This window comes from Curtobacterium sp. NPDC087082, assembly GCF_044745045.1.
Taxonomy (GTDB): Bacteria; Actinomycetota; Actinomycetes; order Actinomycetales; family Microbacteriaceae; genus Curtobacterium.
This window is the reverse complement of the sequence record NZ_JBIUZN010000004.1, coordinates 317,720-374,280: the sequence shown is the minus strand read 5'-3', so window position 1 is coordinate 374,280 and position 56,561 is coordinate 317,720. Positions and strand designations below refer to the sequence as shown.

The following is a 56,561-nucleotide window of genomic DNA, read 5'->3' as shown; positions in this document are numbered from 1 at the left end:
GTCAGGTCGGGCACCTGCGCGACGTCGCCGAGGCCCCAGACGCCGGGGACGACCTCGTGGGTGTCCTCGCTCTCGACCTGCAGCTTCGCGTTCGCGGCGAGGTGACCCTTCGGGCCGCGCGGCAGGTCGGACGCGTCGAGGAGCGGGTTCGGCTTCACGCCGGCCGTCCAGACGAGGAGGCCGGTGGCGAACTCGTCGCCGTCGGAGAGCTTCACGACGCCGCCCTCGCAGCTCGGCATGGTCGTCTTCAGGCGGACGTCGATGCCGCGGGCTCGCAGCGACTCGAGGGTCCACTTGGACAGCTCCGGACCGACCTCGGGCGCGACGCGGTCGAGCGCGTCGATGAGGACCCAGCGGGGGTGCTCGCCGGCGAGCGACGGGTAGGTCTTGATGGCGGCCTGCGAGACGTCGAACAGTTCGCCGATCGCCTCGACGCCGGTGTACCCGCCGCCGACGAAGATGCTCGTGAGCAGCTTGCGGCGCTCGTCCTCGTCGCGGGTGGCAGCGGCCTTGGCGATGTTGTCGAGGAGCTTCGCGCGCACGTAGGCGGCCTCTTCGACGCTCTTGAAGCCGACGCCGTACTCCTCGAGCCCGGGCGTCGGGAACGTGCGCGTGACGGAGCCGAGCGCGACGACGAGCTGGTCGTAACCGAGCGTGCGGTCGTCGCCGCCGGCCGTGGCGATCGAGACGGTCTTGTCGGCCGAGGAGATCCCGGTGACCTTGCCCTGGATGACCCGGGTCTTGCGGAGCGCACGGCGCAGCTCGAAGGTCACGTCCTTCGGGGCGATGTGGCCACCGGCGACCTCGGGCAGGAACGGCAGGTACGTGTAGTACGTGTTCTGGTCCACCAGCGTGATGCGCATCGGCACGGTCGCTGCGTGCTTCTGGAGCTGCTTGACGGTGGTGTAGCCAGCGGAGCCGCCGCCGAGGACGAGGACGTGAGGGATGGAGTCTGCCATTCCCCCGGTCTACCCGACTTCGGCTTGCGATGTCATGAGGTCCGCGGCCTGTCGCGGAGCCGCCACCACGCGGTCTCGGCGAGTTCGACGCCCGTGTACACCCCGTGGGGCGTCCGGCGGGACTCGGTGAGCGAGAACCGACGGAGCCGGTAGCCCCCGCCGAATCGGTCGATGATCGCCTCGGGCGAGGACTCCGCGTCGCGCTTGACGTACCAGGTGCGGTCGTCGACGGTCTCGATCACGCGGTGCTCACCGGCGGCCGCCGATGCGGGAGCGCAGCACGTCGATGCGCTTCTGGATCTGCTCGATGCTCGCCTGCGCCACGGCCGGGCCACCGCTGATGCGGCGGAGTTCGGCGTGGATGGCCCCGTGCGGTTCGTTCGCGTGTCGGGACCAGATCGAGACGAGCCGGTGCAGCTCGGACCGCTGCTCCTTGATCGTCTGGTACATCGGGCGGTCCTCGGGTGCGGGGGCGGCCGCCTTGGGCATGCCGTCCTTCGGGGTGCGCCCCTTCGCTCGCTTCGCCTGCGTCGCCTGGCGTGCACGGAGCAGGTCGCGCACCTGGTCGGGTTCGAGCAGCCCCGGGATGCCGATGAAGTCGAGTTCCTCGAGCGAGCCCACCTCGCCGCCGCTGCCGAACTCGCCGCCGTCGTAGAGGACACGGTCGAAGGACGCCTGCGAGTCGAGCGCCTCGAACGGCTGGACCTCGAGCAGGCTCTCCGACGCGCGGTCCTCCTTGTTGGCCTCGGCGACCATCGCGTCCTCGGGGTTGTACATCCCGTCGTCGGCGTCCTTCGGGCGGTCGAGGGCGTGGTCGCGCTCGAGCTCGAGGGAGGCCGCCAGCGCCATCAGCCCGGGCACGCTCGGCAGGAACACGCTCGCCGTCTCACCGCGGCGACGGGCCCGGACGAAGCGGCCGATGACCTGGGCGAAGAAGAGCGGGGTGCTCGCGCTCGTGGCGTACACGCCGACGCACAGCCGCGGCACGTCCACGCCCTCGGACACCATGCGGACGGCGACCATCCATCGGGAGGTGTCCTCGGCGAAGGCGCTGATCCGGCTCGACCCCGCCGCTTCGTCGGAGAGGACGACCGTCGGCCGCTCCCCCGTGATCTGCTGCAGGATGCGGGCGTACGCGCGGGCCGTGGTGGTGTCCGTGGCGATGACGAGGCCGCCGGCGTCCGGCACACCACGGCGGACCTCGGTCAGGCGCTTGTCGGCGGCGGAGAGGACGGCCGGCATCCACTCGCCCTCGGGTGAGAGCGCCGTGCGCCAGGCCTGGGCGGTGATGTCCTTCGTGACCTGCTCGCCGAGCGACGCCGACATCTCGTCGCCCATGCGGGTCTTCCAGCGCATCTGCCCGGCGTACGCCATGAAGAGCACCGGGCGGACGACGCCGTCCTTGAGGGCGCGCCCGTAGCCGTAGTTGTAGTCGGAGATCGAGGTGCGGATGCCCTGCTCGTCGGGGGCGTACTGCACGAACGGGATCGGCGCGGTGTCCGAGCGGAACGGGGTGCCGGAGAGGGACAGGCGACGGGTGGCCTTCGAGAACGCCTCTCTGATGCCGTCGCCCCAGGTCAGGGCGTCGCCGCCGTGGTGGACCTCGTCGAGGATCACGAGCGTCTTGCCGCCGGCGGTGATCTTCTGGTGGACCTCGGGGTTCATGCCGACCTGGGCGTAGGTGATCGCCACGCCCTGGTAGTGCCGGCCGAACATGCCGTCGCCGTTCTTGAACATCGGGTCGATCCGGATGCCGACGCGGTCCGCCGAGTCCGCCCACTGCCGCTTGAGGTGCTCCGTCGGGGCCACGACGACGATGCGGTCGACGGTGCCGCGGGCGAGGAGCTCGGTGGCGAGCCGGAGCGCGAACGTGGTCTTGCCGGCGCCGGGCGTCGCGGCCGTGAGGAAGTCCCGCGGCTCGGTCTCGAAGTACTTGGTGAGCGCTTCGACCTGCCAGGCGCGGAGCTTCGACGCGGTGCCCCACGCGGCACGGTCCGGGAAGGCCGGCGACAGGTTCTGCACGGCCGAGTTGCCCGCCGCCTCGGCAGCGGCGACGGCCTCGTCGTGGGCGACGACCGCGTGCTCAGGCGCTGCGGTGCCGTCGTCCCACAGGGCCGCGGGCTGGTCCCCCGCCCCTGGCTGATCGGTGTACTCGGCTGCGCTCACTGCACGAGATTCTACCGTCACCCTTCGTCCTGCCGAGCGTGCGGGACGTGCCCCTCGGGCGTGCCGCGCACCAGGGATGCCGGTCGGAGCACGCCGGCGCCGAAGCGTGCGGCGACCGCGTCGATCGTCGTCTCGGTCTCGCGCCACGGCGCGTCGTCGTCCCAGAGCGCGTTGCTCGCCGCCGCCGGCACGAGGTTCTCGCCACGGACCCCGATGAGCCGGATCCGGTTGCCCGGCCGGTGCAGCACGTCGTACAGCTCGACGGCTTCGCGGTGCAGGCGCTTGGCGACGTCGGTCGGCTCCGCGAGGGTGCGGGACCGGGTCAGCGTGGTGAAGTCGGTGTAGCGGACCTTGAGCGCCACCGTCCGCGCCTGGACGTCGGCGCGTCGGAGTCGCACGGCCACCTTGTCGGCGAGGCGCAGGAGTTCCCGGGCGACGTCGTCGCGCTCGGTGAGGTCGTGGCCGAAGGTGACCTCGTGCCCGATCGACTTCTCGCCGACGCCGCTCTCGACCACACGCGGATCGCGGCCCCACGCGAGGTCGTGCAGGCGCTGACCGCCGGCCGGACCGAGCGCGGAGACGAGCGAGCCCAGTGGCGTCGTCGCGAGGTCCCCCACGGTGCGGATGCCGCGTCGTTCGAGGGTCTCCTGCGTCTTGCCACCGACCCCCCACAGCGCCGACACGGGCTGCGGGTGCAGGAACGCCACGGTGTCGGCAGCCGGCACGACGAGCAGGCCGTCCGGCTTCGACCGACTCGACGCGAGCTTCGCCACGAACTTCGTCGACGCGGCGCCGACGGAGCAGTGCAGGCCCGTCTCGGCGTACACCGCCGCACGGATCGCCCGACCGATCTCCCAGGGGGTGCCGTACAGCCGGATCGCCCCGGCGACGTCGAGGAAGGCCTCGTCGATGCCGAGCTTCTCGACGCGGGGCGTGAAGCGGTCGAAGACGGCCATCACGGCGTCGGACTTCGCGCGGTACTTCTCGAAGTGCGGCTCGACGATGATCGCCGCGGGGCACCGGCGCTTGGCGACGGCCATCGGCATCGCGGAGTTCACGCCGTACTTGCGGGCCTCGTACGTGGCGGCCGTGACGACCGAACGGTCGGAGTCGTGCCCGACGATCACCGGCAGGCCGCGGAGGTCCGGCCGGTCGAGCAGCTCCACCGAGGCGAAGAAGGCGTCCATGTCGACGTGCAGCACGCTCGCCGTCACGTCGTCGACGGGCGCGTCGGACACCAGTCGGTTGCGTCCGTCCTGCTTGCTCACACGGCGATGATGCCAGGACCCACCGACATCGCCCCGACGACCGTCGCGTGGTGGCGGTCGGCGAGCAGCGCGAGCGCCTCGTCGATCCGGCCGAGCGCGTGCGCGGCCGTCGCGATCGCCCGCTCGTCCCGCCGTCCGGAGGCGGCGGCCACCGCCTCGTCGAGCTGGTCGCCGACCCGGACCCAGACCGCCGTCGACGTGACGGACCGCGGCCCGGCCACGATGCCGTCGGCGAGCTGCGCGATCGAGGCGGCGAGGCGGTCGGCCGCACCGCGCAGGGCCGCTGGCGGGTCCTGCGGGGCCGAGCCGAGCCTCCCGGCCGCCTCGCGCGCGAAGGTCGCGGCCGCCTGCAGGGAGGTGCGCGTCCTGGCGTCGGCGCGCGCCGGCCCGCCGGTCGGGAAGCGGACCATCGGACGCAGGACGGCGTCCAGTTGGTAGGTGGCGGCGTCGACCGCGCGCGACCGGGCGCGCAGGTCACGCCGGGCGCGGTCCGCCTCCGTCGTGTCGGCCGCGTCCGCCTCGTCGTCCTCGTCGTCCTCGACCCCCACCAGCGCGAGCACGAATGCGCGGACCGCGACGAGCTGCCGCCGCACCGCGCGCCGGATGACGGCACGGGTGGCGATCGGGAGGACGACCGCGCTGACGAGCACCGCGACCGCGGCACCGAGCAGGTTCTCGGCGAGCCGCATCGGGATGAGGGAGTCCATGAAGGTGCCGGAGAACGCGTACACCTGGCAGAGGACGACGACGAGGCACGCGGCCCAGACCGAGTACACGCCGCCGAAGCCGTACGTGCCGACGGCGAGCAGGACGCACACGAGCACGATCGTCACCCACGGGTGCGTCGTGCCGAGCAGGTGCACGAGGACGATCCCGACCGCTCCCCCGACGACCGTCCCGACGCCGCGGTGGAGGCCCTTCCGGATCCGCTCGTGCGTGGTGTTCGTGCCGGCGAGGACGATCATCACGCCGATGACGCCCCAGTAGAACCGGCTCCCGTCGAGCAGGAGGGCGAGGGGTTCGACGATCGCGACGGCGATGGCGGCGTGGACGGCGGTCCGGAGCGACGCGGTGAGGTGCCAGCGGCGCCACGGCCCCTCGGCGACGGCGTCCGCGACGACCGGCACGGCTCCGGCCGGGCGCCCGCCGGCGAGGATCACCGGCGTGGCGAAGGGCACGCCGGCGCCGTGGCGGGGCAGCTCGTCGCGGAGCTCGCGCCACCGGAGTCCGGCGGACCGCAGGTCGGCGAACTCGGCGGCCATGCGGCGGACGATCGCGGTCGTCCGGGATCCGTCGTCGGCCGCCGAAGCCGTGATCCCGTAGCGGGCGAGGAGGGTGTGCGCTGCCTCCTGGCCGTGGCTGCCGCCGTGCCGGAGGACGAGCGTGACGGCCCGGAGCGCGGCGTGCCGGACGTCCGACGGCGCGCCCTGCTCGACCAGCGCCCCGGCCGCGCGGCCGAGCTCGTCGATCGCGAAGTGCGTGTCGAACACCAGGCGGTGCAGTTCCTCGGCGGTGGTGTCGGCGTCGACCCCGCTCGCGGCGAGCATGCCGTCGACCGTCAGGGCGATCTCGTGGTACCGGTCACGAGCGCGTCCGAGCCGGCGGAGGGCTCGGCGGCGGGCGCGCTGGTCGTCCGCGGCAGCGCCGACGGCTCCGGCGGCCAGGACCGCGGCGGCGGCCTCGAGCACGTCGGACCCCCGGGCGACGAACCCGCGACGGGTCCGGAGCAGCGCCCGGTGCGGATCCGGCCGGAACAGCAGGCGGACGACGATCGTCACGGCGAGGGAGCCCGCGACGACGAGCCCGAGCGGGACGACGCTCGTCTCGGGCAGGGGCAGCAGGAGTCCGCAGAGGTACCCGGCGAACCCGACGATCGCCGCGTCCGCCGCCCACACGCCCCACGAGGCCGCCGCGAACTGCACGAACAGCAGCACCACGATGAGGACGAGTTCGAGGAGCCGGAGCGGCTGCAGGGCGATGCTCCCGGCGAGTGCGACGACGAACGGCACGAGGACCGCCCCGGTGCGCGCGGCGGTCCGGCCCGTGCTCGGGTCGACGATGACCAGGCAGGTGATGAAGGCCGGCATCGCGCCGATCATCACGCCGAGGATCGCCGGCAGGCCGAAGGCCGTCGCGATCGCGTACCCGACGGCCATGCCGGCCGGGACGGCGACGAGCGTGCGGAGGGCACCGTCGGTCTTCACGAGCCCGGGGTCGAGTGCGAGGGCACGGTCCGTCAGTCGCTGGGTGCGGGTCCGTCGCCGCGGGGCGGTCCGGTTCGTGGTCTCGGTCCTCGGCACGCTCCGGCCGCCTCCTGTTCGCTGGGGAGGCCAATGGTACCGCAAGCGAACTAGTTTGGGGGCGCGCGGCGGCGACGCTACGGTGCGAGCGGCCCCAGCACCGACGCCGCGATCGTCCGCGCCGCCGAGTCCCGCGACGACGGGTGGTACTGGCCCGCCCGGACGTCCCGGGCCAGGCGCGCGAGCTCGCCACCGGCCCGGTAGGCGCCACCGCCCACGACCCGCATCGCCTCGTCCACGACGTGCTGCGCCGCGTCGACCGCCCGGGCCTTCGTCCCGACGAGCAACGGGAACCACCGCGGCCCGAGGTCGTCGAGCTCGTCGACCGACCGGGCGAGCGAGGTCACCTGCAGCTCGATCGCGTCGACCGTCCCGCGCATGTCCGCGATCGCCCGGCGCACGTCCGGGTCCGCGGACCGCGGTGTCCCGTCGGGTGCCGTGCGCGACCGCACCGCCGACACCGCGAGGGCCGTCGCACGGGCGGCGATCCCGACGTACACCGACGCCACGAGCAGCTCGAACGCCGCGAAGACGCCGAACACGAGCGGGTCCTGGTTCGGCCCGACCGGCAGGGTCCGCACGATCCGGTCCGCCGGCACGTGCACGCCGTGCAGCTTCGTCGTGCGACTCTGCGTCGCCCGCATCCCGAGGGTGTCCCAGTCGTCGAGGTGCTCGACGTCGCCGTCGGACCGCAGCACGAAACCGTGCACGAGCCGCGGCTCCGGCCCGGACCGGTCCTTGCCGAACACGCTCAGCACGTCCCACGCCGGGGCCAGCGAGGTGAAGACCTTCGTCCCCGTGAAGCGGTAGCCGCCGTCGCCGTCCGGCTCCGCCGTCGTCAGCGAGTCGAAGAGGACGGCGTCGTTGCCCGGCTCGCTCACACCGAACGCGAGCAGGTGGTCGTCCGCCGCGTGGTCGGTGACGGCCTGGAGGAACGACCCACCCCGCGCAGTGACGGCGCGCGCCGCCTGCACCCAGACCTGGTGCATCCCGAGCCCCAGCGCCGTCGCCGGTGCGGCTTCCGCGAGCCGCCGCTGCACCGCGGTCGTCGCGGCGAGCCCGAGCCCGGCACCGCCGCGTTCGACGGGCACCCCGAGCCGCAGGTAGCCGGCCGTCCGGAGTTCGTCGAGGTCCTCGGTGCAGAACGCGTTCGCGGCGTCGTAGCCGGGGGCGCGGGCGGCGATGCGCTCCAGCAGCTCGTCGCCCAGCACCGCCGCGGGGTTGGCCTTCGTCATGCCACGAGACTATGGTCCGAGGGGTGTCAGATCGTCATCCGTGGTCCAGGTACGTCGCGATCGGTGACTCGTTCACCGAGGGGATCGGCGACCCCGACCCCACCGTCCCCGGCGGGAACCGTGGCTGGGCGGACCGGGTGGCCGAGGTCCTGGCCAACCAGTCCGACGACTTCGCCTACGCCAACCTGGCGATCCGCGGGCGACTCCTGCAGCAGATCATCGACGAGCAGGTCGAACCGGCACTCGCCCTCCGTCCCGATCTCGTCACGGTGTCGGCCGGTGGCAACGACATCATCCGGCCGGGCTCCGACCCCGACGAGCTCGCCGAGCGAGTGGACGCGATGGTGTCCCGGCTGCGGAGCGACGGCGCCACCGTGGTGCTCTTCACCGGTCCGGACGTCGGCATGACCCCGGTGCTCGGGATGGTCCGCGGCAAGACGGCGATCTACAACGAGAACCTGCACGCCATCGCGCTGAAGCACGGCGCCCTCGTCGCGAACATGTGGGCGCTCCGGGTCCTCCGCGACCCGAGGATGTGGGCTCCCGACCGGCTGCACCACTCCCCGATGGGCCACGCGACCGTCGCCGCCGCGGTGCTGGACGCGCTCGGCGTCGAGCACGGGCTCGAACCGTTCAACCCCGAGCCGCTCGAGGCCCGTCCGTGGCGGGAGGCCCGCGCCGAGGACCTCGGCTGGGCGCGCGAGTACCTCGTGCCGTGGGTGGTCCGGCGGATCAAGCACACGTCCTCGGGCGACGGCGTGACCCCGAAGCGACCCGAGCTGCAGGACGTCGTCGAGCACAAGTCCGACACCCCGTAGCGCTCGATCAGTCGGCGGGGCGGCGCAGGGTCAGCGGACCGTCGTGCAGCGGCTCGGTCGCCCACGACGCGGTGGCGGTGCCGGCCGCGAGGTCGATGCGCACGTGCGCGAGGTGCGGCGTCTCCACGAACCGGACGTCGACGAGCACGGTGCCGTCCGGTACGACCGCACCGCTCGCGGCGAGGGGACCGTCGACCGCCCACTCCCCCTCGCCGACCGGTACCGAGAGCGTCCCGCCGTCGACCTCGAGGGCCGCGCGCCACCGGTCGCCGTCGCGCGTGAAGCCGATCCGGTCGATGCCGTCACCGCGGAACGGACCGGCGCCGAGGTCGGGGAGGCGACCGCCCTGCACCGGGGGCAGTCCCAGGGAGGCGAGCCGCGCCTCCAGGTCCGCATCCGCGGCCGCGTCGAGGTCCGCAGCGTCGACGGCGGGCAGGAGGTGCTGCCAGGCCGCGTCGAGGACGGCCTGCATGTCGAGGCTCTGGCCGGTGAGCGCGAGGACGACGTCCTGCTCCGGCAGCACGACGCAGAACTGGCCGTAGGCGCCGTCGCCGCGGAAGCCGTGGCGGGCCATCCAGAACTGGAAGCCGTAGCCCTGCGACCAGTCCGGGTTCTCCTCGTCGAGGTTGTCGATCTGCTTGCTCGTGGCGGCGGCGACCCAGTCCTCGTCGAGGATCCGCTCGCCCGCCCACACGCCGCGCTGCAGGTACAGCTGGCCGAGCGCGGCGATCGCCGAGGTCGGGGCGTAGCACCCGCTGAAGCCCAGCTCTGCGTCGGACTCGTCCCGGCGCCACGCCAGGTCGTCGATGCCGAGCGGGTCGAGCAGCCGCGGACGCAGGTAGTCGACCAACGACCCACCGCTGACGCGGCGGACGATGGCGGCGAGCGTGTAGGTGCACGGCTGGTTGTAGGTGAAGAGCGCGCCGGGTTCCTCTTCCGGCGGCAGGAGCAGGAAGCCGCGCACGACGTTCATGCGGTCGAGTTCCCGGGCGCGGTCGATGGTGTCCTCGCGGTGGCCGCTCGCCATCGCGAGCAGGTGCCGGACGCGGATGCGGCGGCTGCGTTCGTCGGTGATCTCGGCGTCGAGCTCCGGGAAGTACGAGAGAGCGGTGGCGTCGAGGTCGATGAGTCCCTCGCGGACGGCGATCCCGACGGCGGCGGCGGTGAAGCTCTTGCTGAGGGAGTAGAGCAGGTGGACGCGGTCCTCGGCGTAGGGCTGCCACCAGCCCTGGGCCGCCACCTGACCGTGGCGGAGCAGCACGATGCTGTGCGGTTCGACGTCGGGCGTCGACTCGAGGGCGTCGAGGAACCGGGCGAGGCCACGGGCGTCGATGCCGAGGGCGGACGGGGTGGACCGGGGGAACGTCGTCGTCACCCGTCCGACACTACGTCGCCGGGGGTCGGCGCGCACAGCCGTTCGGTCCGTGTCCTCGTCGGTCTGTCTGAGAGTCACGGCATCTGCGTCACGGGTGCCGTCCACCGGCGCACGCCAGGATCGATCGGCAGCTGCACAGCACGGACGGCACGACGGCACGAGGGGGTCCGATGACGACGGCGGACCACCCGCGGAGACGCCCGACCACGGCGGTCTGGGCGCTCCTCGTCGCCGTCGCCACCGGCCTGCTCGCGTGGGTCCGCATCGGGAGCCCGGCCCGCGGCGTCGCCTGGGCGGAGGACTCCGGGCGCTTCCTCACCGATCGGCTCACCCTCGGTCCGGTGCGTTCGGTGTGGCACCCTTACGACGGCTACCTGCACGTCCTGCCCCGGCTGGTGGTCGACGCCGCCGTCGCGCTCGGGCGGATCGACCTGTACGCGCTGTCCGTCTCGGCGATGTCGTGCGCGGTCCTCGGCGCGGTGTGCGGCACCGTCTTCGTCCTGGCGCGCGGTGTGGTGCGGGCCTGGCCCCTCCGGGTGCTCGTCGCAGCCGTCCCCGCCCTCGTCCCGCTGGCGCCCGCCGAGATCGCCGGGACCGCGGCGAACCTGCACTGGTACCTGCTGTTCGCGGCGCCGTGGCTGCTCGCCCACCGTCCGCGGAGCTGGTGGTCGTCTGCGTGGGCCGCCGTCGCGGTGGCGGTCGTGACCACGAGCGAGATCCAGGCCGCCGTGTTCCTGCCGCTCCTGCTGCTGGGCCGTCGGCAGCGTCGGGTCATCCCCGTCGCAGCGGTCGCGGTGCTCGGTGTCGCGGCACAGGTCACGGCAGCGCTGACGCACCCCCGTTCCGCCACGCACCAGGGTGGCATCACCTCGTTCCGGGACATGACCGCCGGGTTCGTCGCCCAGGTCGTCGGCGGCAGCGGGAACGCCGACGTGCGTGCGGTCGGGGCGTCCGTCTCCGCCCACGGCTGGTGGGTCGTCACCGTCCCGGCCGTGCTCCTCGTGGTCGCGGTGGTGGCCGCCCTCGTCCTGGCGGACTGGCGGACCCGGTGGATGCTGCTCGCCGTGAGCGTCGGCGCCGGCGTCGTCTGGTACGCGGCGCTCATCGTGAACCGGACGCCCGGCACGACGTGGTCCTCGTTCACCGCCGCGGCGTGGGCAGGCACGGCGCCCCTGCGGTACGCGGCCGCGTCGTCGATGTTCCTGACCGCGGCGGTGGTCCTCGCCGCCGACGTGTTCCTCGCCCGCGCACGGTGGTCGTGGCGGGCAGCGGGCGGGGTGCTCGTCGCCGCCTCGCTCGTCGCGTTCGTGGCCGGGGCCGGGGCGGTGCCGCTCCGGGAGCACGGGCCGCAGTGGTCCGCCGAGATCGAGCACCGAGCGTCGTACTGCGCGGCGCACCCGGGCGACACCGTCCGGGTCGGCGCGATGCCCCGGATCGCGGGGTGGGACGCGACCGTCCCGTGTGCAATGGTCGAGCGCGCCGTCGGCCGGTGAGGGCTCAGGCGCCGCGGCGCGCGTCGGCCGGGTCGCGGGGCGGCGGGCTGGCCGGGTCGCGGGGCAGTGGGCTGGCCGGGTCGCGGGGCGGCGGGCTGGCCGGGTCGCGGGGCAGTGGCACGGCGTCGGGTGTCGGGTCGGTCGTCAGGCGGGCGTGGGTCTCGACGTCGAAGCGGTCGTCGCCGTAGCGGAGCTTCTCGCGTTCCACTCCCTCGGCGCGGAACCCCGCCCGGGTCGCGACCGCGCACGACGCCGGGTTGTTCGTGCGGTGCCCGAGTTCGAGGCGGTGCAGGCCGAGGGCGAAGGCGTCCTCGGCGGCGGCGGCGAGTGCGCGGGTCGCCAGGCCCCGGCCGCGGGCCCCCGGTGTGAGCCAGTACGAGACCCAGGCGTTGCCGTGGGTGTGCTCGATGGCCGTCACCCCGACGCAGCCGACGACGCGCACCCCGGCGCCGCCCGACCCGGCGCCGTCCGACCCGGCGCCGCCCGCCCCGGCGCGCCCGTCCGCCACGTCCACGACGTCCGCGACGATCGCCCAGTACCGGGCGTACCCGTCGAACCGGTACGTCGCCCCGATGAACGCCTCCGCCGCCGCGACGTCGTCGAACCGCACACCGCCGAACTGGCGCGCGAGCTCCGGGTCCGCCGACGCCGCCAGCAGCACCGGCGCGTCGGACGGCCGCCACGGCCGCACGGAGGCCGGCACCGTCACGCGCCCTGGAACGGGTTCGTCCACCGCCACCAGACGCCCGGGTCGTCGATCGGCCGCTCGAGCACGAGCGGCACCGTCACCGGGTCGTGGTCCGTGATGGTGAACCGCACCGTGCCGACGCGCTCCCCCTTCGTGCCGAGGGTGATCTGCTCGAGCTTCGTCCTCGCGGACACCTTCGTCCGGCCCCACACGAGCACCTCGGCCGCGGACCGCGACACCGCGTCCGCCTCGTCCTGCCACGGCGTCGAGAACGTGCCGAAGGTCTGCCCGGCGTGGGCGAGCGTGACGACCTGGAAGTTGTCGGCGACCGACCGGAGCAGCCGCTGGACGTCGACGTCGAGCGAGTCGTGGTCGACGCCGCCGAGCATCGCGCCGACGACCGTGACGTCCTTGCCACCGCGCTCGTACGTCGCCGCGAAGAGCAGGCAGGCGCCGGCCTCGTCGAGCGTGCCGGTCTTGATGCCCTCGACACCGTCGAGTCCGAGGAGCTTGTTCGAGTTCTCGATCGCGCCGGCGCCGGGCACCGTGACCTGCTTCGTGCCGACGACCTCCTTCACCACCGGGTTCGCGAGGGCGAGCTGCCCGAGTTCGACGAGGTCGGTGGCCGTCGAGGTGTTGTGCGCGTCGAGGCCGGTCGGCTCCTCGATCGTGGTGTGGTCGAGTCCGTGCTCGTCGAGCCACTCGTCCGCTGCCTGGCGGTAGGCGTCCATCGACCCGAAGGCCCAGAGCGCCAGCGACCCGGCGTAGTTGTTCGCCGACTTCATGAGCATGACCTGGAGCGTCTGGTACTCCGAGAGCTGGAGGCCGGCGGGCATCGGCGCGACCTCGCCGTTCACCGCGAGGTACTTCGCGTAGAGCGCCTGCATCCCGGGGCTGAAGGTGATCGTCGGGCCGGACTCCCCCGGCTGCAGCGGCTTCTCGTCGAGCACGACGAGCGCCGTGACGACCTTCGAGATGCTCGCGATCGACCGGGGCTTCGTGTCGCCGCTCGTGCGCAGGCTCTCCGGGAAGTCGGTGGCCTCGACCGCGGTGGCGCCGTAGCCGGGGAACGTCAGGTCCGGCACCGACGACGTGGGCGCGGAGTACGTCGTGGTCGAGGCGCTCGCCGGGGCGAACGGCACGACCGCTGCGGCCACGAGGTAGCCGACCGCCAACACGAGCACGGCGACGACCGAGATGGTCACCGGCCTCCGGACGGCGGAACGGGGGCGGCGGACGACTCGTGACACGGGAACCGAGCGTACCGGGGGCGGGTACCCCGTGGCTGCGAGGACGCGCTAGGCGCGCGTCGGTGCGGGGTCGGACTGGAGGCGCGGCTCGCCCCCGACGGCAGCCGTCGCGTCCGACGGGACGCCGGCCCCACCGTCGTCGGGTCCCGTCGGGCGCGCGAAGGTCCACCTCCGCGACAGGTACGCGAAGACGGGGCCGGCGGCGTTCATCACCACGACGGACACCCACGCTGCCCACACGTTGCCCGGTGCGAAGCCGAAGCCGCCGAAGTACGTCGCGAAGAAGGACGCGAACCCGAGGAACATCCCGGGGACCAGCGCGAACGCACGGACCCGGCCGGTACACATCAGCGCGGTGTTGCACACGAGGATCACGACGCCGAGCACCACGTTCCGGGCGAACTGCCCGTCGCCGAGGAGCGTGCCGATCCACTGGTCGACGAGCACGATGACGAGGGCGAACGTCGACCCCACCGGCATCGTCGCCCAGAGCCGGGTGGCGTTCCGGAGCGTGGGCTTCGGCCCGAGCAGGAACATCCCCGCCCAGCTGATGAAGATCGCCCAGGTGGGCAGGCTCAGCGCGGTGCCCCCGATGAACGCGGTGGCGCCGGCCAGGACGGAGGCGACGATCTCGTGCGGGATCCGTTCACGCATTGCTGAGCTCCTTCGATCGGGTGGTGCCGGTGGTGAGGACGGTGGTGCGGGTGGTCTCGGCGACGACACGGCCGCGCTTCACGACGAGGGCGCGGTCCGGACGGTCGAGCAGCACGCCCGCCGGGTCGGTGGTCGAGAGGAGCACGAGGTCGGCGTCGGCACCGGCACGGATGCCGTAGGTCTCGGCGATCCCGACGACCCGTGCAGCCGAGGTCGTCGCCATGTCGAGGACGCGGGCGAGGTCCTCCGGCCCGGACAGGTGCCCGACCTGCGCGAGCAGCAGCCCGATGTCGAGCAGGTCGGCGTTGCCGAACGGGGTGAAGGCGTTCCGCACGTTGTTCGACGAGTACGCGCTCGTGACGCCCGCGGCCCAGAGGTCGCGGACCGGGACGACACCGCGGCGGACGTCGTGGTCGTCGGCGCGACCGCCGAGGTGCAGGTCGGTCGCCGGCAGCGGGACGACCGCGACCCCCGCCTCGGCGAGCCGCGCGAACAGGTCGGCCCGCTCGGTCGAGGGCAGGCTCGCGGACGAGGTCATGTGCCCGAGCGCGACCCGGCCCTGCATCCCGCGGCGGACGACGGCGTCGGCGATGACCCGCGCGAGGGCGAACCGCGGGTCGCTCGTGTCGTCGGCGAAGTCGGCGTGCAGGTCCGCCGGCACGTCGAACTCCTCGGCGAGGTCGAGGACGGTCTCGGCGTGCTCGTGGCACTCGGCGAGGGTCCGCTCGTTGTACGTGCAGCCGCCGATCACGTCCGCGCCGGCACCGAGCGCCTCGCGCAGGAGCGCGAGCGTCCCCGGCGCCTTCGCGATGCCCTCCTGCGGGAACGCGACGATCTGCAGGTCGAGGGCGTCGCGGTACTCGTCGCGGAGCCCCAGCAGGACCTCGACGCCGGTCAACCCGACGATCGGGTCGACGTCGGGGTGTGCGCGGACGAACGTCGTGCCGTTCGTGATCGCCTGGTCGAGCAGGGTGCGCGCGCGGTCCCGGACGGAGCCGTGCGTGAACCCGCGCTTGAGCTCCCCGGTGACGGCGATCGCCCCGGCGAGCGTCCCGTCCGGGTTCGGACGTTCCCGGTCGAGCAGGGCCTTGTCGACGTGCAGGTGCGACTCGACGAACCCGGGCACGACCACGCGGCCGGCGCAGTCGACGACCCGGGTGGCCGGGTCGCCGGGGACGGTGCCGACGGCGGCGGTGACCGCGGTGATCGTGCCGTGTTCGACGACGACGTCGACGAGGCCCGGCTCGTCGACCAGGCGGGCGTTGCGGAGGACCAGGTCCACGACGGACCCCTCTTCTTCATCGGTGGTCGGTTGACGCCACCCACCATTCGCCCGTCGTGTTTCCGGCTCCGTCGCAGCGTGTGACGGGCGTGTAAAAGTTGGTCGTACCAATGAGCCAAGCAGACCAATGGACCCTAGGCTCCTGCCCATGCAACGAGGACGCACCCTGAGCGCCGCCACCGCCGCGCACCTCGCGCGCCTGGTGCTCGAGGACCTCGCGCCGGGCGACAAGCTGCCACCGGAACGGACCCTGGCCGAGGACCTCGCCGTGTCGCGCACGACCGTCCGCGAGGCCATGCAGGAACTCGAACGCCGACGCCTCGTGTCCCGGACGCCCGGTCGCGGGACGGTCGTGCTCCCCCGGTCCGAGGAGGCCACCGCGCTCCTCGAACGCCAGACCGGTGTCGGGCACGCCGAGGACCTCGCGCACCGGGCCGAGAACGTCGCCGAGTTCCGGGCCGTCGTCGAGCCCCAGGTCGCCGCGCTCGCCGCTGCCCGTGCCGGCGAGGCCGACCTGCTCGCGCTCGAACGGATCCTGCAGGCCACGCACGCCGGCCTCAGCCCCGAGGAGTCCCTCGCGCAGGACGTCGCGTTCCACGTGCAGGTCGCCCGTGCCTCCGGCAACCCACTCCTGGTCTCCCTGTGCGAGCTCAGCAGCGGCTGGGTGCAGGACGTCCGCGCCCGGTCCCACGGCACGAGCGAGGGCCGCCGGTCGTCGTTCGTGTGGCACGAGCAGATCCTCGACTGCATCCGCCGACACGACGAGGCGGCCGCCAGCACGGCGATGACCGACCACCTCGCCGACGTCGCCCACCTCGTCGAACGGAAGGCCGACCGATGACGACCCCCGTGATCCCGACCCTCCAGCCCGGAACGGGACCGGTCCGCGCCGACCGCTACCTGCCGGCCGATCCGGACACCGTCCTCTGGGGGCGGCTGCCGAACGCCGACGACCGCCCGGCGATCACCGTCGTGCCGGGCGAGTCGGTGACGATCGACACCGTCAGCCACGAGGGGATCCTCCCCGACCAGGGCAGCGACCCACGTGCCTTCTTCGCCACGCACGGCGTCGCACCGGAGCACGTGCTCGACGACGCCGTCGCGATCGCCCGGACCGGACGCCGCGACCCCGAGGCAGACGGACCGCACGTCGTGTCCGGGCCCGTCGGCGTCGCGGGCGCACGACCGGGGGACGTCCTCACCATGACCGTCGTCGAGACGCTCCCCCGCGTGCACTACGGCGTCGTGTCGAACCGCCACGGCCGGGGCGCGCTGCACGGCGAGTACCCCGTCGACGGCACGACCGTGAGCGTCTTCGCCGACGTCGTCGACTCCCCCGCCGGACTCCGCGGCCGCATCCCCCTGACACCCGCCCGCGAACGGTTCGCCCGGTTCCCGCTCGCCCCGTTCCTCGGGATCATGGGCGTCGCGACCCCCGGGGAGCGCCGGCACTCGGTCCCGCCGGGCCGCCACGGCGGGAACATCGACGTGAACCTCCTGCAGGCGGGCACGCAGCTGCACCTGCCCGTCCTCGTGCCCGGTGCGCTCGCGTACGTCGGCGACCCGCACTTCGCGCAGGGCGACGGCGAGGTGGCGCTCACCGCGATGGAGGCCTCGCTCCGCGCGACGGTCCGGTTCGACCTCACACCGGCCGACGAGGCCGCGAGCCGGTTCGGCGACCTCGTGTGGCCGGTCGCCGAGACCCAGGAGTACCTCGTCCCCACCGGGATGGATCCCGACCTCGACGAGGCCGTCCGGGAGTGCGTCCGGCACGCCGTCGCGATCCTCGGTGCGCGGTGGGGCATGGAGCCGCACCTGGCGTACGCCTACCTCTCCGCCGCGACCGACTTCGACATCTCGCAGGTGGTCGACCTCGTCACCGGTGTCCACGCCCGCATCCGCAAGGCCGACTTCGAGGAGCCCGCCCGATGACCACGCTCCCCGACGCCCCCGAGGGTCTCCTCGAGGCACTCGACGCGTACGAGGCCGCCCTGCTGACGAACGACCTCGACGCCCTCGACGACGCGTTCGTCGACGCACCGGGCACGATGCGCGGCGACGACCGCGGGCTGCTCGTCGGCCACGACGCGATCAGCGCCTTCCGCGGAGCACGCGGCGGGGTCGCGACCAGGACGCTGACGCGGGTCGAGGTCCGGCCCCTCGCCGAGGACCTCGCCCTCGTCGTGTCGGTGTCCCGGTTCGCCGCCGGCGGCCACGGCCTCCAGACCCAGCTGTGGCGCCGCACGACCGCACACGACGACACCGGCCCCGTCGCACGCTGGCACATCGAGGCGGCACACGTGACCGGCCGCCCCCGCGCCTTCGACCCGACCGTCTGGCGGGCCGTCGGCGACCCGCTCGTCGCCCCCAGCGCCTCCGGGCCGCTCGACGGGCGCACGGTCGCGGTGAAGGACCTCTACGCCGTGCCCGGCCAACCCGTCGGTGCCGGCAACCCCACCTTCCTGCGCGAGGCGCCCGTCGAGACGGCCGCGGCACCGGCGGTCGCGGCCCTCCTCGCCGCCGGTGCCGCGATCCGCGGGATCGCACGCACCGACGAGTTCGCGTACAACCTCACCGGACGGAACGAGCACCACGGCACACCGCCGAACGCCGCGGACCCGACGCGGCTGCCAGGAGGCTCGTCCAGCGGCTCCGCGTCGGCCGTCGGTCTCGGGACGGCCGACATCGGGATCGGCACGGACACCGCCGGGTCCGTCCGGGTCCCCGCCTCGTACCAGGGGCTCTGGGGCCTCCGGACGACCCACGGCACGGTCCCCCGCGACGGTCTGCTCCCCCTCGCACCGTCCTTCGACACCGTGGGGTGGCTCACCCGCGACGCCGAGACCCTCCTCGCCGCGTTCGACGCCACCGTGCCCGACCCCGGTCCGGCCCCGGCACCGACACCCCTCGTCGTCCCGGAGGACCTGCTCGCCCTGGTCGACCCCGACACCGCCGCGGCGTTCTCCGCGTTCACCCGGTCCCTCGACGACGAACCCCACCGGGTCCGGCTCGCGGACCTCGGCGTCCCCGCCCCCGACGAGCTCCGCGAACTGCTCCGCCTCGTGCAGGCCGCCGAGGCCGTCGCCGCCCACGGAACCTGGATCGCCGAACACCCCGGCGCGCTGAGCACCGTCGTCGGGGACCGGTTCGCAGCAGCCGCGGCGAACGACCCCGCCGCCACCGCCGACGCGGTCCAGCGCCTCGACGCCGTCCGGCACGCCATCCGCCGGGCGCTGGTCGGCTGGACCCTCGTGTTCCCGACCGTGCCGGGCCCCGCACCGCTCGTGTCCGCCGACGCCGCCGCACTCGAGCGCACGAGGACCGCGACCACGGGGATGACGAGCCTCGCGAGCGTGGGCGGCCTCCCCGCGGTGAGCGCTCCCGCCCTCACCGTCGACGACGCCCCGGTCGGCGTGTGCCTGGTCGGCGCGGTCGGCACCGACCGCGACCTGGTGCGCCGCGCACGGAACCTGACGACCCGCTGAGGCGCGCCGGACGACGGAGGCGGCCCGCGCCTCCCGACCCCTCAGGCCCGCGCGGAAGCGAGCCGCTGCGCGTGTGTGACCGCCCAGAGCCCGACGGCGCTCGCCGCGGCGACGTTCAACGAGTCGACGCCGTGCGCCATCGGGATGCGCACGGTGGTGTCGGCGGACGCGATCGCCGCCGGCGTGAGGCCCTGCCCCTCGGTGCCCATCACGAGCGCCACGCGGTCCGGGACGTCCGCGACGAACGCGTCGAGGTCCACCGAGCGGTCCGTCAGGGCCATCGCGGCGAGGTGGAAGCCCTGCGCCCGGAGCTCCTCGCCGGCGGCCGGCCAGTCGCCGATGCGGGTCCACGGCACCTGCAGCACCGTGCCCATGCTGACGCGGACGCTGCGCCGGTAGAGCGGGTCGGCGCAGCGGGGGCTGACCAGGACGGCGTCGGCCCCGAGGCCGGCGACGCTCCGGAACACCGCGCCGACGTTGGTGTGGTCGACGATGTCCTCGAGCACCACCACGACCCTGGCGTCGCGCACCACGTCCGCGACGCTCGGCAGCTCCGGGCGGTGCATCGCGGCGATGGCGCCGCGGTGCATCCGGAAGCCGGTGAGGTCCTCGAGCAGGTCGTCGGGGCCGACGAACACGGGGCCGTCGTGGTCCGCGACGACCGGGAGCACGCTGTCGAGCCACTTCTCCTGGACCAGCACGCTCCGCGGGACGTGCCCGGCGCGGACCGCCCGCTCGATGACCGTGTTCGACTCGGCGATGTACAGGCCGCCCTCCGGCTCGGACACGCGCCGCAGGGCGACGTCGGTGAGCCGGGCGAAGTCGTCGAGGCGGGGGTCGTCGAGGGAGTCGATGCGGACGGCGTGCACGGGGCTCGTTTCGGGGTCGGTGTGGGGGCCGGTGGCGGCGGGGCACGACCTGGCGTCGTCCACGGGAAGTGACCGGGGCGGTCGGCTGTTGAGGGTACCGTGAACACGATGGCGACGAGCGAACCGACCAGCACCGCGAGCGCGACCGCGTCCGGGCAGGCCCTCGACCGCGCCGTCGAGCTCCTCGCCGGCAAGCGCATCGCCGTGCTCTCCGGCGCCGGGCTCAGCACGGACTCCGGCATCCCCGACTACCGGGGCGCCGGCCGCGTCGTCCGGAAGCCGATGACCTTCCAGGAGTTCCGCGCCGACCCCGCCAAGCGGCAGCGCTACTGGGCCGGCTCGCACCTCGGCTGGCGCACCTTCGCCTCGGCCCGTCCGAACGCCGGGCACCAGGCCCTCGCGGCGCTCGAGCGCGACGGCATCGTCACGGGGGTCGTCACGCAGAACGTCGACGGACTGCACCTCCGCTCCGGATCCCGTCGGGTCGTCGAGATCCACGGGTCGATGGACCGTGCCGTCTGCCTCACCTGCGGGCAGGTGTTCTCGCGCGCCGACCTCGCGACCGTGCTCGACCGGGACAACCCGTGGATCGACGAGCCCGGGTCGGTGCAGCTCCAGCCCGACGGCGACGTCGAGATCACCGACGTCGAGCGCTTCCGGGTGCCGGGCTGCTCGGTGTGCGGCGGGGTGCTGAAGCCCGACGTGGTGTTCTTCGGCGAGTTCGTCCCGGCCGAGAAGTTCCGCGAGGCCGTCTCCATCGTCGCCGAGGCCGACGCGCTCCTCGTCGTCGGCTCGTCCCTCACCGTGAACTCCGGCGTCCGGCTCGTCGACCACGCCGCACGACGCAAGCACCCCGTGGTCATCGTGAACCGCGGCACGACCCGCAGCGACCCCCGGGCAGCGGTCAAGATCGACGCCGGCACGACCGAGACGCTCGAAGCCCTGGCGGCACGTCTGCGATGAGGTGCCGCGCCGCGTCCGGGACGAGGTGCTGCGCCGCGTCTGGGATGAGGTGCCGCGCCGCGTCTGGGATGATCGTGCGGTGACGACGCTCCTGTACCTGGTCCGGCACGGCGAGACCGACTGGAACGCCGAACGGCGCATCCAGGGCTCGACGGACATCCCCCTGAACGACACCGGACGCCGACAGGCCCGCTCCACCGCGACCCTGCTCGACCGCCGGCGGTTCGACGCCGTCGTCGCGTCGCCGCTGTCCCGGGCGTTCGAGACCGGCTCGATCATCGCGGACCACCTCGGTCTCGCAGCACCCGCCACGTACGCAGGGCTGGCCGAACGCTCCTACGGCGAGGCCGAGGGCCTGACCGACGACGAGGTCCGCGAGCGCTACCCGCACGACGACATCCCCGGCCGCGAGTCCCGCAGCGCGTTGCTCGACCGCGTCACCGAGACACTCGCCGAGATCGCGGTCCGGTACGACGCCGGCAGCGTCGTCGTCGCGACCCACGGCGCCGTGATCCGGAGCATCGTCAACGCCGCCGCCCCCGGCACCGCCGACCGGCACAGCACCCCGATCCGGAACGGGTCCGTGCACTCGTTCCGGTGGGACCCCGAGCGCTTCCACGCTGAGCTCGTGCGGTTCGACGACCCGATCGACGGGGTCTCGGACGGGCCCGGCCGGTACGCCTTCGAGTACCAGAACCCGCTCGAGCGCCGCGGGTAGCCGACGGGGCGAGCCGCCGCGCGCTGTCGGTGGTGTCGTACTAGGCTCCGATGCACTCGCAGACCCGAGCGTGTGAGGGGGCTGACATGACCGTCGACGGACCCGGTGGTGGGGGCGCTCGGCCCGGCTGGCCGCAGTCGCCCGATCCGGACGACCTCGATCGTGCCTTCGGCCCGGGCACGGCATCCGTCCCGGTGCGGACCCCGCGGCAGCGTGTCCGACGCAGCGCCCTGGTCGGTGTGGGCGTGATCATCGCGGCCGGTGTGCTCGCCGTCGTGCTCGTCACCATCATCGGCAGCGTGCAGAACGGCGTCGGCGGGGTGTTCCCCCGCCCCGATGCCGCGCTCGACCGGTTCGGCAGCGCCGCGCGGGACCTCGACGGCGTCGAGGGCGTGCGCGACGCGGAACCGAAGAAGACCTCGTTCGCGAGCTACGACGTCGAGTCGACCGTCACGGTGTCGCCGACGCTCTCCGACGAGGAGCGGACCGCGGTCGTCGACGACCTGCGCGCCGCAGCCAAGGCGGCGAGCGGCAACGGCGTCCGGGTGTTCGCCGTGGCGGACCTCGGTGCGCTCGAGATCGGGGTCTCTCCGGACGAGCGGACCACGGAACAGCGTCTGACGCTCGCCCGGCAGCTCGACGCGATCGGCGGTGTCTCGAGCGTGCGGTGCTCCTGGAGCGACGGCGGCCCGTCGGACGAACCGGCCGACCAGGCGATCACGGTCGAGACGATCGGGCGCGGGGCTGCGCTCGACGCCGTGGTGGCGAAGGCGACGCAGGAGGCGCAGGCGGTGTTCCCGGGGGCCACGGTGTCGGCGGAGCGGCCGTCGTCCTGAGGCGGGTCGGTGTGCGCGACCGGTAGCCGACGCCTGCTGGCTCGGGCCGGCCTACTGCCCGGGGGTGGCCCCGCGGGCCGCGACCGCCTGCTCCACTGCGCGGACGACCTGTTCCGCCGAGGTCTCCCACCGGAACCGCCCGGCCTGCACGACCGATGCCCGCGAGGCATCGTCCCACCGTGCCTCGAGCCGGCGCACCGCAGCCGCGACGGCCGACGGCGACGACGGGTCGAAGTACTCCGCGACGTCCCCGCCGATCTCGCGGAAGATCGGGATGTCACTGACGACCACCGGCGTGCCGACGCCCATCGCCTCGACGAGCGGGATGCCGAAGCCCTCGTCGTACGACGCCGTCGCGAGGGCCGTCGCCGACCGCAGCACCGACAGGTACTCGTCGTCGGAGGCGCCGTCGTGGAACACGATCGACCCGGTCGGCGCGAGCCGTTCGAGCCGCGCACGATCGGCGGCGGACACCCGGGACATGCAGTGCAGCACCCAGTCCGCGCCGAGCAGCGGCATCGCGGCGGCCAGGGTCTCGACGTTCTTGTACGGCATGAACGAGCCCATGTACACGAGGGACTTCTCGCGCGGACCGCCCTCGGGCCGAGGGGTCGCGGGGTCGGCGGCGTTGTACGCGACGGTGACGGGGCGCTTCGTCAGCCGGTGCTCGGCGATGAGGCCGGCGGTCGTCTCGGACACCGTCACGACCCCGTCGGCGCCGTTCAGGAGCAGGCGCTGCGGCACCCAGCTGAGGTGGAAGACACGCCAGCCGAGGCGGAGGGGCCACGAGAACTCCCGCGGGGGCGTCCGGTTCCGGTAGTAGATCAGGTCGTGGAGGGTCAGCACGAGGGCGTACTGCCGACCGCGGGACCCCATGGTCTGCATGGGCGAGAAGACGGCGTCGAGCCCGAGGCGGTTGACCTTCCGCGCGACGAGGGGCTCCCCCGGCTCGGTCGGCGCGGGCAGGAGTTCCCACGGCAGGTCGGACGGCAGTGACTCGAGCTGCCGCTCGTCGTGCACGAGCAGGGTGTAGTCGTGTCGCTCGGGCAGGTGGGCGACGACGCCGGCCGTGAACCGGCTGATGCCGTCGTGGCGGCCGATGCGGACGTAGCGGCAGTCGATCCCGATGCGCAGGCGGGTCACGACGCGGCACCGTCGGCCGGCGGGGTCGGCGTCGCCCTCGGCTTCGGCGTCTCCTTCGGCTTCGGCGTCTCCTTCGGCTTCGGTGTCTCCTTCGGGGCACGCTTGGAGCCCGGCTGCGCTCCCTTGCGGCCGCGCTTCGGGGCGTCCGCCATCCGTCGCAGCACCGCGGACGCAGCGGCGCCGGGCGTCTCGTAGTGCACGAGGTGCCCGACGTGCGGCACGACGACGAGCTCGGCGTCCGCGAGGCGTGCGGCCAGGGCACGCTGCTCGGGCACCGCCGTGATGTCGTCGCGCTCGGCCGCGATCATGAGCACCGGCACGGTGATGCGATCGGCGTACTCGGCGACGTCGTGCGTGACCGAGGTGCGGAACGCCTCGAGCACGCTCGTGCGGTTCGCGAACGCCGAGAAGTACCGGTCGTGCTGGTCGTGCACCCAGCGCCGGAGGTCACGGTCGTGCGACTTGAGCATCGCCAGGCTCATCACGCGCACGATCGCCGGGTTGCGGAGCAGTCCGAGCCCGAGCGGCTTCGGCAGCACGGCGCCGGCACGGTAGTACCCGATCGCGATCGCCGTGCCGACCGCACGCGGACCCTGCAGCGCCGGGGCGGCGATCGGGTTCACGAGCACGAGCAACCGCGTCGCGAGGCCGGAGGCGACCGTGGCGGCCACGACGATCGACCCGAACGAGTGCCCGAGCACCACGGTGTCTCCACCGAGGCCGAGCGCCGCGTGGAAGCCGCGCAGCCACGCGACGTAGGAGTCGATGTCGGACACGGGCAGCGGATCGGAGCTGCCGAAGCCGGGCAGGTCCGGCACGATCACCCGGACCCCGTCGAGGTGCGCGGCGATCGCCTCGAGGCCGTGGTGGTCGCCACGGAACCCGTGCACGGCGAGGACCGTCTGGGTGGCGTCGGACGGGCCGTACTCCCAGAAGTGGGTGGTGCGGCCGTCGACCTGCACGGAGCGGTGGACGACCGGGGTGGCGGCCATCAGCGACTGGTACGGGGAGAGCACGGGCGGTTGCATCCCCGTCAGTCTACGAATGCGCGCCGGTGCGCCGACGTCACCCACGCTGGAGGGTGGACGACTCGCGGCCGCGACGTGCCTGTGGAGGACGACCCGCGCCTCCAGGCCGTGCATTCTCCGGACAACTCCATGCACCGCGGCCTAGCGTGTCCATGGTGACGTTCACCGCCCCGATCCAGCTCCCCGGCCTGACACTGGACCCGCAGTGGTACAAGCGCTCGGTCTTCTACGAGTGCATGATCCGCTCGTTCGTCGACTCGAACGGCGACGGCATCGGGGACATCCAGGGCGTGATCGGCAAGCTCGACTACCTGCAGTGGCTCGGGGTCGACGCCCTCTGGCTGCCGCCGTTCTTCCAGTCGCCGATGCGCGACGGCGGGTACGACATCGCCGACTACAAGGCGATCCTCCCCGAGTTCGGCACCCTCGACGACTTCCGCGAACTCGTCACCAAGTCGCACGAACGCAACATGCGCATCGTCATCGACATGGTGATCAACCACACCAGCGACCAGCACGAGTGGTTCCAGCAGTCCCGCGAGGACCCGGACGGCCCCTACGGCGACTTCTACGTCTGGCGCGACACGGACACAGACTACGAGAACATCCGCATCATCTTCGTGGACACCGAGGAGTCGAACTGGACCTTCGACCCGGTCCGCCGCCAGTTCTTCTTCCACCGGTTCTTCTCGCACCAGCCGGACCTCAACTTCGAGAACCCGGCCGTCGTCGAGGCCGTGTACGACGTCGTGCGGCACTGGCTGGACCTCGGCGTGGACGGGCTCCGGCTCGACGCGATCCCGTACCTGTTCGAGTCGGAGGACGGCAACGGCGAGGGCGAACCCGAGACGCACGAGTTCATCAAGAAGCTCCGCGCGATGGTGGACGACGAGTACCCCGGGCGCGTCCTGCTCGCCGAGGCGAACCAGTGGCCGCGCGAGACCGCCGCGTTCTTCGGCACCGACGAGGAGCCCGAGTGCCACATGGCGTTCGACTTCCCGGTGATGCCGCGCATCTTCTACTCGCTCCGCGCGCAGCACGCCGCCGAGCTCAAGGCGATCCTGTCCGAGACGCTCGACGTGCCGGCCTCCGCTGCGTGGGGTGTCTTCCTCCGCAACCACGACGAGCTCACGCTGGAGATGGTCAGCGAGGAGTACCGGCAGGCCATGTACGGCTGGTACGGCTACGACCCGCGGATGCGCTCGAACATCGGCATCCGTCGACGCCTCGCTCCCCTGCTCGACAACTCCCGCGCGGAGCTCGAACTCATCCACGCCCTGCTGTTCTCGCTCCCGGGGTCGCCGTTCCTCTACTACGGCGACGAGATCGGGATGGGCGACAACATCTGGCTGCCGGACCGCGACTCCTCGCGCACGCCGATGCAGTGGACGCCGGACCGCAACGCCGGCTTCTCCACCGCGGACCCGGGCAAGCTGTACCTTCCCGTCGTCCAGTCCCTCGTGTACAACTACGCGCAGGTCAACGTCGAGGCGCAGCTCGCCCAGTCCCGGTCGCTGCTGCACTGGGTCCGCAACGTGATCCACGTGCGGAAGGCGCACCCCGTGTTCGGGCTCGGCACGTTGGCCGTGCAGGACACCTCGAACGACTCCGTGCTCGCGTTCGTCCGGTCGTGGGAGGGCTCCGGCTCCGGCCACCAGTTCGGCCCCTCCGCCGAGGACGTCCTCTGCGTCTTCTCCTTCGCCACCAACCCGACGTCGGTCACCATCTCTGCGCCGGAGTACGCCGGGAGGCCGTTGTACGACCTCTTCGGCGGCGGCTCGTTCCCGTCGTTCGACGCGGAGGGCCAGGTCACGCTGACGATGGGGACGCAGTCGTTCTACTGGCTGCACGTGGGTGCGCCGGTCGGGTAGCGGCGTCCTGGAGGCGCGGCTCGGCCCCGGTGGGCGGGTCGCGTCCCCCGTCCGGTCGCGTCGCGCCCGGTGGGCGGGTCGCGTCGCGCCCGGTGGGCGGGTCGCGTCGCGCCCGGTGGGCGGGTCGCGTCTCGGCGTGTCGGTGCGTCCGGTTAGCCTGACCGCGTGACGTTCCCCACAGCGCAGCTCGACTCCCCCGCTCCGGCCCAGGACCTCTCGGGTCGGCCCTGGTGGCACGCACTCGGCGTGTTCGACCTCGAGACCACCGGCGTCGACGTCGAGACCGCCCGGATCGTCACCGCCCACGTCGGCCTGATCGACATGACCGGACGTTCCATCGTCGAGGGCGCCTGGCTCGCCGACCCCGGTGTCGAGATCCCCGAGGGCGCCGCCGCCGTCCACGGCATCACGACCGAGCGCGCTCGCGCCGACGGCCGCCCCGCCGCCGAGGTCGTCGCAGAGATCATCGCCGCGGTCGAGGCCGTCTTCGCCCGGGGCATCCCGCTCGTCATCTACAACGCCCCGTACGACCTCACCGTCCTCGACCGCGAGGCCAAGCGCCACGGCATCGCCTCCCCGGTCATCGGGAACGTCGTCGACCCGCTCGTGATCGACAAGGCGCTCGACACCTACCGCAAGGGCAAGCGCACGCTCGAGGCCGCGTCGGAGCTCTACGGCGTCACCCTCTCCGATGCGCACGACGCCGGAGCCGACGCCATCGCGGCCGGGCGTGTCGCGCAGGCCATCGCGGCGAAGTACCCCGAGGAGCTCGGCGTCTCCGCCGAGGAGCTCCACCGCAAGCAGGTCGGCTGGTGCGCCGAGCAGGCGTCCTCGTTCCAGGACTACATGCGGAAGAAGCGCGACCCGGCCTTCACCGCCGACGGCCGCTGGCCCCACCGCAACGCCGGCTGAGGCGCCGCCGGCCTGGCGTCGAACCACGCTTCCGACGCCGAACCACGCCCGTCGCCTGCCTTCGAACCACGAATCCGACACCGAACCACGCCGCTCGCCTGGTTCCACGCCGGATCCGTGGTTCGACGCGCGCACTGGCCGGCCCGCCCGCGTCCCGCACCGACACCCGCGCCGCTCACGCACGGAGTCCCGCGCCGCTCCCGCACGGCGTCCCGCTCCGCTTCCGCACGACCGCACAACCAAAGCCCGCCCGAACCACGCCATCGCACGGCGCGAATGCACTTGCGTTGTGCGCCGGCAATCCGCACCGCCCGACCCTCCGGCCGCACCAGCGCTACGTCGGCCGCACCGACCGGAGCACACCGCACAGCACCACCGCCCGCGCCACCTCGGCCGAGCGCGGCGCGACTTCGAACCACGCTTCCGACGTCGAACCACGCCGCTCGCCTGGTTCGACGTCGGTTCCGTGGTTCGAACCATCGCCGCGGCCACGCCCGCACCGCCCGGCCGCAACGCGCACCGCCCACCCAACGTGCCACGCCCCGGCCGCACCGGCCGCCCAACGTGCAGCACCGCCCGGCCGCGACGCGCTCCGCCCGCCCGACCTACCGCCACTCCCCGGCCGCCCCGCGCACCGCCGCGCCCGCCCGACCCTGCCGCCACGACCCCGCCAACGACGGAACGGGCGGCCCTCCCGCAGGAGAGCCGCCCGTTCGAGCGTCCGGAGGACTGCTTACTTGCCGAAGCTCTTGAAGCGCTGGTTGAACTTCTCGACGCGACCGGCCGAGTCGAGGATGCGCTGCTTGCCCGTGTAGAACGGGTGCGACGCGGACGAGATCTCGACGTCGATGACCGGGTAGGTAGCACCGTCGAGCTCGATGGTCTTGTCGCTGTTCGCGGTCGAACGCGTCAGGAACGTCTCACCGGAAGCCAGGTCACGGAAGACGATGGCGCGGTACTCGGGGTGGATGTCGGTCTTCATGGAGATTCCTCGGTTGCGATGATGGGGACGTGCGCGGCACTCGTACGAGCACGACGCGGGAAGTCTGCGGCTTGCGCCAGCCGTCTACGTTACCAGACGACCGGCCGGATCGGGAGCAGTGTCACGATGCGCGCGCCGTGTACCGGCCGGCGTCCTTCGACACGGTGAGCTCGATGCCGAACGCCTCGGTCAGGGTCGGGGCGGTCAGGACCTCGTCGATCGGCCCGGCAGCCTGCACGTGCCCGTCCGCGAGCACCAGGGCGTGGGTGAACCCGGCGGGGATCTCCTCCACGTGGTGGGTCACGATGACGATGGCCGGCGAGTCCTCGCTCTGCGCGTAGCCGCCGAGGGTCCGTACGAGGCTCTCACGCGCGCCGAGGTCGAGGGACGCGGCCGGCTCGTCGAGGAACAGGATCTCGGGGTCGGTCATCACCGCACGGGCGATCTGGACGCGCTTCTGCTCGCCGTCGCTGAGCTCGCCGAAGGTCCGGTCGGTGAAGGCACCGAGGCCCCACTCGTCGAGCACGCGCTGGGCGCGGCGGACGTCGAGCTCCTCGTACTCCTCGTTCCAGCGGCCCGTCACCGAGTACGCCGCGGTGAGCACGACGTCGATGACCTTCTCGGTGACCGGGATGCGGCGCGCGAGGGCCGTCGACGCGAAGCCGATGCGCGGACGCAGTTCGAACAGGTCGGCGCCGCCGAGCTCGGTGCCGAGGACCTCGACCTCACCCGAGGTCGGGAAGGTCTGGGCGCCGGCGACCTGCAGCAGCGTCGTCTTGCCGGCACCGTTGGCACCGAGGACGACCCAGCGTTCGTCGTCCTGCACCTCCCACGAGATCCCGTCGAGGATGGTGGCCCCGTTGCGGACCACGGAGACGTCTGACAAGCGCACGACCGAGGGCATGCGACCAGCCTAGGGGTTCTGCCCGAGCACCTCGTCGTAGACCTGGCGTGTCCGCCGGGCGATCGCGTCCCAGGTGAACTCGGTCTCGACGCGGAGGCGTCCGGCACGGCCCATGAGCTTCGCGAGCCCCTCGTCGGCGAGCACCTCGGTGAGGGTCGCGGCGAGATCGGCCACGTAGCGGTCCGGGTCCGTCGGGGTCCCGGTGCCGTCCTGTGCCTGGTCGATCGGCACGATGCGACCGGTCAGTCCGTCCGCCACGACCTCGGGGATGCCCCCGGTGCCGGTGCCGACGACGGGGATCCCGCACGCCATCGCCTCGAGGTTGACGATCCCGAGCGGCTCGTAGATCGACGGGCACACGAACACGGTGCCCGACGACAGCACGTTGACGATCTCCTCGTGCGCGAGCATCCGGTCGATCCAGACCACCCCGTCACGAGCGGAACGCAGCGAGTCGACCAGACCCGTGACCTCGGCCATGATCTCCGGCGTGTCCGGCGCACCGGCGCAGAGCACGATCTGCACGTCCGCCGGCAGCGAGGCCACCGCCCGCAGCAGGTACGGCAGGCCCTTCTGCCGCGTGATGCGTCCGACGAACACGACCGAGCGACGCGACGGGTCGATCCCGAGCGCGCGGACGGCGTCCTCGTCGACGGTGGGCTTCCACTCGTCGATGTCGATGCCGTTGTAGACGACGTGCACCTTCGCGGGGTCGATCGACGGGTACGAGCGGAGGATGTCGGCGCGCATCGCCTTCGACACGGCGATGACACCGTCGGCGTGCTCGAACGCCTCGCGCTCCATCCAGCTCGACAGCCGGTACCCGCCGCCGAGCTGTTCGGCCTTCCACGGGCGGAGCGGCTCGAGGCTGTGCGCCGTGACGACGTGCGGGATGCCGTAGGTCAGCTGCGCGATGCGTCCCGCCGAGTTCGCGTACCAGGTGTGCGAGTGCACGACGTCGGCGCCCTCGACGTCCGCGGCGATCGCGACGTCGGTGCCGAGTGCCTGCAGCGCGCCGTTCGCCTGCTCGAGGCCGCCGGGCGTGCGGTAGGCCCACACGTCGGCCTCGTCGCGGAACGCCCCGAAGGCGCGGACGCGCACCTCGGTGTCGGTGTCGGACCGCAGCGCCGCGGTCAGTTCGGCCACGTGGACACCCGCACCGCCGTAGACCTCCGGCGGATACTCCCTGGTCAGCAGATCGACTCGCACGCGTTCAACGTAACGGGTTCCCAGTGCTGACGCCTACTGTGAGCGGCATGGCACCAAAGAAGGTCTTCGGCATCGTGCTCGCCGGCGGCGAGGGGAAACGGCTCATGCCGCTCACGGCCGACCGTGCGAAACCCGCTGTCCCGTTCGGCGGGAACTTCCGTCTCATCGACTTCGCGCTCTCCAACCTCGTCAACTCCGGACTGCAGAAGATCGTCGTCCTGACGCAGTACAAGTCGCACAGTCTCGACCGCCACGTCGCCGAGACCTGGCGCATGGAGGGCCTGCTCGGGTCCTACGTCGCCTCGGTGCCGGCGCAGCAGCGGCTCGGCAAGCGCTGGTTCGCCGGGTCGGCCGACGCGATCCTGCAGTCGCTCAACCTGCTCCGCGACGAACGCCCCGACATCGTCGTCGTGGTCGGCGCCGACCACGTGTACCGGATGGACTTCCACCAGATGGTCGAGGCGCACATCGCGTCGGGCCGCAGTGCCACGGTCGCCGCGATCCGCCAGCCGATCGGCCTCGCCGACCAGTTCGGCGTGATCCAGGTCGCCGACGACGACCCGACGAAGATCGAGGCGTTCCTCGAGAAGCCGAAGGACGCCGTCGGGCTCGCGGACTCCCCCGGCGAGATCCTCGCGTCGATGGGCAACTACGTCTTCGACGCCGACGCGCTGGTCGACGCCGTCCTCCGTGACGGCCAGATCGAGGCGTCGGACCACGACATGGGCGGCGACATCGTCCCGGACTTCGTCGCGCGTGGCGACGCGGGCGTCTACGACCTCAAGCGCAACGACGTCCCCGGGTCGAACGAGCGCGACCGGTACTACTGGCGCGACGTCGGGACGATCGACTCGTTCTACGACGCGCACATGGACCTCATCGCACCGGTGCCGGTCTTCAACCTGTACAACCAGGACTGGCCGATCTTCAACCAGCAGACGAACCTGCCCCCGGCGAAGTTCGTCCGCGACGCGAACGGCAACACCGGCTCGACGGTCGACTCCCTCGTGTCGCTCGGCTGTCTCGTGTCCGGCGCCCAGGTCGAGCGCAGCATGATCGGCCCCTGGTGCGGCATCGACTCCGGCGCGAAGGTCCTCGACTCGATCGTCTTCGAACGCGCTTCGATCGGCGCCGGCTCCGTCGTGAACCGCGCCATCCTCGACAAGGACGTGGTGATCGCCCCCGGCGCCCAGGTCGGCATCGACCGCGAAGCGGACGAAGCGCGCGGCTTCACGGTCACCGAGTCCGGCATCACAGTGGTGGGCAAGGGCGTGCGCGTCGACGCGTAGCGTCGCGCGGGCAAGAACGGACGGTCCAGGAGGCGCGGCTGGCGTCATGAACGCCGGCCGCGCCTCCTGAGTCGGTACCGTTGGTGCGTGCCACGTTTCCTCGTCGTCCTCGATGCCGATTCCACGCTCCTCGAGGACGAGGTCATCGAACTCCTGGCCGACACGGCGGGGACCCGGCCACAGGTCCAGGCGATCACGGAGCGCGCCATGCGCGGCGAGATCGACTTCGCCGAGAGCCTCCGGGAGCGTGTCGCGACCCTGGCGGGCCTCCAGGACGACGTCTTCCGGGGTGCACAGCAGGCGGTCCGCGTGACGCGTGGCGCCGACCAGCTCGTCCGCGGCGTGCACGCCGCGGGCGGGACCGTCGGCGTCGTGTCGGGCGGCTTCCACGAGGTCCTCGACCCGTTCGCCGAGCAGCTCGCACTCGACCACTGCCGGGCGAACCGGCTCGAGGTGGTGGACGGCGTCCTCACCGGGCGGGTCCTCGGCGACGTCGTGGACGCGCACGCCAAGGCCGTCGCACTGCGCGAGTGGGCCGCGGCCGACGACGTGCCGATCGTCCGCACCGTCGCGATCGGCGACGGCGCCAACGACCTCGAGATGATGCGTGTGGCCGGACTGTCGGTCGCGTTCGACGCGAAGCCGCTCGTCCGCGAGCAGGCCGACGTCGCGGTCGTCGACCGTGACCTGTCGAGCGTGCTCGCGACGCTCGGCCTGCGCGGCTGACGCGCCGCGCCCGCCGGGCCGAGACTCGGCCCCGCGGACGGTTTCGCGGCCGCTTCGCCACGAAGGTGTCCGCCGAGCCGAGACTCGGCGGGCGCGCCCCGGCCTAGTGCCCCATCCCGAGGCCGCCGTCGACCGGGATGACCGCGCCGGAGATGTACCCGGCCCCGTCGCCGGCCAGGAAGAGCGTGGCGTCCGCGACGTCGTCGACGGTGCCGTACCGCGCCGCCGGGATCTGCTTCTTGAACTCGGCCTGCAGTTCTTCGGGCAGCGCTGCCGTCATGTCCGTCTGGATGAACCCGGGCGCGACGACGTTGGCGGTGATGCCGCGGGAGCCGAGCTCGCGCGTGATCGACCGGGCCATGCCGACGAGGGCGGCCTTCGACGAGGCGTAGTTGACCTGGCCGACCTGGCCGTAGGCGCCGACGACGCTCGACATGAGCACGATGCGGCCGAACTTCGCCTTCATCATGCCCTTGGTGGCGCGCTTGACGACCCGGAACGTCCCCGTGAGGTTCGTGTCGACCACGCTCGTGAAGTCCTCCTCCGACATGCGGAGCAGCAGCTGGTCGTTCGTGATCCCGGCGTTCGCGACGAGGACCTCGATCGGGCCGAGCTCGGCCTCGACCTGCGAGAAGGCAGCGTCGACCGAGGCCGTGTCGGTGATGTCGGCCTGCACTGTGAGCGCGCCCTCGGGGCCGCCCTGGCCGCTGCGGGACGTGACCGCGACGCGGTGGCCGGCGGCGACGAAGCGCTCCGCGAGGGCATGGCCGATGCCGCGGTTGCCGCCGGTGACGAGGACGGTACGGGGGGTGCTCATGGTCGCTCCGTTCGGGGTGGGTTGCACGGCGCGCCGGGCCCGGACCGGGTCGGACACGCCCGGAAGAGCGTACCGGAGCCGATACGCGCACCGTGTCCGCGCGCGGCGGAACCATCCGGGCCCGCGCGGAGTTAGGCTTTCCCTCGGGCAGAGGAAAGAACATCGGATGAAGACGACGCACAGCATCACCACCCTCCCGGACTCTCCGGAGCAGGATCGTGCGCACCGCCTGTCCCGGTACGTCTGGCAGATGGCCCTCCGCGTCGTGTTCTTCATCGGTGCGGTCGTCGTGTGGTCGATCTGGCACACGTGGATCGCCGTCATCCCGATCGTCCTCGCCGGCGTGATCCCGTGGGTCGCCGTCATCATCGCCAACGCGGGCAGCCGTGCCGAGAGCGACATCGTGACGCCTGCCGGTGCGATCCAGCTCTACGACGCCGTGGACCCGCGACTCCGCGAACAGCAGGAGGACGCCCGGGCCGAGGCGTACCGCGCCGAGCAGGACCGGCTGCGCGAGCAGGCGCAGGACGCGCAGGCCGAGTGGCAGCGCAACGGTGACCGCTCGCGTGTCTGGGGACGTCGCTGATGGGGGCCACGTTCGACCTCTTCACCGAACCCGGCTCGACCCCCGTGTGCTCGCGTGCCGGCTGCGTGTCGACCGCCTCGTGGCGCGTCAACTGGCGCAACCCGCGGATCCACGCGACCGACCGGGTGAAGATCTGGGCCGCGTGCGACGAGCACCGTGACTTCCTCGCCGACTACCTCCGGTCCCGGTCGTTCCCCGTCCGGGTCACGGGCATGCACGAGGACGTGGACCGCCTCGACGACGAACGCGACCCGGCCGACGCCCCGAAGAACGACGTCGGTGCACGCGCAGCCGGTGACCGTCGGTGAACCAGCAGTTCGACCCGAGCTCCCGGTACGGCCGACGGCACGCGCAGAAGCTCGAGCGCGCCGCAGCCGCCTCCGCTGCCGACGGCACCACCCGGACCGCCGAGCGTGATCCGGACGAGCCCTTCGTCGGCTGGCGCTTCGTCCGGAGCCGGCGGTGGCTCGGCTACTTCGCCATCGCGGTGGCGTTCGCGATCGTGTGCGCGCTGTTCGGCATGTGGCAGTGGGACCGCCGGAACGAGGCCGTCCGCCAGAACGAGCAGGTGGCGCAGAACTACGAGCACACCCCGGTCCCCCTCGACGAGGCGCTCCCGACGGCGTCGAGCTGGAACGACGGCAAGACCTGGCTCCGCGTGAGCGTCACCGGCCGCTACGACACCGATGACCAGCTACTTGTCCGGAACCGTGTGCACAACGGCCAGCCCGGCTTCGAGGTCCTCACGCCGCTCGTCACGGCCGACGGTCGTGCGTTCGTCGTCGACCGCGGCTGGGTCCCCACCGGCAACGCACAGGACGCCCCCGACCACGTGCCCGCTCCCCCGTCCGGCGAGGTCTCGGCGATCGTCCGCCTGCAGCCGAGCGAACCGCGCATCCCCGGCCGCACCGACCCGGCCCACACCGACCAGGTGCAGTCCGTGACGCTGTCCGACGTCGGCAAGAAGGTCGACACGCCCATCTACACCGGGGCGTACGGGCAGCTCGCGTCCGAGTCCCCCGCCCCGACCGAGGCTCGCCCGCTCGGATGGGAACGCCCGACGGCCGACACGGGGCTGCACCTCAGCTACTTCATCCAGTGGTTCATGTTCGCGGTCGGCGGGTTCGGGTTCCTCGCCTACCTGATGGTGCAGGAGTTCCGGAACCTGAACCAGGACGACCCCGAGGAGCGCGAGCGCGCCCTCGAGCGCCAGCGCCGCAAGGACGCGAAGCCGAAGACGGACGCGCAGATCGAGGACGAGCTGCTGAACGCGGGTCGCTGACGCCAGCACAGGGCTGACGCCGCCCAGGACGGACTGGAGGCGCGGTGCCAGCTGGCACCGCGCCTCCGGTCCGTCGACGGGTCGCGCCCGTCGGCGGTGCGGGTCAGGCGAGCTCGATGAGCTCCGCGTAGTCCTTGTTCCAGTGGTCCTCGGTGCCGTCCGGCAGGAGCAGCACCCGCTCGGGGTTGAGCGCCTCGACCGCACCGGCGTCGTGCGACACCAGCACCACGGCACCCTCGTAGCCGGCCAGCGCGCCGAGGATCTCCTCGCGCGAGGCCGGGTCGAGGTTGTTCGTCGGCTCGTCGAGCAGCAGCACGTTCGCGCCCGACACGACGATCATCGCGAGCGAGAGCCGCGTCTTCTCACCGCCGGAGAGGACACCGGCCTTCTTGTAGCCGTCGTCACCGGTGAACAGGAACGAGCCGAGGACCCGTCGCGCCTCGGTCTCGTTGAGGTCGTTCGACGCGGACACCATGTTCTCGATCACGGTGCGGTTCACGTCGATGTTCTCGTGCTCCTGCGCGTAGTACCCGATCCGCAGGCCGTGCCCGGGCAGGATCTCCCCCGTGTCCGGCTGGTCGGCGCCCGCGAGGATGCGCAGCAACGTCGTCTTGCCGGCACCGTTGAACCCGAGGATCACGACGCGCGAGCCCCGGTCGATGGCGAGGTCCACGCCGGCGAAGATCTCGAGCGACCCGTAGGACTTCGACAGCCCCTCGGCCATGAGCGGGGTGCGGCCACAGGGCGTCGGGGTCGGGAAGCGCAGCTTCGCGACGCGGTCGACTGCGCGCTCGTCCTCGAGCCCGGCGAGGAGCTTCTCCGCACGCGCGACCATCTGGTGCGCCGCGGCGGCCTTCGTGGCCTTCGCACCGAAGCGGGCAGCCTGGTCCTTGAGCGTGGCGGCCTTCTTCTCGGCGTTCGCGCGCTCCTTGCGGCGGCGCTCCTCGTCGGCGGCACGCTGCCGCTGGTAGAGCTTCCACCCCATGTTGTAGACGTCGATCGACTGGCGGTTGGCGTCGAGGTAGAAGACGCGGTTGACGACCTCGTCCACGAGCTCGACGTCGTGGGAGATGACGATCACACCGCCCGGGTACGTCTTGAGGTGTTCGCGCAGCCAGATGATCGAGTCGGCGTCGAGGTGGTTCGTCGGCTCGTCGAGGATCATCGTCTCGGCGTCCGAGAACAGGATCCGGGCGAGCTCGATGCGACGGCGCTGACCACCCGACAGCGTCTTGAGCTGCTGGTCGAGGATGCGGTCCGGCAGCTTGAGGTTCGACGCGATCGACGCTGCCTCGGCCTCGGCCGCGTAGCCGCCGAGCGCGTTGAACTGGTCGTCCAGCCGGCTGTACCGCCGCATGGCCTTCTCGGCGACGGCGGTGTCCGTGCTGGCCATGTCGAGCGTGGCCTGGCGGATGCCCTCGACGAGCTCGCCGAGCCCACGGGCGTCGAGGATGCGCTTGCGGGCGGTGTCCTCCGGGTTGCCGGAGCGGGGGTCCTGCGGCAGGTACCCGATCTCGCCGGAGCGGTCGATCTTGCCCCCGGTCGGCTGGGTCTCACCCGCCAGGGCCTTGGTCATCGTGGTCTTCCCCGCGCCGTTCCGGCCGACGAGGCCGATCTTGTCGCCCTTCTCGACGCGGAAGGACACGTTCTCCATCAGGAGGCGAGCCCCGACGCGGATCTCGAGGTCGTGCACGGCAAGCACAGCAGACGTCCAATCAGTTGGTGGATGTGCACAACGGTGTGTGCGGGAGGTGCACCGCTACGCTGACGGGACCGATGGTCCCGAACGGGACCAGCAGTCCATTCTAGGAGAATCCATGACGAACGCCACCGGGTTCGCTCGCCGCGCAGTCCTCGCCGACCGTCTGCGCACCCACGGCCTGGCCACGAACGCCGCCCTGGTCGCCGGCGGAGCACTCTTCACCGCCGCCATGGCGCAGGTCGAGGTGCCGATGTGGCCGGTGCCGATCACGGGCCAGACCCTGGCGGTCGTGCTCGTCGGCGCGACCCTCGGTGCCCGCCGCGGCATGCTGTCGCTGCTCGTCTACGCGGTCGCCGGACTCGCCGGTGCGCCGTTCTTCGCCGACTTCACGGGTGGCCTCGGCGCCCTCGCCGTGCCGAGCTTCGGCTACGTCATCGGCTTCATCCCCGCCGCCGGCGTCATCGGCTGGCTCGCCCGTCGCGACTGGGACCGCCACGTGGGCCGTGCCGCGGTGGCGATGCTCGTCGCCAGCGCTATCCCGTTCGTCACGGGCCTCCCCTACCTGGCCGTCGTGCTCGGACAGCTCGGCGCGCCGAACGACCTGCAGTCGGTCCTCGCGGCCGGGCTCTACCCCTTCATCGTGGGTGGCATCGCGAAGGCCCTCATCGCCGCGGGCATCGTGCCGCTGGCGTGGAAGGCCCTCGGCCGCCGCTGAGTCCCGTCGCAGAAGGGCCCCGCACCGGACGGTGCGGGGCCCTTCTGCGTGCGCGGGGGCGCGCGGGGCGCGCGGGGGCGTGCGGGCGGGGGCGCGCGCGAGCGGGCAGGACACGCCGCGGGCTGCCCGCCGAGCGGGCGAAACCGGCCGCTCCAGAGCGGCGAGCGTGACGTTTTTGGCCCGCTCGGGGCGCGCCCGACACCCGACGCACAGACGGACGGGAGGCGGGGGGGCCCCCCCCCCCCCCCCCCCCCGCGCGGCGGGGGGGGGGGGGCCCCGCCGCCCCCGCGCCTCCCGTCCGTCAGGGGGTCGCGACTAGATCGAGAACCCGAGCGCGCGCATCATCTCGCGCCCGTCGTCGGTGATCCGCTCCGGGCCCCACGGCGGCATCCAGACCCAGTTGATCCGGAACGCGTCGACGATGCCGTCCAGCGCGTTCGCCGTGTCGCCCTCGATGACGTCGGTCAGGGGGCAGCCCGCGCTCGTCAGGGTCATGCTGATCACGAGCGCGGTCGCCTCGTCGTCCCAGGCGAGGTCGTAGATGAGCCCGAGATCGACGATGTTCACGCCGAGTTCCGGGTCCTGGACCTCCTTGAGGCCCTCGACGACCTCGTCGAACTTCTCCGGTGCGAGTGCGGTGATCATCAGTTCCCTGCCGCAGCGGCTGCGGCCTGCACGTAGCGGTCGTAGCCCTCGTTCTCGAGGCGCTCCGCGAGCTCGGGGCCACCCTGCTCGGCGACCTTGCCCGCGACGAACACGTGCACGAAGTCCGGCTTGATGTAGCGGAGGATGCGCGTGTAGTGGGTGATGAGCAGCACGCCGAGCCCGGTCGCGGCCTTGGCACGGTTGACGCCCTCGGACACGATCTTCAGCGCGTCGACGTCGAGGCCGGAGTCGGTCTCGTCGAGCACGGCGAACTTCGGCTTGAGGAGCTCGAGCTGCATGATCTCGTGGCGCTTCTTCTCACCGCCGGAGAAGCCCTCGTTGACGTTGCGCTCGGCGAAGGCCGAGTCCATCTTGAGGTCGGCCATCGACTGGCGGAGGTCCTTGACCCAGCTGCGGAGCGCCGGGGCCTCGCCGTCGATCGCGGTCTTGGCGGTGCGGAGGAAGTTCGACACCGTCACGCCGGGGATCTCCACCGGGTACTGCATGGCGAGGAACATGCCGGCACGGGCACGCTCGTCGACGCTCATCGCGAGGACGTCCTCGCCGTCGAGCGTGATCGAGCCACCGACGACGTTGTACCGGGGGTGGCCGGCGATCGTGTAGGCGAGGGTGGACTTGCCCGAGCCGTTCGGCCCCATGATCGCGTGGATCTCGCCCTCGTTGATGGTGAGGTCGACGCCCTTGAGGATCTCCTTGACACCCTGGTCGGTGTCGATCGAGACCTGCAGGTCGCGGATTTCGAGAGTGGACATTGCGTTCCTTCGGTTGCAGCTGGTGTGCGGCGTCAGCCGCGGGAAGTGAGTGGAGGCCGGGGACGGCCGGGTCGGAGCGGTCTCAGTCGACCGGGACGGGGTCGTGCACGTCGACGTAGACCTCGCCGTCACGGATCTCGACTCGGAAGACCGGGACGGGTTCGTACGCCGGGAAGTTCTGCGGCTTGCCGGTGGCCAGCGAGAAGCGGGACCCGTGGGCCCAGCACTCGAGCGTGTCGCCCTCGACGAACCCCTCCGCCAGGGAGATGTCCCCGTGGGTGCAGGTGTCGCCGATCGCGTGCACGGTGCCGGCGGAGTCCTTGACGATGGCGACCGCGGTGCCGTCGACCACGGCGCGCATCGGGCTGTCCACCTGGATGTCCGCCTCGGCACAGACCTTCGTCGACATCAGGCGGAGGCCTCCGGTGCGGCCTCGGCGATGACCGAGCGCCCCTCGGCGAGCTCCTGCTCGACCGCGGCGATGAGGCGTTCCTCGAGCTCGGGCGCACCGATCTTCTGGATGACCTCGACGAGGAAGCCGAGCACGACGAGACGACGTGCCTCTTCCTCGGGGATGCCGCGGGACTGCAGGTAGAACAGCTGCTCGTCGTCGAAGCGGCCGGTCGCACTCGCGTGGCCGGCGCCCTCGATGTTGCCCGTCTCGATCTCGAGGTTCGGGATGCTGTCCGCACGCGTGCCGTCGGTGAGGACGAGGTTGCGGTTCTGCTCGTACGAGTCCGTGCCGTCGCCGGCACGCCCGATGAGCACGTCGCCGATCCAGACCGTGTGCGCGCCCTGACCCTGCAGCGCGCCCTTGTAGTTGACCCGGCCGCGCGTGTTGGGCGCGTCGTGGTTCACGTAGACCTGCTGCTCGATGTACTGACCGGCGTCGGCGAAGTACACGCCGTACATCTCGGTGTCGGCACCCTGCGCACCGAGGTGCGTCGAGGGGTTGACCCGGATGACGTCGCCGCCGAGCGAGACCACGACGTGCTTGAGGAAGGCGTCGCGGCCGACCTCGGCGAAGTGGGTCGACACGTGCACCGCGTCGTCGTCCCAGTCCTGCAGGCTGACGACGGTCAGGCGGGCGCCGTCGCGGACGACGATCTCGACGTTCTCGCTGAGGAGCGCCGAGCCGCGGTTGTCGAGCACGACGATGCCCTGCGCGTGCGCCTCGGCCGTGATGACCGTGTGCGCGGCGCGGGGCTGCGTGCCGAAGTCGGAACGCGTGATCGTGATGAACTCGTGCGCCTCGGTGGCCTTGACCGTGACGGCCAGGACCGCGTCGCGAGCGGTCCAGGCGGCTGCGGCGGCGCGGTCCTCGGGCAGGCCGGCGGTGCCGACGCGGGGGTCGTCGCTGCGAGCCCACTCGACGTCGGCGCCGTCGGACTGGCGGGCGAGGAACGGGTAGGCGGATCCGTCGAGGCCACCGTCGAGCAGGGGCTGGAGCTTCGCGAGGGGCGCGAACTTCCAGTTCACCTCTCGCCCGGTGACGGTCGGGAACGCGTCGACGTCACCGGACTGGAACCGCTCGGAGCGGGTCTGCACCGGGATCGTCTTGTCGGGCGCGTCCCAGCCGCCGTCGGAGTGTGCTCCGGCGCCGTGCTGCGTGGTCGCCGCGGGCTCGATCGGCTGGTCGATGTGGGGAGGGGTGGTGCTGGACATCTAGCCGACGGATCCTTCCATGCTCATCTCGATGAGCTTGTTGAGTTCGAGTGCGTACTCCATCGGGAGCTCGCGGGCGATCGGCTCGATGAAGCCGCGGACGATCATCGCCATCGCCTCGTCCTCGGGCATGCCGCGCGACATGAGGTAGAACAGCTGCTCCTCGCTCACGCGGGAGACCGTGGCCTCGTGCCCGAGCTGGACGTCGTCGACGCGGATGTCGATCGCCGGGTAGGTGTCCGACCGGCTGATGGTGTCCACCAGTAGCGCGTCGCACCGCACGGTGTTCGCCGCGTGGTGGGCTGCCGGGTCGACCCGGACCTCACCGCGGTACCCCGCGCGACCGCCGCCACGGGCGATCGACTTCGAGACGATCGAGGACGTCGTGTACGGCGCCATGTGGATCATCTTCGCGCCGGCGTCCTGGTGCTGGCCGGGACCGGCGAAGGCGACGGAGAGCGTCTCGCCCTTGGCGTGCTCACCCGCGAGGTAGATCGAGGGGTACTTCATCGTCACCTTGGAGCCGATGTTGCCGTCGATCCACTCCATCGTGGCGCCCTCGTGCGCGATCGCACGCTTGGTGACGAGGTTGTAGACGTTGTTCGACCAGTTCTGGATCGTCGTGTAGCGCACGCGTGCGTTCTTCTTCACGATGATCTCGACGACGGCCGAGTGCAGGGAGTCCGACTTGTAGATCGGGGCGGTGCAGCCCTCGATGTAGTGGACGTAGGAGTCCTCGTCCGCGATGATCAGCGTCCGCTCGAACTGGCCCATGTTCTCGGTGTTGATCCGGAAGTAGGCCTGCAGCGGGATCTCGACGTGGACGCCCTTCGGGACGTAGACGAACGAGCCGCCGGACCACACGGCCGTGTTCAGCGCGGCGAACTTGTTGTCGCCGGCCGGGATCACGGTGCCGAAGTACTCCTCGAAGATCTCGGGGTGCTCGCGCAGCGCCGTGTCGGTGTCCATGAAGATGACACCCTGCTGTTCCAGGTCCTCGCGGATCTGGTGGTACACGACCTCGGACTCGTACTGCGCGGCGACGCCGGCGACGAGGCGCTGGCGCTCGGCCTCGGGGATGCCGAGCTTCTCGTAGGTCGCGCGGATGTCCTCGGGGAGGTCTTCCCACGACTGCGCCTGCTTCTCGGTGGAGCGGACGAAGTACTTGATGTTGTCGAAGTCGATGCCCGTCAGGTCGGCACCCCACGTCGGCATCGGCTTGCGGCCGAAGAGCTGCAGGCCCTTGAGCCGGTTCTTGAGCATCCACTCGGGCTCGGACTTGAGGTTCGAGATGTCGGTCACGACCTCTTCCGAGATGCCGCGGCGAGCAGAGGCGCCGGCCGAGTCGGAGTCGGACCAGCCGAACTCGTATTGGCCGAGCCCTTCGAGCTCGGGACGGTCGATGAGCACGTCGGACATGGTCTCCTCGTTTCCTTCTCGCGGCAGCGTCTTCGGGTGTCAACCCGTGGCGTCTGGACGCCATTCCACCGCAGACCCCCGACACGCTCGTCGCGCGCACGGTGGACACGGTGTTGCTCCCTCGCAACGTCGATGGTTCCACACAGCCCTGAGTGTCGACGTCCGGGGTGTGAACGGCGATCTCGGACCATTCGGAGCCGGCGCCTGCCTAGACTTGACTGCTGCTGAACCCTCGAATCCTACAGGTTCGCTGCACGGAACAACAGGAAGGCACCACGCTCGTGACTCGCGTCGCATCCCCCGTCGACCAGGACGTCCGCCGTGCGCGGTGGTGGTCGCTCCCCCGTGTCGTCGACCAGCGTGTCGTCGTCCTCGCCTGGGCGTCGTTCGTCGTCGAGGTGATCCTGATCGGCACGGGCGGCCTCGTCCGCCTCACCGCATCGGGTCTCGGGTGCCCGACCTGGCCGAAGTGCACGGCGGACTCCCTCGTCTCGACGCCCGAGATGGGCATCCACGGCGTCATCGAGTTCGGCAACCGACTGCTCACCTTCGTGCTCGTCGTCGTCGCGATCGCCATGTTCCTGCTCGTCGTCCGGATGCGCCGCACGCGCCCCGAACTGTTCTGGCTCGCGTTCGCCCAGGGCGCAGCGATCCCGGTGCAGGCCGTGATCGGCGGCATGAGCGTCTGGACCAACCTCAACCCGTTCGTCGTCGGGCTGCACTTCGTCGTCTCCGCCGCACTCACGGCGGTCACCGCCGCACTCGTCTACCGCGCCATGCGTGGTCCGCGCACCGCCGAGCGGCTCGTCCCCGGCTGGTACACGGGCGTCGTGCGCGGCACCATCGCCGCGGTCGTCGTCACCGTGCTCGTCGGCATCCTCACCACGGGCAGCGGCCCGCACGCCGGCGCCGACGAGGCGGTCGACGGCGGACGACTGCACCGCACGGGCTTCGACCCCGCCGTGATGGAGCACCTGCACGCGATCCCCGCCTACGTGCTGTTCGCCCTGACCCTCGTCCTCGTGGTCGGCGCGGTCCGCCTGCGCCTGTCGAGCAAGTGGGCGCTGCTGCTCCTGGTGGTCGAGTTCGTCCAGATCGCCGTCGGGCTCACCCAGGCGCGCACGGGGCTGCCGGTCGGTCTCGTGGGGACGCACATGGTCCTCGCGGGCCTGCTCGTTGGTGCCACCACGATCGTGACGCTCTCCACGCGCGGCACCGCCGGTCGCCAGGCCGTCCGCGAGCCGATCGCGGGCTGACGCGCGGCGCAACGCACGCGGTCCCCGACACCCCACGAGTCGATCGACTCGTGGGGTGTCGTTCGTCGTGCGGAACGCAATCGGCTGAGGGACTGGAGGCGCGGTGCGGGTCCGCCACGCGCCTCCAGGCCGGTGGGTGGTCGCGCCCGGTGCCTCCTGCGGACCCGGAACGACCACCCCGACGTCGTACGACGACGGCCGCGTCGCGCGCCAGCGCGTTCGACAACCCGCGTCCGCAACGAACGACATCGTCGCTGTCGTACGACAGCGACGATGTCGCACGGGGTCCGCAGCCGAGACAGCCGAGACGGCCGCGCCCGCCCAGCGCTAGAAGGTGAAGACCTGCGGCAGCAGCGGGTCGATGCCCACGGCGATGAACAGCAGCGTCAGGTACGTGATCGAGCTGTGGAAGACGCGCATCGGCTGCACGTGCTCCACGTGCTGGATCGCCCGCGAGTACAGCCGGTGCGACTCGACGACGAACCAGATGCCACCGGCCAGCGCGACCACCGTGTAGAGCGGCCCCATGTGCGCGACCGGGATGAGCAGCAGTGAGCAGACGAGCGTCGCCCACGCGTACAGGACGACCTGGAGACCGACCACCGTGCGACCGCGGACGACCGCGAGCATCGGTACGTCGGCGGCGTCGTAGTCGTCGCGGTACTTCATCGACAGCGGCCAGTAGTGCGGCGGCGTCCAGAGGAAGATCACCATGAAGAGGATGACCGGCGCCCAGGTCAGCGACCCGGTGACGCCCGCCCAGCCGATCAGCACGGGCATGCAGCCGGCCGAACCGCCCCAGACGATGTTCTGCGGGGTGCGGCGCTTGAGCCACAGCGTGTAGACGAAGACGTAGATGAGGATCGCGATGACGCTCAGGGCGGCCGCGAGCCAGTTCACCAGGAACCCGAGGACCGCGGTCGACGCGACGCCGAGCACCCACGAGAAGACGAGTGCCTCACGGTCGGAGAGCTCACCGGTCACCAGCGGCCGGGTGCTCGTGCGCTTCATGAGCCGGTCGATGTCACGGTCGATGTAGCAGTTGAAGGCCGAGGCCGACCCGGCTGACATCGCGCCACCGAGCATCGTCCAGAAGACGAGCCACAGGTCCGGCACCCCGCGCTCGGCGAGGAACATCGTCGGCGCCGTCGTGACGAGCAGCAGCTCCATGACCCGCGGCTTCGTCAGTGAGACGTAGGCACGCACCTTGCGCGACAGCGTCGAGCGGGGTCGATCGGTGTCGGGCCGGGTCACGGTGGCAGTCGGCAAGGGAACCTCAGTCTGTTCGCGTCAGCTCACACGCTCGGTGGACGGCTCCGTCGTCGTCGGGGCGTGCGTCGACCCGGAATGCGCACGGGTCCCCGACAGTTTACGTGATGGAGGCGCCGCGATGATGCCCCGCCCCGCCATCCGGACCGAAGTCACCCACCGACACGCCCGGCCGACGGCGGGTCCCCGCGACGACGAGTGAACAACCGGCGTCACCTGAACCCCTTCTGAGTGCATGGTCACTATGCTGGAGTCGCCCTCCCGCAGTGCGTGCCCCGATGACGTCGGCCGCGAAGAGCCGGTCGGCCGCCGCGAGACGGCGACCCGACGAAGGCCCCGGGATGGCGATCATGTCCGTGCGATGGCACGAGCCCTCGCACATGTCGCATCAAGAAGGGTCAACATCCAAGTGGCTGAATTCACCTGGGACGCCATCGACAGGAAGGCCGTCGACACGGCCCGCGTACTCGCCGCCGATTCGGTCGAGGCCGCCGGCAACGGTCACCCCGGCACCGCGATGAGCCTCGCGCCGGTCGCCCACCTGCTCTTCCAGAAGGTGATGCGTCGCGACCCCAGCGACTCCACCTGGATCGGCCGCGACCGCTTCATCCTCTCCGCCGGTCACGCCTCGATCCTCCAGTACGTGCAGTTCTACCTGCACGGCTACGGCCTCGAGCTCGAGGACCTCCAGCACCTCCGCAAGTGGGGCTCGAAGACCCCGGGTCACCCGGAGTACGGCCACACCGACGGCGTCGAGATCACCACCGGCCCGCTCGGTCAGGGCCTCGCCTCGGCCGTGGGCTTCGGCTACGCGCAGCGCTTCGAGCGCGGCCTCTTCGACCCGGAGACCGCCGACGGCGAGTCGCCGTTCGACCACTTCACCTACGTGATCGCCGGTGACGGCGACATGCAGGAAGGCGTCACGAACGAGGCCGCGAGCCTCGCCGGCCGCCAGCAGCTCGGTCGCCTGGTCGTCTTCTACGACTCGAACCAGATCTCGATCGAGGACGACACCGACATCTCCTTCTCGGAGAGCGTCCCGGACCGCTACGAGGCGCTCGGCTGGCACGTCCAGACCGTCGACTGGAAGAAGACGGGCGAGTACTCGGAAGACGTCGAGTCCCTCTTCGCCGCGGTCGAGGCCGCCAAGGCCGTCACCGACAAGCCGTCGCTCATCGTCCTCAAGACGATCATCGGCTGGCCGTCGCCGACCAAGCAGAACTCCGGGAAGATCCACGGCTCCGCCCTCGGTGGCGAGGAGCTCAAGGGCCTCAAGGAGGTCCTCGGCTTCGACCCCGAGCAGACCTTCCACGTCGACCCCGAGGTGCTCGAGTACACCCGCGGTGCCGTCGCCAAGGGCCAGGCGGAGCACGCCGAGTGGCAGAAGACCTTCGACGCGTGGGCCGCGGCCAACCCCGAGAAGAAGACGCTCCTCGACCGCATCAACGCCGGCGAGCTCCCCGAGGGCCTCGAAGAAGCCCTCCCGGTCTTCCCGACCGAGAAGGCCGTCTCGACCCGTGCCGCCTCCGGCAAGGTCATCAACGCCATCGCGCCGCTCATGCCCGAGTTCTGGGGCGGCTCGGCCGACCTCGCCGAGTCGAACCTGACCACGATCGAGGGCGCCAAGTCCTTCGGTCCGGTCGAGGCCTCGACCAAGGCGTGGAGCACCGACCCGTACGGCCGCGTGCTGCACTTCGGCATCCGCGAGCACGCGATGGGCTCGATCCTGTCCGGCATCGTCCTGCACGGGAACACCCGCCCCTTCGGCGGCACGTTCCTCATCTTCAGCGACTACATGCGTCCGGCGGTCCGTCTCGCCGCGCTCATGCAGGCACCGGCGATCTACGTCTGGACGCACGACTCCGTCGCCCTCGGTGAGGACGGCCCGACGCACCAGCCGATCGAGCAGCTCAGCGCCCTCCGCGCGATCCCGGGTCTGGACGTCGTCCGCCCGGCCGACGCCAACGAGGTCGCCTACGCCTGGCTCGAGATGCTCAAGCACAAGGACCGCCCGGCCGGCATCGCGCTGAGCCGTCAGAACCTCCCCGTCTTCGAGCGTGGCGAGGGCGACGCCTCCGGTGAGGTCTTCGCCTCGGCGAAGAACGTCGCCAAGGGCGCGTACATCCTGGCCGAGGCGCCGAACGGCACCCCCGACGTGATCCTCATCGCGACCGGTTCCGAGGTCCAGATCGCCGTCGAGGCACGTGAGCAGCTCAAGGGCGAGGGCATCAACGCCCGCGTCGTGAGCGCCCCGTCGCTCGAGTGGTTCCGCGCCCAGTCCGAGAACTACCAGGACCAGGTGCTGCCGAAGAACGTCACCGCGCGCGTTTCGGTCGAGGCCGGGATCGCCATGAGCTGGCGCGACATCATCGGCGACAAGGGCCGCAGCGTCTCGATCGAGCACTTCGGTGCCTCGGCCGACTACCAGACGCTGTTCAAGGAGTTCGGCTTCACGACGGAGCACGTCGTGGCCGCCGCGAAGGAATCCCTCGCGGCTTCCTGACCCCCCGAGGGCCGGGTCCGGTTCGCCGGATCCGGCCCTTCTTCCGGGAGGCGCGGCTCGGCCCCGCCACGCGCCTCCCGGTCCCCCAGACCCAGGCCACCAGGCCGATGAAGGAAAGAAGAGAAACACATGGCTGAGAACACCCCCACCGCCGCGCTCTCCGCGGTCGGCGTGAGCATCTGGCTCGACGACCTGTCCCGCGAGCTCCTCGAGACCGGCAAGCTCGAGTCCCTCATCGCCGAGAAGAACGTCGTCGGCGTCACGACGAACCCGACGATCTTCGCCTCGGCCCTCGCCAAGGGCGAGCGCTACGACGCACAGGTCAAGGAGCTGGCCGCCGCCGGCACCGAGGTCACCGACGCGATCTTCGAGATCACCACGCAGGACGTCGCCAACGCGTCCGACGTCTTCAAGCCGATCTACGACTCGACCAAGGGCTTCGACGGCCGCGTGTCGATCGAGGTCGAGCCGGGCCTCGCGCACGAGACCCAGAAGACCATCGAGCAGGCCAAGTTCCTGTTCGACAAGGTCGGCAAGGAGAACGTCCTCATCAAGATCCCGGCAACGGTCGAGGGCCTCGAGGCCATCACCGAGGTCATCGCCGCCGGCATCTCGGTCAACGTCACCCTGATCTTCTCGCTCGAGCGCTACCGCGCCGTCATCGACGCCTACCTCGGTGGCCTCGAGAAGGCCAAGGCCGCCGGCCACGACCTCTCGAAGATCCACTCGGTCGCGTCCTTCTTCGTGTCGCGCGTCGACTCCGAGATCGACAAGCGTCTCGACGCCGTCGGCACGGACGAGGCGAAGGCCCTCAAGTCGAAGGCCGGCATCGCCAACGCGCAGCTCGCCTACCAGGTCTGGACCGAGGCGTTCGCCTCCGAGCGCGCCCTCGGCCTGCTCGAGGCCGGTGCGAACACCCAGCGTCCGCTCTGGGCCTCGACCGGTGTCAAGGACCCGTCGCTCCCCGACACGCTCTACGTGACCGAGCTGGCCGCGCCGAGCACCGTCAACACCATGCCGGGCAAGACGCTCGACGCCACGTTCGACCACGGCGAGATCCACGGCGACGCCATCGCCGGGTCGTTCGACGCCGCGCAGCAGGTCCTCGACCAGCTCGCCGCCCAGGGCATCGACTACGACGACGTCGTGGCGCTGCTCGAGAAGGAGGGCGTCGACAAGTTCAACGTCTCGTGGGGCGAGCTCGTCGACACCGTCAAGAACGCACTCGAGGGCGCCAAGTAGTGACGGTTTCCATCGCCGCCAGCGGTGACGCGGCGCGGGCCATCGACCAGGTGGTCCCGCGTCTCGTCACCGATCTGGTGGCGTCGGGCATCACCGCCCAGGACCCCGAGCTCTGGGGTCCCGACGCCGAGGCCGAGGCGTCGAAGCGCCTCGGCTGGGTAGAGGCCGTCTCGGTCTCCCGCCCGCTCGTCGCCGAGGTGGCGGCGCTGCGCGAGTCACTCCTCGCCGAGGGGGTCGACCACGTCGTCCTCGCCGGCATGGGCGGCTCGTCGCTCGCGCCCGAGGTCATCACCCGGACCGCCGGCGTGCCGCTCACGGTCCTCGACTCCACCGACCCGGCGCAGGTCCGCGCCGCCGTGGAGCACCAGCTGGACCGCACCGTGCTCGTCGTGTCCTCGAAGTCGGGTTCGACCCTCGAGACCGACTCGCAGCGCCGTGTCTACGAGCAGGCCTTCCGCGACGCCGGCATCGACCCGGCGAAGCGCATCGTCGTCGTCACCGACCCGGGCTCCCCGCTCGAGGCCGTCGCGACGGACGCCGGGTACCGCGTCTTCACCGCTGACCCGAACGTCGGCGGCCGCTACTCCGCACTGACCGCGTTCGGCCTCGTGCCGTCCGGCCTCGCCGGTGCCGACATCGCGGAGCTCCTCGACGAGGCCGACGCCATCTCGGCGCTGCTCTCGGTCGACATCGACGAGAACCCGGGCCTCGTGCTCGGCGCCGTCCTCGGGGGCACCGCGCCCCTCCGCTCCACGATCGGCATCGTCGCGGACGGCACCCACATCGTCGGGTTCGGCGACTGGGCGGAACAGCTGATCGCGGAGTCCACCGGCAAGGACGGCCGCGGCTTGCTGCCGGTCGTGCTCGACGTCGACTCCCCCGAGGTGACCGCTGGACTGCCCGACCTGCAGGTGATCCGACTCGTCGGCTCCCGCGACGACGAGCGCCACGTCGCCGAGGGCGAGGTCGAGATCACCGGCACGCTCGGCGGCCAGCTCCTCGTGTGGGAGTACGCCGTGGCCGTCGCCGGTCGCCTGCTCGGCATCGACCCGTTCGACCAGCCCGACGTCGAGGCCGCCAAGTCCGCGGCCCGCGCCCTCCTGGACGACCGCCCGGCACCGACCGAACCGGCCTTCACCGAGGACGGCACCGCCGTCCACGCGACCGAGGGCCTGGCGGTCGGGACGACGATCGCGGAAGCCGTGTCGCGCCTCCTGGACCACGTCGGCCCCACCGACTACCTGGCCGTGCAGGCGTACGTGGACCGCACCGCGCACCCGGACCTCGAATCGCTGCGCGACGCCTTCGCGGCGCGCACCGGCCGACCCGTCACGTTCGGCTACGGACCGCGCTTCCTGCACTCGACCGGCCAGTACCACAAGGGCGGCCCGGCGAACGGCGTGTTCCTGCAGATCGTGGCCGACGAGCCCGACGACCTGGCCATCCCCGGTCGTCCGTTCACGTTCGGCCAGCTCATCCAGGCCCAGGCCTCCGGCGACGCGAGTGTCCTCGCGCAGCACGGCCGCCCGGTCCTGACCCTCACGACGACGGACGTCGCAGCTGCCACCGCAGCGCTGACGGCCGCCGTCACCCTCTGACTCTCGAAGGAGTTCACCGACTCATGTCACCGGTGGCAATCACCCCGGAGCACAACCCGCTCCGGCTGCCGACGGATCGTCGACTGAACCGGATCGCGGGACCCAGCACCCTCATCATCTTCGGCGTGACGGGCGACCTGTCCCGCAAGAAGCTGATGCCCGCGGTCTACGACCTGGCGAACCGAGGGCTCCTGCCCCCGGGGTTCGCCCTCGTCGGGTTCGCTCGACGTGACTGGGAGGACCAAGACTTCTCCCAGCTCGTCCACGACGCGGTCCAGGAGCACTCGCGCACCCCGTTCGACGAGGACGTCTGGCGTCAGCTCGAACAGGGCATCCGGTTCGTCCAGGGATCGTTCGACGACCCCGAGGCGTTCCGCGAGCTCAAGCGGACCGTCGACACCCTGGACGCGGAGCGCGGGACGCTCGGCAACCACGCGTTCTACCTGTCCATCCCGCCGAAGATGTTCCCCGTGGTCACCGAGCAGCTCAAGCTGTCCGGGCTGACCGAGAAGCGCGAGGACTCGTGGAGCCGCGTGGTCGTCGAGAAGCCCTTCGGCTCCGATCTCCGCACGGCGCGCGAGCTGAACGCGATCGTCGAGAGCGTCTTCGCTCCGGACGACGTGTTCCGCATCGACCACTACCTCGGCAAGGAGACCGTCCAGAACCTCCTGACGCTGCGGTTCGCGAACCAGATGTACGAACCCATCTGGAACTCGAACTACGTGGACCACGTGCAGATCACGATGGCCGAGGACATCGGCGTCGCCGGACGTGCCGCGTACTACGACGGCATCGGTGCGGCGCGCGACGTCATCCAGAACCACCTCCTGCAGCTCCTCGCGCTCACCGCGATGGAGGAGCCGGTCTCGTTCAAGGCGGCGGACCTCCGCGCCGAGAAGGAGAAGGTCCTCTCCGCGGTGCGCCTGCCCGAGGACCTCTCGACCGCCACGGCCCGCGGGCAGTACGCCGGCGGTTGGCAGGGCGGCGAGAAGGTGCTCGGCTTCCTCGAGGAAGCCGGCATGGACCCCGAGTCCGGCACCGAGACCTACGCGGCGATCAAGCTCGACATCGCGACCCGTCGCTGGCAGGGCGTCCCGTTCTACCTCCGCGCCGGCAAGCGTCTCGGTCGCCGCGTGACCGAGATCGCGATCGTGTTCAAGCGTGTCCCCGAGGACGTCTACGGCAACTCGCAGTCGCCCCTCGGCCAGAACGCGCTCGTCATCCGTGTGCAGCCGGACGAGGGCGTCACGCTCCGCTTCGGCTCGAAGGTCCCCGGCGTCGGCACGCAGGTGCGCGACGTGACGATGGACTTCGGCTACGGCCACGCGTTCACCGAGGCCTCGCCCGAAGCGTACGAACGACTCATCCTCGACGTGCTCCTCGGTGACCCGCCCCTGTTCCCCCGTCACCAAGAGGTGGAACTGTCGTGGAAGATCCTCGACCCGATCGAGGAGTTCTGGGCCACGCAGGGCCAGCCCGAGCAGTACCGTCCCGGCACGTGGGGCCCGGCATCCGCCGACGCCCTGCTCGCCCGCGACGGCCGGACCTGGAGGCGTCCATGAAGATCGACCTGCCGAACACCACGGTCTCGAAGATCCAGAAGAAGCTCGTCCACATCCGCGAAGAGGGCGGCGCCGTGGCCCTCGGTCGCGTCCTGACCCTCATCATCTCGACGGCCCTCGGGCACGAGGAAGAGGCGATCGAGGCCGCGAACGAGGCGTCCCGCGAGCACCCGATGCGCGTCATCATCGTGTCGAAGAACGACGGCGACACGAAGTCGCCGGGTCGCCTCGACGCGCAGATCCGCGTCGGCAGCGACGCGGGTGCGAGCGAGGTCATCGTCCTCCGTGCCTACGGCGAGACCGCGACCGACGAGGAGAGCCTGGTCACCGGCCTCCTGCTGCCGGACGCACCCGTCGTGGCCTGGTGGCCGCAGACCGCCCCGGAGCAGCCCTCGGCCTCGGCCCTGGGTCGCATCGCCCAGCGACGGATCACCGACGCGGCCGCGCAGAAGGACCCGAACGGTGCGATCGAGGCCCTCGGTGCCTCGTACGTGCCGGGCGACACCGACTTCGCGTGGACCCGACTGACCCTGTGGCGGAACCAGCTCGCTGCGGCGCTCGACCAGCCGCCGTACGAGCCGATCACCGCCGTCGAGGTCTCGGGGGCGTACGACAGCCCGTCGACGATCCTGCTCGCCGCCTGGCTGCAGCTGCAGCTCGAGGTGCCGGTGGCCGTCGTCACGTCGCCGCGCGCGACCGGGTCGAGCGGCATCCACGGCGTGAAGCTCGTGCGCGAGTCCGGCACCATCGAGCTCGAGCGGTCCCTGGTGGACGTCGCGACGCTCTCGATGCCCGGGCAGCCGACGCACGACCTGTCGCTGCCGCGCCGCAACCTGCGCGACTGCCTGGCCGAGGAACTCCGTAGACTCGACCCGGACGTCCTCTTCGGAGACGTCGTCAAGCACGGGGTCCCCCAGCTGCGCGAGTCCATCGCCGGCTGAGCAAGCCCCACACGACCGGTCGGGCCGACCGTCGTTCGTCCAGCGCGAGCGGCGGCCGGCCCGGACGGTCGGACCGACGGTGGTCGTACGACCGGTCGACCACCACGAACACGGGAGTCACGTGACCAACGAACGGCGGGTGCTGGTGCACCCGGACAAGCAGGCCCTCGGCGCTTCGGTCGCCGCACGCTTCATCACGAAGATCATCGACGTGCTCGACGAGCAGGAGCGCGCGGACATCGCCATCAGCGGTGGCTCCGTGTCGTCCCTCGTCCTCGCCGCGATCGGCCAGTCGCCGGCGCGTGAGAGCGTCGACTGGTCGAAGGTGCACGTGTGGTGGGTCGACGAGCGCTGGGTGCCCGCAGGCGATGCCGATCGCAACATCACCGGCACGCAGACGGACTTCTTCGACCACGTCGACATCCCGGAGTCGAACATCCACCCGATCGCGGCGTCGGACGCTGGCATCTCGATCGAGGACGCTGCGACCCGCTACGAGCAGGAGCTGCACGCTGCCGCGCCGGACGACGCCATCGCGCCCCGGTTCGACATCACGCTCCTCGGGGTCGGACCCGACGGTCACACCGCGTCGCTCTTCCCGGAGTTCCCGCAGCTCACGGTGACCGACCGCATCGTGCTGCCGGTGGACGACTCCCCCAAGCCGCCGCCGCAGCGCCTGACCCTCACCTACCCGGCGATCAACGCGTCGCAGCGGGTCTGGGTCATCCTGTCGGGTGCCGAGAAGGCCTCGGTCCTCGGGCTCGCGCTCGCGGGTGCCTCGGTCGACGAGGTCCCCGTCGGTGGCGTGCAGGGGCGCAAGCGCACCGTGTTCTTCGTGGACCAGGACGCCGCTCGCGACGTCCCCGAGAACCTCATCGCGTCGACGTACTAGACGCGGGTCCCTGACGGACGGGAGGCGCGGTGCCGGCTGGCACCGCGCCTCCCGTCCGTTCGTGGGTGCGGCCGCCGCGCGCCCGCCTGCCCGCCCGCCCGGCCGGCGCCTGCCGCCCGTCCGCCCGCCCGCGAGCGGGCAGAATACGTCACGCTCGGCGCGCCGGAGCGGCGCGTTCCGCCCGCTCGACGGGGCGCCTCCGGCTTGTCCTGCCCACTCGACGCCGCCCCCGCACGCCCCCCCCCCACACGCACGAAGGCCCCCGTACCGGAACGGTACGGGGGCCTTCGGACGTCTCGTGCGACTACTTCGCCGTGCCGCGACGCTGCCGGAGCTGCTGCAACGCGTCCTCGAGGAGCTGCGCCGCCTCTTCTTCGGTGCGGCGCTCCTTCACGTACGCGAGGTGCGTCTTGTACGGCTCGGTCTTGGAGACCACGGGAGGGTTCTCCTTGTCGCGACCAGCCGGGAGCCCGGTCGACGGCGAGTCCACCGTCTCGGGGATCTCGTCATCGGGGAGGCCGGCGGCGAAGTACCGCACGACCTCGTTGCCGAGGGCGTCCCAGTACGAGATCGCCACACGCTCGGCCTGGACCCCGCGGTCCTGCTCCCCCATCGGGCCCGCGCCGACGCGCGAACCCCGGATTGCACTGCCTCCGGATGCCATGGATCAGCTCCCCGCCGTGAACTTGTTGATGAGACCGAGCACGATGATCGACACGATCCAGAGGAGACCGAGGATCACCGTGATGCGGTTGAGGTTGCGCTCGGCGACGCCGGACGCCCCGAGGTTGCTCGTCACGCCGCCGCCGAACATGTCGGAGAGGCCGCCACCGCGACCCTTGTGCAGCAGGATGAGGAGCGTGAGCAGGAGGCTCGTTATCGCGAGCAGGACCTGCAGCACGACGGAGAGAATCGCCACGACGTACCTTTCGTGTCAGTCAGCCATCCGAGTATACCGGCCAGGTGGTCGGCCGAGGTCCCCGGGCTGGGCGTGGCACAGGCCGGCCGCACGATGGCGACCGGCCTGTGTCCGGTGGGTCAGAGTCCGACGTGCTGCCGGAAGCGCGCGATGGCCGCGAACTCCTGCACGTCGAGGGAGGCGCCACCGACGAGCGCGCCGTCGATGTCGGGCTCGCGCAGGAAGCCGGCGATGTTGCCCGACTTCACCGAGCCGCCGTAGAGCACCCGCGTCGCCGCGGCTGCCTCGTCGCCCCAGGCCGCAGCGATCCCGCGACGGATCGCAGCGCATTCGTCCTGCGCCTGCTCGGCGGTCGCGGCCTGGCCGGAGCCGATCGCCCAGACCGGCTCGTACGCCACGACGATCTCGGAGGGCTGCACGGCGTCGAGGACGACCTGCAGCTGCTCGACCGGCACGACACCGGCGCCGCGCTCCTCGCGCTGCTCACCGGTCTCGCCGACGCAGACCACCGGCACGAGACCGTGCTTGACGGCCGCGGCGGTCTTCGCGGCGACGACCTCGTCGGTCTCCGCGTGCAGCGTGCGCCGCTCGGAGTGTCCGACGATGACGTACTGCGCGTCGAGTGCGGCGAGGAACGCCCCGGACACGTCGCCCGTGTAGGCGCCCGAGTCGTACTGGGACAGGTCCTGAGCGCCGAAGCGGATCGGGAGCTTGTCGGCCGAGATGAGCGTCTGCACGCTGCGGAGGTCGGTGAAGGGCGGGAAGACCGCGACCTCGACGTCGTCGAAGTCGTGGCGTGCGTCCTTCAGCGTCCACGCGAGCTTCTGCACGGTGGCGATGGCCTGGAGGTGGTCCAGGTTCATCTTCCAGTTGCCCGCGATGAGCGGCGTCCGGGTCATCGCGACCACCCCAGTGCTTCGAGACCGGGGAGCGACTTGCCCTCGAGGAACTCGAGGCTCGCACCGCCACCGGTCGAGATGTGCCCGAACTGGTCGTCCGAGAAGCCGAGCGACCGGACGGCCGCGGCGGAGTCGCCACCGCCGACCACACCGAGGCCGTCGACCTCGGTCAGTGCCTGGGCGACGGTCTTCGTGCCGGCGGCGAAGGCCGGGAACTCGAACACGCCCATCGGGCCGTTCCAGAACACGGTCTTCGACGAGGACACCGCGGAAGCGAACCGCGCTGCCGTCTCCGGGCCGATGTCGAGGCCGATGCCGTCCGCCCCGAAGGACGACGACTCGATCGCGTCCGCCGCGACGGTCTCGTGCGAGGCGTCGGCCGCGAACCCGGACGCCACGACGACGTCCGTCGGCAGGTCGATCGTCACGCCGAGCTCCTTCGCCCGCGAGAGGTACTCGCGGACGACGTCGAGCTGGTCGGCCTCGAGCAGCGACTTCGCCACCCCGTGGCCCTGGGCCGCGAGGAACGTGAAGAGCATGCCGCCTCCGATGCAGAGCGTGTCCACCTGCGGCAGGAGGTGGTCGATGACGCCGAGCTTGTCGCTGACCTTCGACCCGCCGAGCACGACCGTGTACGGCCGCTCCGGCGTCGTCGTGAGGCGTTCGAGCACGCCGAGCTCGGTCTCGATGAGCGACCCCGCCGCACTGGGCAGCGCGGACGCGAGCTCGTACACCGAGGCCTGCTTGCGGTGCACGACACCGAAGCCGTCGGACACGAAGGCGTCCCCGAGGGCGGCGATGCGGTCCGCGAAGCCACTGCGCACGGCAGCGTCCTTCGAGGTCTCCTCCGGGTTGAACCGGAGGTTCTCGAGCAGCAGGACGTCGCCGTCCCCGAGTTCCCCGGCGGCCGCGGTCGCTTCGTCGCCGACGGTCTCGCCGACGAACGTGACCTCTTTGCCGAGCAGCTCGGAGAGCCGCTGGGCCACCGGCGCGAGCGAGAACTCCGGCTTGGGCTCGCCGTCGGGGCGGCCCAGGTGGGAGATCACGATGACGCGGGCGCCGGCGTTGATGAGGGTGTTCAGGGTGGTCAGCGACGCGCGCACGCGGCCGTCGTCCGTGATCACGCCGTCCTTGAGCGGGACGTTGAGGTCACAACGGACGACGACACGCTTGCCGGCGAGGTCGCCGAGGTCCTCGAGGGTGCGGAGTGCCATGGGTTAGAGGCGCTCGCCCACGTACTCGGTGAGGTCGACGAGGCGGTTCGAGTAGCCCCACTCGTTGTCGTACCACGAGGTGATCTTCACGAGGCCGCCGATGACCTTGGTCAGGCCGGAGTCGTAGATCGACGAGTGCGGGTCCGTGGTGATGTCGGTCGACACCAGCGGGTCCTCGCTGTAGAGCAGGATGCCCTTGAGCGGACCCTCGGCTGCCTCCTTGTAGGCGGCGTTGATCT

General features: G+C 71.7%; 53 protein-coding genes (2 of these 53 running past the window's edge). 23 read left to right on the top strand and 30 right to left on the bottom strand.

The window, feature by feature from the left end; genetic code table 11:
- The 6 genes from ACIPEP_RS13020 to ACIPEP_RS12995 form a co-directional block, all read right to left on the bottom strand.
- Window positions 1–959: the 5' portion of an NAD(P)/FAD-dependent oxidoreductase gene (locus ACIPEP_RS13020; protein ID WP_071296325.1), read on the bottom strand. The gene continues 370 nt to the left of window position 1, outside the view; the window shows 959 of its 1,329 coding nt (coding positions 1–959); it begins with the start codon at window positions 957–959; its stop codon lies off the left edge, out of view.
- A gap of 32 nt (window positions 960–991) precedes the next feature.
- Window positions 992–1,201 (bottom strand): hypothetical protein, encoded by a 210-nt coding sequence (locus ACIPEP_RS13015; RefSeq protein WP_071296324.1) that lies wholly within the window; start codon window positions 1,199–1,201, stop codon window positions 992–994.
- 7 nt (window positions 1,202–1,208) lie between these two features.
- On the bottom strand, window positions 1,209–3,125 hold the full coding sequence (locus ACIPEP_RS13010; protein ID WP_374115176.1) for a DEAD/DEAH box helicase: 1,917 nt from the start codon (window positions 3,123–3,125) through the stop codon (window positions 1,209–1,211).
- Window positions 3,126–3,142: 17 nt separating this feature from the next.
- Complete coding sequence (gene dinB / locus ACIPEP_RS13005; RefSeq protein ID WP_071296323.1) at window positions 3,143–4,393, bottom strand: DNA polymerase IV; 1,251 nt, start codon at window positions 4,391–4,393, stop codon at window positions 3,143–3,145.
- Entirely contained in the window at window positions 4,390–6,693 is a 2,304-nt protein-coding gene (locus tag ACIPEP_RS13000; RefSeq protein WP_402717482.1) for an FUSC family protein, read from the bottom strand. The genes dinB and ACIPEP_RS13000 overlap by 4 nt, the downstream gene beginning before the upstream one ends.
- A gap of 77 nt (window positions 6,694–6,770) precedes the next feature.
- Window positions 6,771–7,928 carry an acyl-CoA dehydrogenase family protein gene (locus ACIPEP_RS12995; protein ID WP_402717481.1) on the bottom strand — a complete coding sequence of 386 codons (1,158 nt, stop codon included), beginning with the start codon at window positions 7,926–7,928 and terminating at the stop codon, window positions 6,771–6,773.
- Window positions 7,929–7,951: 23 nt separating this feature from the next.
- Between ACIPEP_RS12995 and ACIPEP_RS12990 the strand changes: the two genes are divergently transcribed.
- Window positions 7,952–8,746, top strand: a complete 795-nt coding sequence (locus tag ACIPEP_RS12990) for an SGNH/GDSL hydrolase family protein (protein WP_402717480.1) — start codon at window positions 7,952–7,954, stop codon at window positions 8,744–8,746.
- A gap of 7 nt (window positions 8,747–8,753) precedes the next feature.
- Here ACIPEP_RS12990 and ACIPEP_RS12985 read toward each other — a convergent pair whose 3' ends face one another.
- Window positions 8,754–10,121 (bottom strand): serine hydrolase domain-containing protein, encoded by a 1,368-nt coding sequence (locus ACIPEP_RS12985; protein ID WP_402717479.1) that lies wholly within the window; start codon window positions 10,119–10,121, stop codon window positions 8,754–8,756.
- 170 nt (window positions 10,122–10,291) lie between these two features.
- Between ACIPEP_RS12985 and ACIPEP_RS12980 the strand changes: the two genes are divergently transcribed.
- On the top strand, window positions 10,292–11,614 hold the full coding sequence (locus ACIPEP_RS12980) for a hypothetical protein (protein ID WP_402717478.1): 1,323 nt from the start codon (window positions 10,292–10,294) through the stop codon (window positions 11,612–11,614).
- Window positions 11,615–11,618: 4 nt separating this feature from the next.
- On the opposite strand, the gene ACIPEP_RS12975 is transcribed toward ACIPEP_RS12980, so the two are convergent.
- From ACIPEP_RS12975 to ACIPEP_RS12960, 4 genes are read right to left on the bottom strand one after another with little or no spacing between them, the layout of a single operon-like run.
- A complete protein-coding gene (locus ACIPEP_RS12975; protein WP_402717477.1) occupies window positions 11,619–12,317 on the bottom strand; it encodes a GNAT family N-acetyltransferase in 699 nt (232 codons plus the stop codon).
- Window positions 12,318–12,319: 2 nt separating this feature from the next.
- Window positions 12,320–13,552, bottom strand: a complete 1,233-nt coding sequence (locus ACIPEP_RS12970) for a D-alanyl-D-alanine carboxypeptidase family protein (RefSeq protein WP_402717476.1) — start codon at window positions 13,550–13,552, stop codon at window positions 12,320–12,322.
- A 48-nt stretch (window positions 13,553–13,600) separates the two neighbouring features.
- Window positions 13,601–14,206: a DUF1097 domain-containing protein gene (locus ACIPEP_RS12965; RefSeq protein WP_402717475.1), complete on the bottom strand. Its 606-nt coding sequence runs from the start codon at window positions 14,204–14,206 to the stop codon at window positions 13,601–13,603.
- Entirely contained in the window at window positions 14,199–15,488 is a 1,290-nt protein-coding gene (locus tag ACIPEP_RS12960) for an amidohydrolase family protein (protein WP_402717474.1), read from the bottom strand. Before ACIPEP_RS12960 ends, ACIPEP_RS12965 begins: the two co-directional genes overlap by 8 nt.
- A 148-nt stretch (window positions 15,489–15,636) precedes the next feature.
- Here ACIPEP_RS12960 and ACIPEP_RS12955 point away from each other — a divergent pair, with 148 nt between their 5' ends.
- The 3 genes from ACIPEP_RS12955 to ACIPEP_RS12945 are packed head-to-tail and all read left to right on the top strand — an operon-like array spanning window position 15,637 to window position 18,973.
- Window positions 15,637–16,329 (top strand): FadR/GntR family transcriptional regulator, encoded by a 693-nt coding sequence (locus ACIPEP_RS12955; RefSeq protein WP_402717473.1) that lies wholly within the window; start codon window positions 15,637–15,639, stop codon window positions 16,327–16,329.
- A complete protein-coding gene (locus tag ACIPEP_RS12950; protein WP_402717472.1) occupies window positions 16,326–17,420 on the top strand; it encodes an acetamidase/formamidase family protein in 1,095 nt (364 codons plus the stop codon). The genes ACIPEP_RS12955 and ACIPEP_RS12950 overlap by 4 nt, the downstream gene beginning before the upstream one ends.
- Window positions 17,417–18,973, top strand: coding sequence for an AtzH-like domain-containing protein (locus ACIPEP_RS12945; RefSeq protein WP_402717471.1), 1,557 nt, complete (start codon window positions 17,417–17,419; stop codon window positions 18,971–18,973). The genes ACIPEP_RS12950 and ACIPEP_RS12945 overlap by 4 nt, the downstream gene beginning before the upstream one ends.
- Window positions 18,974–19,014: 41 nt before the next feature.
- On the opposite strand, the gene ACIPEP_RS12940 is transcribed toward ACIPEP_RS12945, so the two are convergent.
- On the bottom strand, window positions 19,015–19,842 hold the full coding sequence (locus tag ACIPEP_RS12940) for an RNA methyltransferase (protein ID WP_070419033.1): 828 nt from the start codon (window positions 19,840–19,842) through the stop codon (window positions 19,015–19,017).
- Window positions 19,843–19,950: 108 nt separating this feature from the next.
- Here ACIPEP_RS12940 and ACIPEP_RS12935 point away from each other — a divergent pair, with 108 nt between their 5' ends.
- The 3 genes from ACIPEP_RS12935 (at window position 19,951) to ACIPEP_RS12925 (ending at window position 22,359) form a co-directional block, all read left to right on the top strand.
- Window positions 19,951–20,805 (top strand): NAD-dependent protein deacetylase, encoded by an 855-nt coding sequence (locus ACIPEP_RS12935; protein WP_402717470.1) that lies wholly within the window; start codon window positions 19,951–19,953, stop codon window positions 20,803–20,805.
- 79 nt (window positions 20,806–20,884) lie between these two features.
- Window positions 20,885–21,523, top strand: a complete 639-nt coding sequence (locus ACIPEP_RS12930) for a histidine phosphatase family protein (RefSeq protein WP_070419604.1) — start codon at window positions 20,885–20,887, stop codon at window positions 21,521–21,523.
- A gap of 86 nt (window positions 21,524–21,609) precedes the next feature.
- The gene (locus tag ACIPEP_RS12925) at window positions 21,610–22,359 is read left to right on the top strand and encodes a hypothetical protein (protein ID WP_402717469.1); all 750 of its coding nucleotides are present in this window, start codon (window positions 21,610–21,612) and stop codon (window positions 22,357–22,359) included.
- 51 nt (window positions 22,360–22,410) lie between these two features.
- Here ACIPEP_RS12925 and ACIPEP_RS12920 read toward each other — a convergent pair whose 3' ends face one another.
- Together ACIPEP_RS12920 and ACIPEP_RS12915 are read right to left on the bottom strand one after the other, a co-directional pair.
- Entirely contained in the window at window positions 22,411–23,493 is a 1,083-nt protein-coding gene (locus ACIPEP_RS12920) for a glycosyltransferase family 4 protein (RefSeq protein WP_402717541.1), read from the bottom strand.
- 5 nt (window positions 23,494–23,498) lie between these two features.
- The gene (locus ACIPEP_RS12915; protein ID WP_402717468.1) at window positions 23,499–24,530 is read right to left on the bottom strand and encodes an alpha/beta fold hydrolase; all 1,032 of its coding nucleotides are present in this window, start codon (window positions 24,528–24,530) and stop codon (window positions 23,499–23,501) included.
- A gap of 155 nt (window positions 24,531–24,685) precedes the next feature.
- Between ACIPEP_RS12915 and treS the strand changes: the two genes are divergently transcribed.
- The gene (gene treS / locus ACIPEP_RS12910; protein WP_402717540.1) at window positions 24,686–26,401 is read left to right on the top strand and encodes a maltose alpha-D-glucosyltransferase; all 1,716 of its coding nucleotides are present in this window, start codon (window positions 24,686–24,688) and stop codon (window positions 26,399–26,401) included.
- A gap of 165 nt (window positions 26,402–26,566) precedes the next feature.
- Complete coding sequence (locus tag ACIPEP_RS12905; protein ID WP_175473596.1) at window positions 26,567–27,313, top strand: 3'-5' exonuclease; 747 nt, start codon at window positions 26,567–26,569, stop codon at window positions 27,311–27,313.
- A gap of 733 nt (window positions 27,314–28,046) precedes the next feature.
- Here the strand turns inward: ACIPEP_RS12905 and ACIPEP_RS12900 are convergent.
- The 3 genes from ACIPEP_RS12900 to glgA all read right to left on the bottom strand — a co-directional run bounded on the left by ACIPEP_RS12900 (window position 28,047) and on the right by glgA (window position 30,408).
- The gene (locus ACIPEP_RS12900; RefSeq protein ID WP_070419036.1) at window positions 28,047–28,295 is read right to left on the bottom strand and encodes a type B 50S ribosomal protein L31; all 249 of its coding nucleotides are present in this window, start codon (window positions 28,293–28,295) and stop codon (window positions 28,047–28,049) included.
- Window positions 28,296–28,416: 121 nt separating this feature from the next.
- Window positions 28,417–29,199 (bottom strand): ABC transporter ATP-binding protein, encoded by a 783-nt coding sequence (locus tag ACIPEP_RS12895; protein ID WP_070419037.1) that lies wholly within the window; start codon window positions 29,197–29,199, stop codon window positions 28,417–28,419.
- A gap of 9 nt (window positions 29,200–29,208) precedes the next feature.
- Window positions 29,209–30,408: a glycogen synthase gene (glgA, locus tag ACIPEP_RS12890; protein WP_071301538.1), complete on the bottom strand. Its 1,200-nt coding sequence runs from the start codon at window positions 30,406–30,408 to the stop codon at window positions 29,209–29,211.
- A 47-nt stretch (window positions 30,409–30,455) separates the two neighbouring features.
- Here glgA and ACIPEP_RS12885 point away from each other — a divergent pair, with 47 nt between their 5' ends.
- The gene (locus ACIPEP_RS12885; RefSeq protein ID WP_070419039.1) at window positions 30,456–31,697 is read left to right on the top strand and encodes a glucose-1-phosphate adenylyltransferase; all 1,242 of its coding nucleotides are present in this window, start codon (window positions 30,456–30,458) and stop codon (window positions 31,695–31,697) included.
- Window positions 31,698–31,784: 87 nt separating this feature from the next.
- Window positions 31,785–32,423, top strand: a complete 639-nt coding sequence (gene serB, locus ACIPEP_RS12880; protein ID WP_336696504.1) for a phosphoserine phosphatase SerB — start codon at window positions 31,785–31,787, stop codon at window positions 32,421–32,423.
- A 103-nt stretch (window positions 32,424–32,526) separates the two neighbouring features.
- Here serB and fabG read toward each other — a convergent pair whose 3' ends face one another.
- Entirely contained in the window at window positions 32,527–33,240 is a 714-nt protein-coding gene (gene fabG, locus ACIPEP_RS12875) for a 3-oxoacyl-ACP reductase FabG (RefSeq protein ID WP_402717467.1), read from the bottom strand.
- Between the two features lie 166 nt (window positions 33,241–33,406).
- Between fabG and ACIPEP_RS12870 the strand changes: the two genes are divergently transcribed.
- Genes ACIPEP_RS12870 through ACIPEP_RS12860 form a run of 3 tightly spaced genes read left to right on the top strand, consistent with a single transcriptional unit; the run spans window position 33,407 to window position 35,108 of the window.
- On the top strand, window positions 33,407–33,826 hold the full coding sequence (locus ACIPEP_RS12870; protein ID WP_070419042.1) for a DUF3099 domain-containing protein: 420 nt from the start codon (window positions 33,407–33,409) through the stop codon (window positions 33,824–33,826).
- Window positions 33,826–34,134, top strand: a complete 309-nt coding sequence (locus ACIPEP_RS12865) for a hypothetical protein (protein ID WP_070419043.1) — start codon at window positions 33,826–33,828, stop codon at window positions 34,132–34,134. Before ACIPEP_RS12870 ends, ACIPEP_RS12865 begins: the two co-directional genes overlap by 1 nt.
- Entirely contained in the window at window positions 34,131–35,108 is a 978-nt protein-coding gene (locus ACIPEP_RS12860) for an SURF1 family protein (RefSeq protein WP_402717466.1), read from the top strand. The genes ACIPEP_RS12865 and ACIPEP_RS12860 overlap by 4 nt, the downstream gene beginning before the upstream one ends.
- 103 nt (window positions 35,109–35,211) lie before the next feature.
- Here ACIPEP_RS12860 and ACIPEP_RS12855 read toward each other — a convergent pair whose 3' ends face one another.
- Complete coding sequence (locus ACIPEP_RS12855; RefSeq protein WP_031261586.1) at window positions 35,212–36,810, bottom strand: ABC-F family ATP-binding cassette domain-containing protein; 1,599 nt, start codon at window positions 36,808–36,810, stop codon at window positions 35,212–35,214.
- A gap of 115 nt (window positions 36,811–36,925) precedes the next feature.
- Here ACIPEP_RS12855 and ACIPEP_RS12850 point away from each other — a divergent pair, with 115 nt between their 5' ends.
- Window positions 36,926–37,525 carry a biotin transporter BioY gene (locus ACIPEP_RS12850; RefSeq protein WP_402717465.1) on the top strand — a complete coding sequence of 200 codons (600 nt, stop codon included), beginning with the start codon at window positions 36,926–36,928 and terminating at the stop codon, window positions 37,523–37,525.
- A 315-nt stretch (window positions 37,526–37,840) separates the two neighbouring features.
- Here ACIPEP_RS12850 and ACIPEP_RS12845 read toward each other — a convergent pair whose 3' ends face one another.
- From ACIPEP_RS12845 to sufB, 5 genes are all read right to left on the bottom strand, one after another.
- Entirely contained in the window at window positions 37,841–38,170 is a 330-nt protein-coding gene (locus tag ACIPEP_RS12845; protein ID WP_022906025.1) for a metal-sulfur cluster assembly factor, read from the bottom strand.
- Entirely contained in the window at window positions 38,170–38,943 is a 774-nt protein-coding gene (sufC, locus tag ACIPEP_RS12840; protein WP_070419045.1) for a Fe-S cluster assembly ATPase SufC, read from the bottom strand. Before sufC ends, ACIPEP_RS12845 begins: the two co-directional genes overlap by 1 nt.
- Window positions 38,944–39,025: 82 nt before the next feature.
- Entirely contained in the window at window positions 39,026–39,352 is a 327-nt protein-coding gene (locus tag ACIPEP_RS12835; RefSeq protein WP_092387058.1) for a non-heme iron oxygenase ferredoxin subunit, read from the bottom strand.
- The gene (sufD, locus tag ACIPEP_RS12830; RefSeq protein WP_402717464.1) at window positions 39,352–40,608 is read right to left on the bottom strand and encodes a Fe-S cluster assembly protein SufD; all 1,257 of its coding nucleotides are present in this window, start codon (window positions 40,606–40,608) and stop codon (window positions 39,352–39,354) included. Before sufD ends, ACIPEP_RS12835 begins: the two co-directional genes overlap by 1 nt.
- Window positions 40,609–42,027 (bottom strand): Fe-S cluster assembly protein SufB, encoded by a 1,419-nt coding sequence (gene sufB / locus ACIPEP_RS12825; RefSeq protein ID WP_070419047.1) that lies wholly within the window; start codon window positions 42,025–42,027, stop codon window positions 40,609–40,611.
- Window positions 42,028–42,308: 281 nt separating this feature from the next.
- Here sufB and ACIPEP_RS12820 point away from each other — a divergent pair, with 281 nt between their 5' ends.
- Window positions 42,309–43,283 carry a heme A synthase gene (locus ACIPEP_RS12820; protein ID WP_402717463.1) on the top strand — a complete coding sequence of 325 codons (975 nt, stop codon included), beginning with the start codon at window positions 42,309–42,311 and terminating at the stop codon, window positions 43,281–43,283.
- Between the two features lie 327 nt (window positions 43,284–43,610).
- Here ACIPEP_RS12820 and ACIPEP_RS12815 read toward each other — a convergent pair whose 3' ends face one another.
- Entirely contained in the window at window positions 43,611–44,537 is a 927-nt protein-coding gene (locus ACIPEP_RS12815; RefSeq protein ID WP_070416200.1) for a heme o synthase, read from the bottom strand.
- Between the two features lie 424 nt (window positions 44,538–44,961).
- On the opposite strand from ACIPEP_RS12815, the gene tkt reads away from it, so the two are divergent.
- The 6 genes from tkt to pgl all read left to right on the top strand — a co-directional run bounded on the left by tkt (window position 44,962) and on the right by pgl (window position 53,290).
- A complete protein-coding gene (tkt, locus tag ACIPEP_RS12810; protein ID WP_229087249.1) occupies window positions 44,962–47,055 on the top strand; it encodes a transketolase in 2,094 nt (697 codons plus the stop codon).
- A 129-nt stretch (window positions 47,056–47,184) separates the two neighbouring features.
- Window positions 47,185–48,297: a transaldolase gene (gene tal / locus ACIPEP_RS12805; protein ID WP_070416202.1), complete on the top strand. Its 1,113-nt coding sequence runs from the start codon at window positions 47,185–47,187 to the stop codon at window positions 48,295–48,297.
- The gene (locus tag ACIPEP_RS12800) at window positions 48,297–49,895 is read left to right on the top strand and encodes a glucose-6-phosphate isomerase (RefSeq protein WP_402717462.1); all 1,599 of its coding nucleotides are present in this window, start codon (window positions 48,297–48,299) and stop codon (window positions 49,893–49,895) included. The genes tal and ACIPEP_RS12800 overlap by 1 nt, the downstream gene beginning before the upstream one ends.
- A gap of 23 nt (window positions 49,896–49,918) precedes the next feature.
- Window positions 49,919–51,457 carry a glucose-6-phosphate dehydrogenase gene (gene zwf / locus ACIPEP_RS12795; protein WP_071296305.1) on the top strand — a complete coding sequence of 513 codons (1,539 nt, stop codon included), beginning with the start codon at window positions 49,919–49,921 and terminating at the stop codon, window positions 51,455–51,457.
- Window positions 51,454–52,398, top strand: coding sequence for a glucose-6-phosphate dehydrogenase assembly protein OpcA (locus tag ACIPEP_RS12790; RefSeq protein ID WP_070416205.1), 945 nt, complete (start codon window positions 51,454–51,456; stop codon window positions 52,396–52,398). The genes zwf and ACIPEP_RS12790 overlap by 4 nt, the downstream gene beginning before the upstream one ends.
- 121 nt (window positions 52,399–52,519) lie before the next feature.
- Entirely contained in the window at window positions 52,520–53,290 is a 771-nt protein-coding gene (pgl, locus tag ACIPEP_RS12785) for a 6-phosphogluconolactonase (RefSeq protein WP_071296304.1), read from the top strand.
- Window positions 53,291–53,594: 304 nt separating this feature from the next.
- Here the strand turns inward: pgl and ACIPEP_RS12780 are convergent, their stop codons facing one another.
- The 5 genes from ACIPEP_RS12780 to gap form a co-directional block, all read right to left on the bottom strand.
- Window positions 53,595–53,954, bottom strand: a complete 360-nt coding sequence (locus tag ACIPEP_RS12780; RefSeq protein ID WP_070416207.1) for an RNA polymerase-binding protein RbpA — start codon at window positions 53,952–53,954, stop codon at window positions 53,595–53,597.
- Between the two features lie 3 nt (window positions 53,955–53,957).
- Entirely contained in the window at window positions 53,958–54,209 is a 252-nt protein-coding gene (secG, locus tag ACIPEP_RS12775; RefSeq protein ID WP_056124375.1) for a preprotein translocase subunit SecG, read from the bottom strand.
- A 119-nt stretch (window positions 54,210–54,328) separates the two neighbouring features.
- Window positions 54,329–55,108, bottom strand: coding sequence for a triose-phosphate isomerase (gene tpiA / locus ACIPEP_RS12770; RefSeq protein WP_071296368.1), 780 nt, complete (start codon window positions 55,106–55,108; stop codon window positions 54,329–54,331).
- Window positions 55,105–56,322, bottom strand: a complete 1,218-nt coding sequence (locus ACIPEP_RS12765; protein ID WP_071296303.1) for a phosphoglycerate kinase — start codon at window positions 56,320–56,322, stop codon at window positions 55,105–55,107. The genes tpiA and ACIPEP_RS12765 overlap by 4 nt, the downstream gene beginning before the upstream one ends.
- Window positions 56,323–56,325: 3 nt before the next feature.
- Window positions 56,326–56,561, bottom strand: partial view of a type I glyceraldehyde-3-phosphate dehydrogenase gene (gene gap, locus ACIPEP_RS12760; RefSeq protein ID WP_070416209.1) — the final stretch only. The gene runs 769 nt beyond the window's last position; 236 of the gene's 1,005 nt are visible here — the last part of the coding sequence; its start codon lies off the right edge, out of view — the gene reads right to left on this strand; the stop codon is at window positions 56,326–56,328.

Excerpts from the sequence above, each read along its gene's own strand:
- ACIPEP_RS12850 (WP_402717465.1), top strand. The coding sequence starts at position 36,926 with ATGACGAACGCCACCGGGTTCGCTCGCCGCGCAGTCCTCGCCGACCGT.
- tpiA (WP_071296368.1), bottom strand. The coding sequence starts at position 55,108 with ATGACCCGGACGCCGCTCATCGCGGGCAACTGGAAGATGAACCTGGAC.
- ACIPEP_RS12845 (WP_022906025.1), bottom strand. The coding sequence starts at position 38,170 with ATGATCACCGCACTCGCACCGGAGAAGTTCGACGAGGTCGTCGAGGGC.
- ACIPEP_RS12950 (WP_402717472.1), top strand. The coding sequence starts at position 16,326 with ATGACGACCCCCGTGATCCCGACCCTCCAGCCCGGAACGGGACCGGTC.
- ACIPEP_RS12955 (WP_402717473.1), top strand. The coding sequence starts at position 15,637 with ATGCAACGAGGACGCACCCTGAGCGCCGCCACCGCCGCGCACCTCGCG.
- ACIPEP_RS12885 (WP_070419039.1), top strand. The coding sequence starts at position 30,456 with ATGGCACCAAAGAAGGTCTTCGGCATCGTGCTCGCCGGCGGCGAGGGG.
- tal (WP_070416202.1), top strand. The coding sequence starts at position 47,185 with ATGGCTGAGAACACCCCCACCGCCGCGCTCTCCGCGGTCGGCGTGAGC.
- sufB (WP_070419047.1), bottom strand. The coding sequence starts at position 42,027 with ATGTCCGACGTGCTCATCGACCGTCCCGAGCTCGAAGGGCTCGGCCAA.
- ACIPEP_RS12935 (WP_402717470.1), top strand. The coding sequence starts at position 19,951 with ATGGCGACGAGCGAACCGACCAGCACCGCGAGCGCGACCGCGTCCGGG.
- ACIPEP_RS12870 (WP_070419042.1), top strand. The coding sequence starts at position 33,407 with ATGAAGACGACGCACAGCATCACCACCCTCCCGGACTCTCCGGAGCAG.
- ACIPEP_RS12915 (WP_402717468.1), bottom strand. The coding sequence starts at position 24,530 with ATGCAACCGCCCGTGCTCTCCCCGTACCAGTCGCTGATGGCCGCCACC.
- ACIPEP_RS12780 (WP_070416207.1), bottom strand. The coding sequence starts at position 53,954 with ATGGCATCCGGAGGCAGTGCAATCCGGGGTTCGCGCGTCGGCGCGGGC.
- ACIPEP_RS12980 (WP_402717478.1), top strand. The coding sequence starts at position 10,292 with ATGACGACGGCGGACCACCCGCGGAGACGCCCGACCACGGCGGTCTGG.
- ACIPEP_RS12945 (WP_402717471.1), top strand. The coding sequence starts at position 17,417 with ATGACCACGCTCCCCGACGCCCCCGAGGGTCTCCTCGAGGCACTCGAC.
- ACIPEP_RS12965 (WP_402717475.1), bottom strand. The coding sequence starts at position 14,206 with ATGCGTGAACGGATCCCGCACGAGATCGTCGCCTCCGTCCTGGCCGGC.
- ACIPEP_RS12895 (WP_070419037.1), bottom strand. The coding sequence starts at position 29,199 with ATGCCCTCGGTCGTGCGCTTGTCAGACGTCTCCGTGGTCCGCAACGGG.
- ACIPEP_RS12765 (WP_071296303.1), bottom strand. The coding sequence starts at position 56,322 with ATGGCACTCCGCACCCTCGAGGACCTCGGCGACCTCGCCGGCAAGCGT.
- zwf (WP_071296305.1), top strand. The coding sequence starts at position 49,919 with ATGTCACCGGTGGCAATCACCCCGGAGCACAACCCGCTCCGGCTGCCG.
- fabG (WP_402717467.1), bottom strand. The coding sequence starts at position 33,240 with ATGAGCACCCCCCGTACCGTCCTCGTCACCGGCGGCAACCGCGGCATC.
- ACIPEP_RS12925 (WP_402717469.1), top strand. The coding sequence starts at position 21,610 with ATGACCGTCGACGGACCCGGTGGTGGGGGCGCTCGGCCCGGCTGGCCG.
- ACIPEP_RS12995 (WP_402717481.1), bottom strand. The coding sequence starts at position 7,928 with ATGACGAAGGCCAACCCCGCGGCGGTGCTGGGCGACGAGCTGCTGGAG.
- sufD (WP_402717464.1), bottom strand. The coding sequence starts at position 40,608 with ATGTCCAGCACCACCCCTCCCCACATCGACCAGCCGATCGAGCCCGCG.
- sufC (WP_070419045.1), bottom strand. The coding sequence starts at position 38,943 with ATGTCCACTCTCGAAATCCGCGACCTGCAGGTCTCGATCGACACCGAC.
- ACIPEP_RS12790 (WP_070416205.1), top strand. The coding sequence starts at position 51,454 with ATGAAGATCGACCTGCCGAACACCACGGTCTCGAAGATCCAGAAGAAG.
- ACIPEP_RS12835 (WP_092387058.1), bottom strand. The coding sequence starts at position 39,352 with ATGTCGACGAAGGTCTGTGCCGAGGCGGACATCCAGGTGGACAGCCCG.
- ACIPEP_RS12900 (WP_070419036.1), bottom strand. The coding sequence starts at position 28,295 with ATGAAGACCGACATCCACCCCGAGTACCGCGCCATCGTCTTCCGTGAC.
- ACIPEP_RS12865 (WP_070419043.1), top strand. The coding sequence starts at position 33,826 with ATGGGGGCCACGTTCGACCTCTTCACCGAACCCGGCTCGACCCCCGTG.